Annotated in this window: 60 protein-coding genes and 4 tRNA genes (1 of these 64 running past the window's edge); 36 read left to right on the forward strand and 28 right to left on the reverse strand. The window is 59.4% G+C overall.

What is annotated here, in order from left to right; all coding sequences use genetic code 11:
* Positions 1–301: 301 nt before the first annotated feature.
* Positions 302–389, reverse strand: a tRNA-Leu gene (locus QP324_RS08065).
* A 209-nt stretch (positions 390–598) separates the two neighbouring features.
* Here QP324_RS08065 and QP324_RS08070 point away from each other — a divergent pair.
* The 9 genes from QP324_RS08070 to QP324_RS08110 all read left to right on the forward strand — a co-directional run bounded on the left by QP324_RS08070 (position 599) and on the right by QP324_RS08110 (position 10,433).
* Positions 599–1,432: a DUF3662 and FHA domain-containing protein gene (locus QP324_RS08070; protein WP_005326268.1), complete on the forward strand. Its 834-nt coding sequence runs from the start codon at positions 599–601 to the stop codon at positions 1,430–1,432.
* Between the two features lie 25 nt (positions 1,433–1,457).
* Entirely contained in the window at positions 1,458–1,910 is a 453-nt protein-coding gene (locus QP324_RS08075; protein ID WP_005329668.1) for an FHA domain-containing protein, read from the forward strand.
* A complete protein-coding gene (locus tag QP324_RS08080; RefSeq protein WP_284815515.1) occupies positions 1,907–3,271 on the forward strand; it encodes a PP2C family serine/threonine-protein phosphatase in 1,365 nt (454 codons plus the stop codon). The genes QP324_RS08075 and QP324_RS08080 overlap by 4 nt, the downstream gene beginning before the upstream one ends.
* A gap of 3 nt (positions 3,272–3,274) precedes the next feature.
* The gene (locus QP324_RS08085; protein ID WP_284815516.1) at positions 3,275–4,627 is read left to right on the forward strand and encodes an FtsW/RodA/SpoVE family cell cycle protein; all 1,353 of its coding nucleotides are present in this window, start codon (positions 3,275–3,277) and stop codon (positions 4,625–4,627) included.
* Positions 4,624–6,054 carry a penicillin-binding transpeptidase domain-containing protein gene (locus QP324_RS08090; protein WP_284815517.1) on the forward strand — a complete coding sequence of 477 codons (1,431 nt, stop codon included), beginning with the start codon at positions 4,624–4,626 and terminating at the stop codon, positions 6,052–6,054. The genes QP324_RS08085 and QP324_RS08090 overlap by 4 nt, the downstream gene beginning before the upstream one ends.
* Complete coding sequence (locus tag QP324_RS08095; protein ID WP_284815519.1) at positions 6,054–7,499, forward strand: serine/threonine-protein kinase; 1,446 nt, start codon at positions 6,054–6,056, stop codon at positions 7,497–7,499. Before QP324_RS08090 ends, QP324_RS08095 begins: the two co-directional genes overlap by 1 nt.
* Before the next feature lie 3 nt (positions 7,500–7,502).
* Complete coding sequence (pknB, locus tag QP324_RS08100) at positions 7,503–9,461, forward strand: Stk1 family PASTA domain-containing Ser/Thr kinase (RefSeq protein WP_284815521.1); 1,959 nt, start codon at positions 7,503–7,505, stop codon at positions 9,459–9,461.
* A 64-nt stretch (positions 9,462–9,525) separates the two neighbouring features.
* Positions 9,526–9,795: a cell division protein CrgA gene (gene crgA / locus QP324_RS08105; RefSeq protein WP_005326260.1), complete on the forward strand. Its 270-nt coding sequence runs from the start codon at positions 9,526–9,528 to the stop codon at positions 9,793–9,795.
* A 74-nt stretch (positions 9,796–9,869) separates the two neighbouring features.
* Positions 9,870–10,433, forward strand: coding sequence for a hypothetical protein (locus QP324_RS08110; protein ID WP_284815523.1), 564 nt, complete (start codon positions 9,870–9,872; stop codon positions 10,431–10,433).
* Here QP324_RS08110 and QP324_RS08115 read toward each other — a convergent pair.
* The 3 genes from QP324_RS08115 to QP324_RS08125 all read right to left on the reverse strand — a co-directional run bounded on the left by QP324_RS08115 (position 10,405) and on the right by QP324_RS08125 (position 13,439).
* Complete coding sequence (locus QP324_RS08115; protein ID WP_284815524.1) at positions 10,405–11,838, reverse strand: NAD(P)/FAD-dependent oxidoreductase; 1,434 nt, start codon at positions 11,836–11,838, stop codon at positions 10,405–10,407. The genes QP324_RS08110 and QP324_RS08115 overlap by 29 nt on opposite strands.
* Positions 11,839–12,144: 306 nt before the next feature.
* Positions 12,145–12,798 carry a rhomboid family intramembrane serine protease gene (locus QP324_RS08120; protein ID WP_284815527.1) on the reverse strand — a complete coding sequence of 218 codons (654 nt, stop codon included), beginning with the start codon at positions 12,796–12,798 and terminating at the stop codon, positions 12,145–12,147.
* Between the two features lie 110 nt (positions 12,799–12,908).
* Positions 12,909–13,439, reverse strand: coding sequence for a peptidylprolyl isomerase (locus QP324_RS08125; RefSeq protein ID WP_005326254.1), 531 nt, complete (start codon positions 13,437–13,439; stop codon positions 12,909–12,911).
* A 69-nt stretch (positions 13,440–13,508) separates the two neighbouring features.
* On the opposite strand from QP324_RS08125, the gene QP324_RS08130 reads away from it, so the two are divergent.
* On the forward strand, positions 13,509–14,168 hold the full coding sequence (locus QP324_RS08130) for an HAD family hydrolase (RefSeq protein ID WP_284815529.1): 660 nt from the start codon (positions 13,509–13,511) through the stop codon (positions 14,166–14,168).
* 180 nt (positions 14,169–14,348) lie between these two features.
* Positions 14,349–14,987: a DedA family protein gene (locus QP324_RS08135; RefSeq protein ID WP_284815531.1), complete on the forward strand. Its 639-nt coding sequence runs from the start codon at positions 14,349–14,351 to the stop codon at positions 14,985–14,987.
* Between the two features lie 49 nt (positions 14,988–15,036).
* Here the strand turns inward: QP324_RS08135 and metE are convergent, their stop codons facing one another.
* Both metE and QP324_RS08145 read right to left on the reverse strand, forming a co-directional pair.
* Complete coding sequence (metE, locus tag QP324_RS08140) at positions 15,037–17,307, reverse strand: 5-methyltetrahydropteroyltriglutamate--homocysteine S-methyltransferase (protein ID WP_284815533.1); 2,271 nt, start codon at positions 17,305–17,307, stop codon at positions 15,037–15,039.
* Positions 17,294–18,226, reverse strand: coding sequence for a methylenetetrahydrofolate reductase (locus QP324_RS08145; protein WP_239279060.1), 933 nt, complete (start codon positions 18,224–18,226; stop codon positions 17,294–17,296). The genes metE and QP324_RS08145 overlap by 14 nt, the downstream gene beginning before the upstream one ends.
* A 282-nt stretch (positions 18,227–18,508) precedes the next feature.
* Between QP324_RS08145 and QP324_RS08150 the strand changes: the two genes are divergently transcribed.
* From QP324_RS08150 to QP324_RS08160, 3 genes are all read left to right on the forward strand, one after another.
* Positions 18,509–19,249, forward strand: a complete 741-nt coding sequence (locus QP324_RS08150; protein WP_284815537.1) for a hypothetical protein — start codon at positions 18,509–18,511, stop codon at positions 19,247–19,249.
* Positions 19,250–19,382: 133 nt separating this feature from the next.
* Positions 19,383–19,586, forward strand: coding sequence for a hypothetical protein (locus QP324_RS08155; protein ID WP_005326240.1), 204 nt, complete (start codon positions 19,383–19,385; stop codon positions 19,584–19,586).
* Between the two features lie 99 nt (positions 19,587–19,685).
* The gene (locus QP324_RS08160) at positions 19,686–20,156 is read left to right on the forward strand and encodes a GNAT family N-acetyltransferase (protein WP_238801888.1); all 471 of its coding nucleotides are present in this window, start codon (positions 19,686–19,688) and stop codon (positions 20,154–20,156) included.
* On the opposite strand, the gene QP324_RS08165 is transcribed toward QP324_RS08160, so the two are convergent.
* A complete protein-coding gene (locus tag QP324_RS08165; RefSeq protein WP_284769327.1) occupies positions 20,153–20,401 on the reverse strand; it encodes a hypothetical protein in 249 nt (82 codons plus the stop codon). The two genes, QP324_RS08160 and QP324_RS08165, sit on opposite strands and share 4 nt — an antisense overlap.
* A 248-nt stretch (positions 20,402–20,649) precedes the next feature.
* A tRNA-Ala gene (locus QP324_RS08170) sits at positions 20,650–20,722 on the reverse strand.
* A 157-nt stretch (positions 20,723–20,879) separates the two neighbouring features.
* On the opposite strand from QP324_RS08170, the gene QP324_RS08175 reads away from it, so the two are divergent.
* Together QP324_RS08175 and QP324_RS08180 are read left to right on the forward strand one after the other, a co-directional pair.
* Positions 20,880–21,743, forward strand: a complete 864-nt coding sequence (locus tag QP324_RS08175) for a polysaccharide deacetylase family protein (protein ID WP_225746206.1) — start codon at positions 20,880–20,882, stop codon at positions 21,741–21,743.
* Entirely contained in the window at positions 21,743–22,291 is a 549-nt protein-coding gene (locus tag QP324_RS08180; protein ID WP_284815539.1) for a DNA-3-methyladenine glycosylase, read from the forward strand. The genes QP324_RS08175 and QP324_RS08180 overlap by 1 nt, the downstream gene beginning before the upstream one ends.
* Positions 22,292–22,309: 18 nt before the next feature.
* On the opposite strand, the gene QP324_RS08185 is transcribed toward QP324_RS08180, so the two are convergent.
* The 6 genes from QP324_RS08185 to gyrA form a co-directional block, all read right to left on the reverse strand.
* Positions 22,310–22,795 (reverse strand): MarR family winged helix-turn-helix transcriptional regulator, encoded by a 486-nt coding sequence (locus QP324_RS08185; protein WP_284815541.1) that lies wholly within the window; start codon positions 22,793–22,795, stop codon positions 22,310–22,312.
* Between the two features lie 52 nt (positions 22,796–22,847).
* A complete protein-coding gene (locus QP324_RS08190) occupies positions 22,848–23,222 on the reverse strand; it encodes an MmcQ/YjbR family DNA-binding protein (RefSeq protein ID WP_284815543.1) in 375 nt (124 codons plus the stop codon).
* Positions 23,223–23,438: 216 nt separating this feature from the next.
* A tRNA-Ala gene (locus QP324_RS08195) sits at positions 23,439–23,511 on the reverse strand.
* A 9-nt stretch (positions 23,512–23,520) separates the two neighbouring features.
* Positions 23,521–23,597, reverse strand: a tRNA-Ile gene (locus QP324_RS08200).
* 162 nt (positions 23,598–23,759) lie between these two features.
* A complete protein-coding gene (locus QP324_RS08205) occupies positions 23,760–24,098 on the reverse strand; it encodes a DUF3566 domain-containing protein (RefSeq protein WP_049378050.1) in 339 nt (112 codons plus the stop codon).
* 3 nt (positions 24,099–24,101) lie between these two features.
* Complete coding sequence (gyrA, locus tag QP324_RS08210; protein ID WP_225746210.1) at positions 24,102–26,654, reverse strand: DNA gyrase subunit A; 2,553 nt, start codon at positions 26,652–26,654, stop codon at positions 24,102–24,104.
* Between the two features lie 79 nt (positions 26,655–26,733).
* Here gyrA and QP324_RS08215 point away from each other — a divergent pair, with 79 nt between their 5' ends.
* From QP324_RS08215 to QP324_RS08235, 5 genes are read left to right on the forward strand one after another with little or no spacing between them, the layout of a single operon-like run.
* Complete coding sequence (locus QP324_RS08215) at positions 26,734–26,955, forward strand: CopG family transcriptional regulator (RefSeq protein ID WP_239279051.1); 222 nt, start codon at positions 26,734–26,736, stop codon at positions 26,953–26,955.
* A gap of 6 nt (positions 26,956–26,961) precedes the next feature.
* Positions 26,962–27,222 carry a cell filamentation protein Fic gene (locus tag QP324_RS08220; RefSeq protein ID WP_284815545.1) on the forward strand — a complete coding sequence of 87 codons (261 nt, stop codon included), beginning with the start codon at positions 26,962–26,964 and terminating at the stop codon, positions 27,220–27,222.
* A gap of 38 nt (positions 27,223–27,260) precedes the next feature.
* The gene (locus QP324_RS08225; protein WP_284815547.1) at positions 27,261–27,617 is read left to right on the forward strand and encodes a hypothetical protein; all 357 of its coding nucleotides are present in this window, start codon (positions 27,261–27,263) and stop codon (positions 27,615–27,617) included.
* A 20-nt stretch (positions 27,618–27,637) separates the two neighbouring features.
* A complete protein-coding gene (locus QP324_RS08230; RefSeq protein WP_284815549.1) occupies positions 27,638–28,075 on the forward strand; it encodes a hypothetical protein in 438 nt (145 codons plus the stop codon).
* Positions 28,076–28,117: 42 nt separating this feature from the next.
* Positions 28,118–29,593, forward strand: coding sequence for an MFS transporter (locus QP324_RS08235; protein ID WP_284815551.1), 1,476 nt, complete (start codon positions 28,118–28,120; stop codon positions 29,591–29,593).
* A 69-nt stretch (positions 29,594–29,662) separates the two neighbouring features.
* On the opposite strand, the gene gyrB is transcribed toward QP324_RS08235, so the two are convergent.
* The 5 genes from gyrB to dnaA form a co-directional block, all read right to left on the reverse strand.
* A complete protein-coding gene (gene gyrB, locus QP324_RS08240) occupies positions 29,663–31,732 on the reverse strand; it encodes a DNA topoisomerase (ATP-hydrolyzing) subunit B (RefSeq protein WP_284815553.1) in 2,070 nt (689 codons plus the stop codon).
* Positions 31,733–31,889: 157 nt separating this feature from the next.
* Complete coding sequence (locus tag QP324_RS08245; protein ID WP_284815555.1) at positions 31,890–32,459, reverse strand: DciA family protein; 570 nt, start codon at positions 32,457–32,459, stop codon at positions 31,890–31,892.
* Complete coding sequence (recF, locus tag QP324_RS08250) at positions 32,452–33,627, reverse strand: DNA replication/repair protein RecF (protein WP_284815557.1); 1,176 nt, start codon at positions 33,625–33,627, stop codon at positions 32,452–32,454. The genes QP324_RS08245 and recF overlap by 8 nt, the downstream gene beginning before the upstream one ends.
* Positions 33,627–34,808 carry a DNA polymerase III subunit beta gene (gene dnaN, locus QP324_RS08255; protein WP_005325994.1) on the reverse strand — a complete coding sequence of 394 codons (1,182 nt, stop codon included), beginning with the start codon at positions 34,806–34,808 and terminating at the stop codon, positions 33,627–33,629. Before dnaN ends, recF begins: the two co-directional genes overlap by 1 nt.
* Before the next feature lie 730 nt (positions 34,809–35,538).
* Entirely contained in the window at positions 35,539–37,161 is a 1,623-nt protein-coding gene (gene dnaA, locus QP324_RS08260) for a chromosomal replication initiator protein DnaA (RefSeq protein WP_150850218.1), read from the reverse strand.
* 670 nt (positions 37,162–37,831) lie between these two features.
* Between dnaA and rpmH the strand changes: the two genes are divergently transcribed.
* The 8 genes from rpmH to QP324_RS08300 are packed head-to-tail and all read left to right on the forward strand — an operon-like array spanning position 37,832 to position 42,718.
* Positions 37,832–37,975, forward strand: coding sequence for a 50S ribosomal protein L34 (gene rpmH / locus QP324_RS08265; protein ID WP_003847033.1), 144 nt, complete (start codon positions 37,832–37,834; stop codon positions 37,973–37,975).
* 3 nt (positions 37,976–37,978) lie between these two features.
* Complete coding sequence (rnpA, locus tag QP324_RS08270) at positions 37,979–38,341, forward strand: ribonuclease P protein component (protein WP_005326013.1); 363 nt, start codon at positions 37,979–37,981, stop codon at positions 38,339–38,341.
* Between the two features lie 47 nt (positions 38,342–38,388).
* Positions 38,389–38,604 carry a membrane protein insertion efficiency factor YidD gene (gene yidD / locus QP324_RS08275; protein ID WP_005326014.1) on the forward strand — a complete coding sequence of 72 codons (216 nt, stop codon included), beginning with the start codon at positions 38,389–38,391 and terminating at the stop codon, positions 38,602–38,604.
* A 13-nt stretch (positions 38,605–38,617) separates the two neighbouring features.
* Positions 38,618–39,595, forward strand: coding sequence for a membrane protein insertase YidC (gene yidC, locus QP324_RS08280; protein WP_284815560.1), 978 nt, complete (start codon positions 38,618–38,620; stop codon positions 39,593–39,595).
* A gap of 29 nt (positions 39,596–39,624) precedes the next feature.
* The gene (rsmG, locus tag QP324_RS08285; protein WP_040425466.1) at positions 39,625–40,224 is read left to right on the forward strand and encodes a 16S rRNA (guanine(527)-N(7))-methyltransferase RsmG; all 600 of its coding nucleotides are present in this window, start codon (positions 39,625–39,627) and stop codon (positions 40,222–40,224) included.
* A 10-nt stretch (positions 40,225–40,234) separates the two neighbouring features.
* Positions 40,235–41,083, forward strand: a complete 849-nt coding sequence (locus QP324_RS08290) for a ParA family protein (protein ID WP_005326889.1) — start codon at positions 40,235–40,237, stop codon at positions 41,081–41,083.
* 6 nt (positions 41,084–41,089) lie between these two features.
* Positions 41,090–42,130 carry a ParB/RepB/Spo0J family partition protein gene (locus QP324_RS08295; RefSeq protein ID WP_284815562.1) on the forward strand — a complete coding sequence of 347 codons (1,041 nt, stop codon included), beginning with the start codon at positions 41,090–41,092 and terminating at the stop codon, positions 42,128–42,130.
* A gap of 9 nt (positions 42,131–42,139) precedes the next feature.
* Positions 42,140–42,718, forward strand: coding sequence for a hypothetical protein (locus QP324_RS08300; protein ID WP_284815564.1), 579 nt, complete (start codon positions 42,140–42,142; stop codon positions 42,716–42,718).
* A 9-nt stretch (positions 42,719–42,727) separates the two neighbouring features.
* On the opposite strand, the gene QP324_RS08305 is transcribed toward QP324_RS08300, so the two are convergent.
* From QP324_RS08305 to pepN, 5 genes are all read right to left on the reverse strand, one after another.
* Positions 42,728–43,909: an N-acetylmuramoyl-L-alanine amidase gene (locus QP324_RS08305; protein ID WP_284791735.1), complete on the reverse strand. Its 1,182-nt coding sequence runs from the start codon at positions 43,907–43,909 to the stop codon at positions 42,728–42,730.
* An 87-nt stretch (positions 43,910–43,996) separates the two neighbouring features.
* A complete protein-coding gene (gene trxA, locus QP324_RS08310) occupies positions 43,997–44,320 on the reverse strand; it encodes a thioredoxin (RefSeq protein WP_005326021.1) in 324 nt (107 codons plus the stop codon).
* A 6-nt stretch (positions 44,321–44,326) separates the two neighbouring features.
* On the reverse strand, positions 44,327–45,253 hold the full coding sequence (trxB, locus tag QP324_RS08315; protein ID WP_284815567.1) for a thioredoxin-disulfide reductase: 927 nt from the start codon (positions 45,251–45,253) through the stop codon (positions 44,327–44,329).
* 84 nt (positions 45,254–45,337) lie between these two features.
* Positions 45,338–45,886 (reverse strand): RNA polymerase sigma factor, encoded by a 549-nt coding sequence (locus tag QP324_RS08320; protein WP_005326023.1) that lies wholly within the window; start codon positions 45,884–45,886, stop codon positions 45,338–45,340.
* 82 nt (positions 45,887–45,968) lie between these two features.
* Complete coding sequence (gene pepN, locus QP324_RS08325) at positions 45,969–48,494, reverse strand: aminopeptidase N (protein ID WP_284815569.1); 2,526 nt, start codon at positions 48,492–48,494, stop codon at positions 45,969–45,971.
* A gap of 415 nt (positions 48,495–48,909) precedes the next feature.
* Between pepN and QP324_RS08330 the strand changes: the two genes are divergently transcribed.
* The 5 genes from QP324_RS08330 (at position 48,910) to QP324_RS12295 (ending at position 51,399) form a co-directional block, all read left to right on the forward strand.
* Complete coding sequence (locus tag QP324_RS08330; protein WP_034666346.1) at positions 48,910–49,455, forward strand: TetR/AcrR family transcriptional regulator; 546 nt, start codon at positions 48,910–48,912, stop codon at positions 49,453–49,455.
* The gene (locus QP324_RS08335; RefSeq protein ID WP_048733039.1) at positions 49,452–49,811 is read left to right on the forward strand and encodes a multidrug efflux SMR transporter; all 360 of its coding nucleotides are present in this window, start codon (positions 49,452–49,454) and stop codon (positions 49,809–49,811) included. The genes QP324_RS08330 and QP324_RS08335 overlap by 4 nt, the downstream gene beginning before the upstream one ends.
* Positions 49,808–50,137, forward strand: coding sequence for a multidrug efflux SMR transporter (locus QP324_RS08340; RefSeq protein WP_003849969.1), 330 nt, complete (start codon positions 49,808–49,810; stop codon positions 50,135–50,137). The genes QP324_RS08335 and QP324_RS08340 overlap by 4 nt, the downstream gene beginning before the upstream one ends.
* Before the next feature lie 99 nt (positions 50,138–50,236).
* On the forward strand, positions 50,237–50,551 hold the full coding sequence (locus QP324_RS08345; RefSeq protein ID WP_174232238.1) for an NIPSNAP family protein: 315 nt from the start codon (positions 50,237–50,239) through the stop codon (positions 50,549–50,551).
* A 494-nt stretch (positions 50,552–51,045) separates the two neighbouring features.
* Positions 51,046–51,399 carry a type IIL restriction-modification enzyme MmeI gene (locus QP324_RS12295; protein ID WP_016423158.1) on the forward strand — a complete coding sequence of 118 codons (354 nt, stop codon included), beginning with the start codon at positions 51,046–51,048 and terminating at the stop codon, positions 51,397–51,399.
* 70 nt (positions 51,400–51,469) lie between these two features.
* Here QP324_RS12295 and erm read toward each other — a convergent pair whose 3' ends face one another.
* The 4 genes from erm to QP324_RS08365 all read right to left on the reverse strand — a co-directional run bounded on the left by erm (position 51,470) and on the right by QP324_RS08365 (position 54,718).
* Positions 51,470–52,324, reverse strand: coding sequence for a 23S ribosomal RNA methyltransferase Erm (gene erm, locus QP324_RS08350; RefSeq protein ID WP_049172293.1), 855 nt, complete (start codon positions 52,322–52,324; stop codon positions 51,470–51,472).
* A gap of 349 nt (positions 52,325–52,673) precedes the next feature.
* Positions 52,674–52,907 carry a recombinase family protein gene (locus QP324_RS08355; protein WP_224784272.1) on the reverse strand — a complete coding sequence of 78 codons (234 nt, stop codon included), beginning with the start codon at positions 52,905–52,907 and terminating at the stop codon, positions 52,674–52,676.
* A 593-nt stretch (positions 52,908–53,500) separates the two neighbouring features.
* The gene (locus QP324_RS08360) at positions 53,501–54,211 is read right to left on the reverse strand and encodes an IS6-like element IS1628 family transposase (RefSeq protein ID WP_011069225.1); all 711 of its coding nucleotides are present in this window, start codon (positions 54,209–54,211) and stop codon (positions 53,501–53,503) included.
* 117 nt (positions 54,212–54,328) lie between these two features.
* A complete protein-coding gene (locus QP324_RS08365; protein WP_014316116.1) occupies positions 54,329–54,718 on the reverse strand; it encodes a heavy metal-responsive transcriptional regulator in 390 nt (129 codons plus the stop codon).
* A 221-nt stretch (positions 54,719–54,939) separates the two neighbouring features.
* Here QP324_RS08365 and QP324_RS08370 point away from each other — a divergent pair, with 221 nt between their 5' ends.
* The gene (locus QP324_RS08370) at positions 54,940–55,317 is read left to right on the forward strand and encodes a hypothetical protein (RefSeq protein WP_044055145.1); all 378 of its coding nucleotides are present in this window, start codon (positions 54,940–54,942) and stop codon (positions 55,315–55,317) included.
* Positions 55,314–55,697 carry the start of a cytochrome c biogenesis CcdA family protein gene (locus tag QP324_RS08375; protein WP_005532162.1) on the forward strand. Its footprint extends 582 nt past the window's final position, so only the first 384 of its 966 coding nucleotides appear in the window; it begins with the start codon at positions 55,314–55,316; its stop codon lies beyond the right edge, outside the window. Before QP324_RS08370 ends, QP324_RS08375 begins: the two co-directional genes overlap by 4 nt.

Here is a 55,697-nt window from a genome sequence, read left to right on the forward strand (position 1 = left end):
ACAAGCCACCAGCGGCCACGAAGACGGCCGACCAGCAACCTACGACAGTGCCATCGACACTGCCTACAACCACTCTATGGGAATACGCAAAGGCCACATACGCTAAACCCCACCAACACAAAATGTCGTTTAGCCCGACACGCCGCAAAACAACACATTCTGTCGTTTAGGCCTTAAATACTGCTACCCAGTACATGATTGATGAGCATGGATATGCTGCGCACTAAGCAGAAGAACAGCGATTAGGAAAAATAAAAAGAACCGGAGTGGAAACTTCTGTGGTTTCCACTCCGGATTTCGATGGTGCCCGGGGCGGGACTTGAACCCGCACGTTCTTATCGAACACTGGCACCTGAAGCCAGCGCGTCTGCCAATTCCGCCACCCGGGCAGGGTGTGGTTGTCTTAGCGACTTGATAAAGATACCACGAAAAGCGTATTAAACTACAAATCTGCAGGAAAAGTGGATTATTTCGAGGAGGGGGTGGCGAAATTTCTGGGAACTTTCGCGTCGCCATCTACGTTTCGAGGGAGTGAACAAACTATACTGATCGCTACTGATCGCTACTGATCGCTGCATGGTGGAAAGGAGAATGGCTCGTGGCGTTTTTAGAAAAGCTGGCGAAGCTGGACTCCGCCATGCAACGCGGCCTTGATAATGGCATGGCCCTTGTCTTCGGCGGCAAGGTCGTTCCCGCGGAAATTGATGAGCTTTTGAAGCAAGAAGCTCAGGACAATCTCGCGCGCGGCGACGATGACAACCTTTATAGTCCGAACGTAATGACTGTGGGTGTCTCCTCCAAGGATTTGGAGAACTTGTCGCAGGATCGCAATTTGCCGGCCGATTGTGCAGACCAGTTGTCGCGCTTCATTCGCAATAGCGGATGGTCCCTCGCGGGCCCCGTGATCGTGCGAGTGGCAGAAGAATCTGGTTTGCGCACGGGTCAGCTTCGCGTGTCCTCGTTTATTGATCACGAGCCCACGGAAGAAACCGGATTTGAGGCTATTTTCCACGACTTTGATGGTCAGGAGGACCAGATGACCGAGCAGCACGAGAATACGGCTGATGACGCAGTAACTACCGCTTTCATTGCTCCAGATAGTCAACCCGCCCCGCAGCCGCAGGGCCCAGCAGTCAACCTGATGCTGCAGGATGGCTCTTCGCGCGTTTATCACGTGCAAGAAGGCTCCAATATTATCGGCCGCAGCAATGACGCGGACCTGCGCCTGCCGGATACTGGCGTATCCCGCCAGCACGCGGAAATCACCTGGAACGGCCAGGATGCGGTTCTGGTGGATTTGCAGTCCACCAACGGCACCACGGTGAATGAGACGCCGATTGATAATTGGCTGCTTGCCGATGGCGATGTGATCACCATGGGCCATTCCCACATCGAGGTTCGCATCACGGGCCTTGATTCGCACAGCTACTAAGTTCAGTTAAGGAAGGGAGGTCGCCATGGATGCAGTCATCATGCTGGCGCTTCGCATCGGCTTGTTGGCTCTGCTTTGGATTTTTATCCTGGTGGCCTTAAACGCCATGCGTCGCGATACCAATAAGTCCGCCGGCGCTATCCGCCAGCAGTCGAAGAAGGTGGGAGCACCGCGGCGTCGGGAAGCGATTAAGCAGCTGTCCATCGTGGAGGGTCCCCTGCAGGGCTCCCATATGGAGTTGGGCACGTTGGAGGATTGCACGCTGGGCCGCGCCTCGGACTGCGATTTTGTCACGGGCGACGATTATTCTTCTGGCCACCATGCCCGGCTATTCCGCCGCGGCAGCGAATGGGTTGTGGAGGATTTGGAATCTCGCAATGGCACCTTTGTCAATGGCGTGCGCATCGACCAACCCGAGGTAGTCGGCGCGGACTCCGAAATTAAGCTGGGCCGCACCACCGTGAGGTTGAACGCATGACACTGAAGCTGAACTTCTTTGCTAAGTCCGATCGCGGCCTCATTCGCGATAACAACGAGGACTCGGGCTACGCCGGTCCTCACCTTTTGATCTTGGCCGATGGCATGGGTGGCCATGCGGCGGGCGAGGTTGCCTCCGAGCTGATGGTCAACCACCTAGAAATCTTGGACCAAGATCCGGGTCAAGAAGACACCAAGGCCCTGCTGGAAGCGGCCGCCGAGCAGGCCAATGAGGCCATCAGTGACCACGTCAAGGCGCATCCAGAAACCGAAGGCATGGGCACCACGCTGTCCACCATGCTCTTTAACGGCACGGATTTCGGCGTCTGCCACGTGGGGGATTCCCGCGGCTACCTGCTGCGCGACGGCGAGCTCAAGCAGATCACCAAGGACGACACCTACGTGCAATCCTTGGTGGACAAGGGCGAGCTGGACCCGGGCGACGTCTCGTCACACCCGCAAAAGTCCCTCATCCTAAAGGCCTATACGGGCCGTCCGGTTGAAGCAACGCTGTTTACTCTCGACGCCAAGCCGGGCGACCGCATCTTGCTGTGTTCCGATGGCCTTTCGGACCCCGTGACCGCGTCCACCATTGAAACCGCGCTGGGTCAAGGCAGCATCGAGCAGGCCGGATCCGCCCTAGTGGACCTGGCTATCCGTTCGGGCGGCCCGGATAATGTCACCGTCGTAATCGGTGAAGTAACTGAAGAAAAGCCCAAGGAACATGAGCCGTTCCGCGTGGGCGCGCTCGCCGGCCCGACGGAAGAGCCCACCCACCCGGATTCTTCTGCTTCGCGGGCGGCACAGCTCTCCCGCAAGCCGCAAGTAATTCCACCGGCCGTCATGGCCGAGGGCGAGAACGAGCGCCCCGAGCATGCCGACGACGACACGGAGGACGAAACTTCCGGCCGAAAGATCGGCTGGAAGGTCCTCATTGCCTTGCTCATCGTGCTCGCACTGGTCATTGGTGCCGGCCTGTGGGTGAAGAACTTCTTGTCCAATAATTACTACGTGGCCACCAACGAGGCGCAGGAAATCACCATCCAACAGGGTGCTGACTACTCCGTCTTTGGCAAGGAACTACATTCCACGCACCAAAACGTGTGCATCAATGACAGCAACTCGCTGCTCTTTTCCGGCCAGCCCTGCGAGGGCGACTTCACACCGCTGAAGGTCACGGACTTGCCGGAATCTGAGCGCAGTGCCGTCGACCATCTCTCCACTGGTGATCTCGGTGAAGTGCAGCAACAGATCAATGATTTGGGCGATAAGGCGCTCAAGCCATGTATCACTGCACCGAGCCAAAAAGATAAAAAGGATGCCAAGAAAAACAAGCCTGGCGTTACCTGCCGGGAGGTGTAGGTTGTGAAAAAGTTTTTTAGCCGAGGAACCGAACTCGGCCTGCTCATCCTATCCGCCATCGTCTTCGCTATCACTTTGGTCAGCCTGGAGCTATCCCAAGACAATGCGCTGACGATGGACCTGGTTTATCTCATCGGCGGATTCATCGGCGTCTTTACCGTTGCTCACCTGGTCATGTGCTTCTTAGCGCCGTATGCCGATCAGATCATGCTGCCGATTGTGGCGATCCTCAACGGCATGGGGCTCATCATGCTGGCCCGCCTGGATCTGGTCAATGAACAAGGACTCGCCGTGCGCCAGGTCATGTGGACCATAGTCGGACTTGTGCTCTTCGTGCTTGTCTTGGCCATTTTGAAGGATCACAGGTCACTGACGCGCTATTCCTATATCTTGGGCGCCGCCGGCCTCGTCCTGCTGGCCCTGCCACTGGTGTGGCCGCAGCCTGCCGGCGTAGAGGCACGCATCTGGCTTAACCTGGGCCCCTTCTCCATCCAGCCGGGTGAGTTCTCCAAGATCCTGCTGATCTTGTTCTTTGCCATGCTGCTGACGCAGAAGCGCTCCTTGTTTACCGTCGCGGGCTACCGCGTATTCGGCATCTCCCTGCCGCGCCTTCGCGACCTCGCACCCATCCTGATCGTGTGGGCCATCGCGATCGTCATCATGGGCATTTCCAATGACTTTGGTCCGGCACTGCTGCTATTTAGCACCGTTCTTGGCATGCTATTCATGGCCACCGGCCGCGTGAGCTGGCTGCTCATCGGCGTTGTTCTTGTCGGCGTCGGCGGTTTTGGCATCTACCAGATTTCTTCCAAGATCCAGCAGCGCTTTTCCAACTTCCTGGATCCGTTGGGCAACTACGATGGCACAGGTTTCCAGCTCTCCCAGTCGCTGTTTGGCATGTCCTCTGGTGGCATCTCAGGCAGCGGCTTGGGCCAAGGACACCCAGAGCTGGTTCCGGTGGCTCACTCGGATTTCATCCTTGCCGCTATTGGTGAGGAGTTCGGCCTCATCGGCCTCGCCGCCGTGCTGGTGCTTTTCGGTATGCTGACCACCCGCGGTTTCGGCACCGCGCTGCGCACCCGCGATACCTACGGCAAACTGGTGGCATCCGGTCTTTCTCTTACCTTGGCCGTGCAGGTCTTCGTGGTCACCGGCGGCATCTCTGCCCTGCTGCCAATGACCGGACTGACCACGCCATTCATGTCTGCCGGTGGTTCCTCTCTCATGGCTAACTACGTGTTGTTGGCGATTCTGCTGCGGATCTCTAACGCGGCTCGTCGCCCCATGCAGGAGACCTCGGGCGATGCTCCGAGCGATACCTCCATGTTCCCGTCGGTCCAGGAGGCTCACCGATGAATCGATCCATCCGTCTAGTGTCCCTGTTCGCCATCATTTTGACCGCCATTTTGCTGGTCAATATGACGGTAATCCAGGCTTTTTCTGAGGATAAGTACGCCCATAATCCGCGGAACATGCGCGGGTTTATGGAGATGCAAACCACCCCGCGTGGCCAGATCTTTGCGGGCAATACCGTGCTGGCGCAGTCTACGCAAAACCCGGATGAGACCTACTCGCGCTCCTACCCCATTGATTCGCCGGCCTTTGGCAACCTGACCGGTTACCTGTCGAGCCAGTTTGGCGCCTCCGAGTTGGAGTCATCCCAAAATGACATCCTCAATGGCACCGATGACTCTTTGATGAAGCAGAATTGGCTCGATGCACTGGCCGATAAACCGAAGCAGGGCGCCAACGTAGAGGTCACCATCGATCCTGCGCTCCAGCAGGCGGCTTACGATCAGCTTGTGGGCCCAGGTTACGAGGGCTCGGCGGTTGCCATTCAGCCCTCCACCGGCAAGATTCTAGCTATGGCCTCCAACCCTGGCTATAACCCCAATGATCTGATGGGCGATTCCGCCGAGGAGAATTGGGCCAACCTGCAGGAGCAAGAGGGACAGCCGCTGGTCAACCACGCCGGTGCAGAGACCTTGCCTCCTGGCTCCATTTTCAAGATCATTACCACCGCCGCAGGCCTTAACAATGGCTTTGATCCTTCCTCCACCCTGACCGGTTCCAATGTCATTACCTTGCCGGATACGGTGACAGAGCTGACTAACTACGCCAACCAAAAGTGCAATGGTCAGGATGCGGTAACCCTGCAGACCGCCTTCGCGCTGTCGTGCAATACCGCGTTTGTGGAAATGTCGGAGCAGCTCGGCGCTGATGAGCTGCGCAAGTACGCCAAGGCCTTTGGCGTGGGCGAGAACTACGACCTCGGCGTGTCTACCTCCGCCGGCACCTTGGGCGATTTGCCGGATGGGGCGGCCACGGCGCAGTCCGCCATTGGCCAGCGCGACGTCACCATGACCGCGCTGCAGGCAGCCGTCATGGCGGGCACCGTAGCCAATAAGGGCACCCGCATGCAGCCCTACCTGGTCAATCGCATTACCGACGCCCAGATGAAGGACATCCGCACCACCAAACCAAAGAAGGCGGACCAAGCGGTTAACGAGGAAACTGCGGCTACGCTTACTGATTTGATGTATGCCTCGGAGCGTTCCTCCGCTGGATATGATGGCAATGGCTTTGCTTCCAAGACCGGTACCGCTGAGCATGGCGAGGGCCTAGCCCCGCACGTGTGGTACGTCGCCTTCGATCCGGAGCGGGATATTGCAGTGGGCGTCGTGGTGAAAAATGGTGGTAACTTGGGTGAGTCCGCGACGGGCGGCAAGGTTTCCGGCCCAATTGGCCGCGCCATCCTGCGCGCATACCAGGGGGAGCAGTAATGAATAGCGCCGAGAATAAGGAACATCTCCAGGCACTGATTGGCAGCGACTACGAGCTGCAGTGGATCATCGGTCACGGCGGAATGTCCACCGTGTGGTTGGCCGATGATACCCGCAATGATCGTGAGGTAGCACTCAAGGTTCTGCGTCCGGAATTTTCCGATAACCAGGAGTTCCTCTCGCGCTTCCGCAACGAGGCGAAATCGGCTGAATCCATTCAGTCTGAAAACGTGGTGGCCACTTATGACTACCGCGAGCTAGAGGATAACGGCCGCAAGTTCTGCTTCATGGCTTTGGAGTATGTGCGCGGCGAATCCCTCGCGGACCTTTTGGCGCGCGAAAATACGCTGCAAGAAGAGCTCGCTCTCGACGTTCTCGAGCAGGCGGCGCATGGCCTATCCATCATTCACCGCATGGAGCTGGTCCACCGCGATATTAAGCCCGGCAACCTCCTCATTACGCAAAATGGCCAGGTCAAGATCACGGACTTTGGCATTGCCAAGGCGGCCGCGGCTGTGCCGCTGACCCGCACCGGCATGGTGGTGGGTACCGCACAGTATGTATCGCCCGAGCAGGCACAGGGCAAGGACGTCACGCCGGCTTCCGATGTCTATTCGCTCGGCGTCGTCGGCTACGAAATGCTCGCCGGCAAGCGCCCTTTTACCGGAGATTCCTCCGTGTCCATCGCCTTGGCGCACATCAACCAGGAGCCAGAGCCGCTCTCGACGAATATCAGCGCTCCAGCCCGCGAGCTCATTCGCATCGCATTGCGCAAGGACCCCTCTACCCGCTACGCCGATGGCAATGAGTTCACCCTAGCCATCTCCGCAGTTCGCTTAGGCAAGCGCCCGCCGCAGCCTAAGTCCGCCCCGCTAACGCAACGCGCACCCGAGCCCTCTCCGTCCGCATCGACGGAGATGTTGGGCAATGTCGCCCAACCCACCACCATCCATCCGGCTGCGGGAACCGCTCCCACAAAAGAGTCCAAGGGTGGCTCCTCTTTCCTGAAGGGGTTAGGCATCACCCTGCTCCTCGCAGCCGTGGCCGGTGGTGGTTACGCTGCCTACCACAACTTGAGCGATAACGACGAAGAAAGCGAGCCCTCCCGCACCCCGGAGACCTCGGTAGTTACGGAATACCGCGATCCCACCACCACCCCGCAGGACACCCCGGACGAAGATACAGAAGAGGCCCCTGCACCGGTGACGGTGACAGAGACGGAACCGCAGGAATCCGATCAGGAAGAAGCCCCGCGTACGACTCACCGTGAGACACCCACGCGCCACTCGCCCACCCACCAACAGCAGCCCCCGGCCGTACCAACGCAACAGAATCCGCAGGATACGCACGTTGAAAACACACCTGAGCTGGATACTCCAGTAAACTCGCAGGCTAATGAGCTCCCCGGAGACTTGGCCGATCTACTTACACAGGAGGGTGACTAAGCGATGGTCAATGACCGCTATCGGAGAGGCGAGATCATCGGCGCCGGCGGCATGTCTGAGGTCTATGCTGCCGAAGACACCGTCCTAGGCCGCCAAGTAGCGGTAAAGATGCTCCGCCCAGAAATGGCGCGCGACGTCAACTTCCGCGAGCGGTTTTACCGCGAGGCCCAGAACTCGGGCAAGCTGAATCACCCCAATATCGTGGCGGTTTATGACACCGGCGAAACCGAGCTGGATGGCATGACCATCCCATATATCGTCATGGAGCGGGTCAATGGCCGCACCCTGCGCGATATCATTCGCGAGGACGGAGCCCTGTCCGCCCAAGAAGCGGCGGATATCCTCAAACCGGTAGCGGATGCACTGCAAGCCTCGCACGAGGCCGGGATTATCCACCGCGATATCAAGCCGGCAAATATTATGCTCACCAACACCGGCCAGGTGAAGGTGATGGACTTCGGCATCGCCCGTGCCTTGGATGATTCCACCTCGGCGATGACGCAAACTTCCGCCGTTATCGGCACCGCCCAGTACCTTTCCCCGGAGCAGGCCCGCGGTAAGAACGCGGATGCCCGCTCCGATGTCTATGCGCTGGGCTGCGTGCTCTATGAGGCGCTCACTGGCCATACGCCTTTTGAGGGCGAAACCCCCTTTGCGGTTGCGTATCAGCATGTGCAGGAAGAGCCGACGCCGCCGTCGGAGCTCATCGCGGATCCCTCGCTGACTCCTACCCAACGCGTCAATATCGATGCGGTAGTACTTACCGCTATGGCCAAGCACCCGGCGGATCGCTATCAGTCCGCTTGGGAGATGGCCGGCGATTTGGAGCGCCTGCGCAATGGGCAGGTCACCGCTGCAGCGCGCATGCACGTCAACGAGGAAGAAGACGATCAGCCTACCGAAATGGTCGGCGCCGCCGCACCAGCTGCGGCCGCGCACCGCGCGCCAATCCAGTCCACCCGCCCCACCGAGGACGATGACAATCAGGGTGGCGGCTGGATGAAGTGGCTGGCAGCCTTCCTGGCCGCCCTCTTGGTAGCCATCGTGGGCTACTTCGCCTGGGATTTCTTCTCCAACGATAAAGACTCTGAAGATAAGCCACGCCAGACCCAATCGGCTCACCAGGACAAAATCACCGTGCCAGAGGTGGAAAACCGCCCGCGCAACGAGGTGGTTAAGGAACTAGAAGACATGGGTTTGCAGGTCACCGTCAATGAGGAGGCCAACCCGGATATTCCACGCAATAATGCCATTCGCATTAATCCGGCCCCAGGCTCCGAGCTGCAGAAGAACGCCTCGGTTACGCTGACTGTTTCCTCTGGCAAGGAGATTACGGACGTTCCGGATATCACCGGCATGACCTTGGATGAGGCCGCTCGAGCCCTCGAAGGAGCAGGCTTGGTGCTCAATTCCGATGTCTCGGAAGAAAACGATGAGTCCCCGGCCGGCCAGATCATCAAGCAGGACCCGGCCGGCGGCACGCAGCTGTCCAAGGGATCGAAGGTACGGGTAACGGTTTCTAAGGGCGTCGAAAAGAAGCGCGTGCCCAATGTCGCCGGCATGGACGTCGAGGATGCCCAGAGCCGTCTCGAGTCGAATGACTTTGATGTAGACGTCCGCGAGGTGGATTCCTTGGAACCAAAGGGCACGGTGCTCAGCGTCTCCAATCAGGGCGCGGAGCTGGAAAAGGGCAAGCCGGTTACCGTTGAGGTATCCAATGGCATGCTCTTTAAGGCCCCTGACCTGGTACGCAAGAATCAAGGCCAGGCCGAGGCCGCGTTGCGGGAGGCTGGCTGGACCGGCCAGTTCGTCGTGGGCGAGCCGGCACCTACCGGTGCGCTGGTGGATGCCAATAAGATTGGCTGGGCGTCTGTGAACCCGGGCGATACCATGCGCAAGGATCAAAATATTGATATCCGCCTGTGGAGCTTCGACCCCGCTGCACTTCTGCCGCAGCCATAACTGCTGGTATCCTAAGGCCTCAGTACGAACTTAGATAAGACTTTAAATCTAGAAAAGGTATCTTATGCCGAAGTCAAAGATTTCCCAGAGCTCCTCCGTCCCTACCTCGAGCTCTGCTACCAACCGCACGCCCGTCAAGATCAATTCTGAGGGCACCCCGAAGTGGTACGTCGCCATCATGCTGGGCCTGATGGTCATCGGCCTGCTGTGGTTGGTGGTCAATTACCTCGCTGGCCAGGACATCCCGTTCATGGCAGACCTCGGCGCTTGGAATTACGGCATTGGCTTTGGACTGGCCATTATCGGCCTGCTGATGACCATGGGTTGGCGCTAAGCTCAATCTCCCAGCCTGTTCCCTCGCTCCCTACTTCCTGTAGGTGGCGAGGATTTTTCATATCTAGGAGCCAAATGTCTCGCCATATTCTTGCTGCTGGCCTCATCATTTCGGTGGCCTACGCGGTCGTGCACATCGCGTTTGCCGACGCCACCCTACTCACCGGCGCCGCTCCCCTCCGCCTTTCCGTGCGCAATTACCTAGGCAACGTCCTGGGCTCGGGCATGGTGTGGGGAATCTTTAGCTACCTCATGGGCAAGAATTTTCCGGGCCGGTGGCTCAAGGCACTCCTGGCCGGTACGGGAATCATCGTGATGATGCTGGCCGTGCACTACACCTTGCTCGTGGTCTTCGGTGTATATAGCTGGAGCGAGGCTTTCGAGTACAACGCCCAGTGGTTCTTCCTAGCGCTCCTCTCTGGACCGGTACTGGGGCTAGCCGGCGCGGCCTCGGCACGGTTCCGCTGGTTCGACTACCTCGCCGTCCTTGGTTTTCTCCTCGAGCCCGTGGTTGCCGGACTCATCCCAGGCAGTTCCTACCTGCCCCGCACCACGACCATCCCTGGGTACTGCGCCGCCGCGACTCTGTGGCTCATCGGCGCGGGCTTCCTTATTTGGAAGCGCCATTCCACGCGCTAAGCGCTTCTTCGGCGGCCCACCACCCCGGCATGCCGTGCACGCCAGCGCCGGGAGCGGCGGAGCTAGAAGCCATAAATACTCCCGGGGTGAGGCGGTGCGGATGGGCCGACAGGCGTGGTCGCAGGAGGGTTTGCAGCCCGGTCATGGCGCCGCCAGCAATATCGCCGCCCACCAAATTAGGATTCCATCGCTCCAGATCGGCCGGGCTCGTAGCACGGGTGGCCAGGATGGTATCGCGAAATCCGGGGGCAAAGCGCTCAATCTGGGCAGCAATCAGCTCGGTGACCTCACCCGGATAGCGTTCCACGTAGCCGCGGGGGACGTGCGCATACGTCCACAGTGTTTGCCCTCGGGAGGGGTCGGCCACGTATTGCTGGCATGCCAATACCAAGGGGCGCTTAGGCATGCGCCGCTTGCCGACGTCCCCCTCAGCCCCACAGATTTCCTCCATGGTGCCTCCCACATGCACGGTGCCGGCCCGACCCACGCGCGGATCGATCCATGGCACGGGTTCGCTGAGGTGGAAGTCAACTTTGAATACGGCGCTGCCATAGCGCCAGCGCGCGAGGCTCCGCCGAGTGCCGTCCCGCAGTTCCAGTCCGCTCAGGCTCAGAATCTGGCGCGGGGTGAGGTTCACAATGATCGCATCGGCCGGAGGCAGCTCCCGCAGGTCGGTGACTTCGCATCCGGTGTGGAGGCGGGCATGGTGGGAACGGAGGAGGTTAAGGAGGGCGTCGATAAGAGCACCGGTGCCACCCTCCACCACGGGCCAGCCGCGGGTCATCCCTAGCCCGCCAAAGAGCAGGCCGAACGCCGAGGTCAAAGGCGAGGTGGGCGAGGTAATCGCATGGACCGCGCTGCCTGCAAAGAGCGCGCGGGCCTGGGGTGTGCGAAAGGCCGCCCGCGCGAGACTACTGGCAGGCAGGGCTCCGGCCGCGCCAAATTGCGCCAAGCGCACGGGTCTTTCGGGCCAACGCACCAACGGGGTAAGCGCATTGTCCACATGCTCATCGATGTGGCGGACGATGTGCCCGTGCAATCGCCTCCACGCCTGGGCATCGGCTCCCAACTCCGCCGCCGTGTCCGCCAAAGAACCGTGCAAGATCCCGGCCGGCGCGCCTTCTAGCGGATGCGCCATGGGATAAGGGGCATTGAGCCACCGCACACCGTGGGCTTCCAAGTCGAGGGCGCGAAAGGCCGGGCTCGCTACGCCAAAGGGGTGCCCAGCCGCACCGAGATCCACAATCGTGCCCGGGAAAACCTCCGCGGAGGATGCCGCTGCACCACCGGCCCGGCCGGCGCGTTCGTAGACATCCACACTCCATCCGGCCATGGCCAAGCGCGCCGCGGCCGTGAGCCCATTCGGGCCTGCGCCGACGATCACAGCGCGAGGTTGATAATCCACAATGCTCCTTATGCAGGTCAGTGCCCAAATTTATCAGTCTTGTTAACACAATGGGTAGAAAGTTATCCACAGGCTGTGGAGAAAACCTGTGAAATGTGAATTTCACACAATTATTAACACCCTGTGGATAACTGTTTTCACGGGCTTCCACAGACTGATTTTCACACTTTCACACGGGCTAGACCAGCGTGATCAGGGAAAACTCCGGAAAGGCGTTCGGTAAATTACAAAAATGTAGTTATTCACAATGTGGATAACCATTGTGGAATTCTTTCGCACACGCTTTCCGGTGATCAAATTCCACAGTTATCCCCAAACCCCAGCTTGTTGGGCTAATAGTGCGAGGACTACCGCGGCCACCGCAGCAACGCCGCCCCAGCGGAGGCTGGAGCTATTTCGATAGAGGAAGAGGCTCAACACGATGCCTGTGCACAACCCGCCAAGGTGTCCCCACAGGGATACGCCATCGGCGAGAAAGGTATAGGCCACATTCGCCAGAACGAGCGCGATGGGCGCACGGAGATCGAGCCCGCGCTGGCGGTAAGAACCCACCAGCATGGCCATGAGCGCGAAGAGCGCGCCCGAAGCGCCGACGGTGGGGGTCTCAAAATCGAATGTCAGGATCATGGCGGACGCGCCGAGGCAAGAAATGAGGTAGGCGGCGAGGTACAACCCGGTGCCAAGAGCCCGCTCCACCTCCTTGCCTATGAGAAGGAGCATGATCATGTTCACCGCCAAGTGGCCCGCGTCCAGGTGCATAAACGCGGAGGACAGGGCGGTCTGCGGCGCAATCGGGTATTGCGGGCCCCACAGGCCCCAGTCCACCGCGAGGTCGGAATCATAGAAGGTAGCGCCCAGCGTCCGCGCCTGCACCGCGGTAATAAGCCAGGCAATGATGCAGACGGCCGCGATGAGCGCGGTCGCCGGGGTAGTGCGGACATAGTTTCTCACCATGGTCATGAAGTTGTCAGTCCTTGAGGCGGGGTCTAGTGGTGGGTGGCTCGAGGTAAAACTGCAACGAGCCCGCCGCCGCATGGATAATGCGGTGACGGGCCCGAGGGAAAAGGCGATTACGCGATATCGATGGACTCGATAACAACGTCCTCGTGCGGACGGTCCATGCGGTCGGTATCAACCTTGGCGATCTTGGACACAACCTCCTGGGAGGCAGCATCGGTAACCTCACCAAAGATGGTGTGGTGGTTGTTCAGGTGCGGGGTCGGCGCCACGGTGATGAAGAACTGGGAGCCGTTGGTGCCTGGGCCGGCATTGGCCATAGCCAGCAGGAATGGACGGTCAAACTGCAGCTCCGGGTGGAACTCGTCCTGGAACTGGTAGCCCGGGCCACCGCGGCCGGTGCCGGTAGGATCGCCGCCCTGGATCATGAAGTTATCGATGATGCGGTGGAAGATTGCGCCGTCATAGAACGGGCCGGACTGCTCGCCCTTTGCGTTCTGGGTGGAGTAGTCCTTCTCGCCCTTGGCCAGGCCGATGAAGTTTTCAACGGTTACCGGTGCGTGGTTACCGAAGAGATCGATAACAATGTCACCGTAGTTGGTATGCATCGTTGCAGTTGCGGTCTTCTGAGTCATGCCAGCCATTGTAAAGAATTTAACGCGCGCCTGCCGCGCATGACATAACGCTGTCAGCGATCGCGCTAGCCTGAAGGCATGATTCGCGCGCTACTTTTTGATCTGGATGACACCTTGCTCGACCACACCGGCGCGGCCCGGGACGCGGTGGATCAGTGGTGCCGCGAGCTAGGCCTGCCCGAGGGCCAGCATGCGCGCTTTGCGGCCATCGAGCGCACCTGGTTCAGCGCCTACGAGCGCGGCGAGGTCACCCACCAGGGTCAGCGGGCGGCGCGCTGCCGCGAATTCCTCGGCCGGGACATGAGCGATGCCGAGGCGCTGGCCGCTTATGACGGCTATCTTTCCGCCTACCGGGAGCAGTGGCGCGCTTTTGCCGACGCCCTGCCCACCCTCACCTGGGCCCTCGAATCCGGCTTCCAGGTGGGCGTGCTCACCAATGGCGAGCGCGAGATGCAGCAGGCCAAGCTGGAGGCGACAGGCCTTGCGCTTGCCGACGTCCACCTCATCCCCACCGTTGACCTCGGCTGCCCCAAACCGCAGCGCGCGGCCTACCTTGCCGCCTGCGATCAACTTGGCACCGCCCCCGCGGACACGCTCATGGTGGGCGATTCCCTAGCCAACGATGTGCAGGGCGCGCGCACGGCGGGCCTGCACGCGCTTCACCTCGACCGTGCGGGGTATGGGGATCTGAGCTCGCTTAGCGCGTTGATAGAGGTTCTCCCCCGAAAAGCCAGCTGACTACGCTGGTGCCGAGGCTTGCGCACCCAGTTTGCGGATCTTTCTCGCTAGTGATGTTTTTAACCCAAAGGTTAGAACTAGAAAAGAAACATACCGGTTCCATTCGGACACCCAGCGGATTCGCAGCTACTTTGCAGTTTGCGGAGGATACTAAAAGAACTGCTAAGAAAGGATCCACTCATGGATTTCTTGTCCTCCCTTCACAACCTCATGGACGCAGGCTCGCTGCTCCAGAGTTTCGGACCTTATATCCTGCTCGGCGTCGCCGTCGTCATCTTCATCGAGTCCGGCGTGCTTTTCCCATTCCTGCCGGGTGATTCACTGCTCGTAACCGCGGCCATCCTGCGCCACGAGCTCGACATCAACGCCTGGCTGCTCTTTGTCGTGGCCGCGGTGGCCGCCTTTGCCGGCGACCAGGTGGGCTTCTACTTGGGCCGCCGCTTTGGCCGCAAGCTCTTCAAGGACGATGCCCGCATCCTGCGCACCGAACACCTCGATAGCGCGGAGGAGTTCTTCCAGCGCCACGGCCCGGTGGCCCTGGTATTGGGCCGCTTCGTGCCGATTGTGCGCACCTTCGTCCCCTTCGCCGCGGGTACCGCAGAAATGGGCTACTCCTCGTTCCTGCGCTGGAATATCCTCGGCGGCGTGGGCTGGGTAGGTTCCATGCTGCTCGTCGGCGTACTGCTGGGCGGTATTCCGGGGATTGCTCACTCCATCGACATCATCATGCTGATCGTGGTGGCAATTTCCGTGCTGCCGATGATCATCGGCTGGATCAATAAGCGCCGCAAGGCACAGCGCGAAATCCCGGCCACGTAAGAACTTTTATTCTTTACCCGGCCGGGATTGCGGTGCGATTAGGGAGGATTTAGAGGGACTCACGCACCTCATCGCGAGCCAGCACCATATTGCGCAGGGAGGCCTCGGTCTCCTCGTAGCCGCGGGTCTTCAGGCCGCAGTCCGGGTTGACCCACAGGCGCTCGACCGGCACGTGCTTAAGCGCGGCGCGGATGAGCTCCGCCATCTCCGCTACGGAAGGCACGCGCGGGGAATGAATATCGTAGATGCCCGGGCCGATCTCGGAGTGGAAGGTCTCGTCGATATCCTCCAGCAGCTCCATGCGGGAGCGGGCCGCCTCGATGGAAGTGACATCGGCATCTAGGCCGGCAACGGCATCAATGATCTGGCCGAACTCGGAGTAGCACAGGTGGGTGTGGATCTGGGTGGTCGGCTTGGCCTCGAGCGCTACCAGGCGGAAGGAACGCACGGCCCAGTCCAGGTAGGCCTTGCGGTCTTCCTCGCGCAGCGGCAACAGCTCGCGCAGGGCGGGCTCGTCGATCTGAATGATGTCGATGCCGGCCTCTTCCAGGTCATGCACCTCATCTGCCAGCGCGACGCCGAGCTGATCCGCGGAGACGGACTGGTGTACGTCATCTCGCACGAAGGACCAGGCCAGGATGGTCACCGGGCCGGTGAGCATGCCCTTGACGTGGTGCTCCGAAAGCGACTGCGCGTACTTGGACCACTCGGTGGTCATCGCAGCAGGGCGGGAGATGTCACCAACAACGATTGGCGGACGGGTGCAGCGGGAGCCATAAGACTGGACCCAGCCGTTTTCGGTGGTGACAAAGCCATCGAGCAGCTCAGCAAAGTACTGAACCATGTCATTGCGCTCCGGCTCGCCGTGGACGAGGACGTCGAGGCCGAGGCGCTCCTGCAGCTCAATGACGGACTTGACTTCGTCCTTGAGGGCGGCGTTGTAGTCGGCGTCGGAAAGCTCGCCCTTGCGGTGCGCCGCACGCGCCTGGCGGATTTCCTTGGTCTGGGGGAAGGAGCCGATGGTGGTGGTTGGCAGCTGCGGCAGGCCGAGTTCCTTCTGCGCCTCGTTGCGCTCAGCAAAGGCAGGCTCGCGCTTAACCTCGCCGGCCGGCAACTTTTCGATACGCGCCTTCACCGCCGCGTTGTGGATGCGCTCGGATTCGGCACGGGTGCGCACCGCGCGGTCGCTGATGCTATACGCTTCCGGTGCCTCTAGCGGACCCTGGGAGAGGGCGACGACTTCCTTGACTTTCTCGTTGGCGAAGGAGAACCAGGTAGCGACGTCGGCCGGCAGCTTGGTTTCCGCCTCCACGGTGTGCGGCACGTGCTGCAGGGAAACGGAGGTCGATACGGAAAGGGAATCGAGGCTACCCTCCAGGTCCTCGTACTTGGAACGCAGGTCGCGCAGGTTGGCGGCCCAGACATTGCGGCCGTCGATAAGGCCGGCAACCACGTGGGACTTCAGATTCTTCACGCGCTCGAGGTAGCCCTCATCGAGTGCCAGGGTGCCCACGGAAAGGTCCACCTGGACGGCCTCTGGCTTGAGCTCCGCCAGAACGTCGAGGCCCTTGCGCGCAGAACCGTACGGGGTGGTGAGATATACCTGCGGGCGGTTGTCCGCACCCAGGATGGCCTCATAGGCGCGCTTGGTGTGGGCGGCCAGTTCCTCATCATTGGCAATGGTCAGGTCCGCTACTAGGGCAGGCTCGGCCAGCTGTACCCACTTCACGCCGGACTTATCCAGCTCGGCCAGTACCTCCTGGTATGCCTTGACGGCATCATCCAGGCGGTCGAGCGGAGACTTGGTAGCACCCTCTGCCTGCTTAGACAGGGCCAGCAGAGTAACCGGGCCGACGAGGTATGGGCGCACGGTGTGGCCTGCCGCGCGGGCCTCTTCCACCAGCTTGATAACGCGCTGCGGGTGCGCCTTGAAATCCTGGTCATCGGCGATTTCCGGGACGATGTAGTGGTAGTTGGTGTCGAACCACTTGGTCATCTCCAGCGGCGCGGTGTCCTTATTGCCGCGGGCCAAGGTGAACTCATCATCCAGGGTCTCGCCGGCCACGGCGCCAACGGTCAGTGCGGTCTCGAGCACCTGGTCGTAGTAGGCGACGTCAGCAGGAATGGCGTAGTCCTCAGTAAGGTCCAGGTCGCGCAGGCGGTTATAAGTATCCAGGCGCAGGGAATGTGCGGCGGACTCGAAGGTTTCCGCATCGATGCGGCCTGCCCAGTAGGATTCCAGCGCACGCTTGAGTTCACGGTTAGCGCCGACGCGAGGGTAGCCCTCAATCGTCGCCTTGGGGAAATTAGTGTTCGTCATTGTCTACTCCGATTCGAGATAACAGGTCTTGCGTAATGTCCGGGTTGTTGTGGGTATAGATATGGAGGCCGTCCGCGCCGCCGGCCACGATGGTGCGGGCCAATTGGGCGGTAAGCTCCATGCCGATTTCGTATTCCTCTTCTGGGGTTGTCGCTGCCGCGAGCTGAGTGCGCACCCTCTCGGGTACGGTCAGCCCGGACAGCTGCCCCATTCGCTCCAACCGGCGCAGGCTGGTCATGGGCATAATCCCCGGAATGAGGGGGATCTTCACCCCGGCCAATTTCGCCCTTTGGGCGAAGCGGAGGAAGTCCTCCGCGTCGAAGAAAAGCTGGGTGATGGCGAAGTCCGCGCCGAGACGCTGCTTATTGAGCAGGACGTCGAAGTCTTCGTCTTCGTTCTTGGATTCGGCATGGCCGCTGGGGTAGCACGCCACGCTCACCGCGAGGCGGCCGGCGGCGAAGCGGGCAGCCTGGTGGCTTTCCAGCTGGCGGATGAGGCGAACCAGCTCATCGGCATGCTGCAGGTAGTGCTCAGGCATGCCCCCTTCGGGGAGGTCACCGCGCAGGGCCAGCAGGCCGCGCACGCCGGCATCCACCAAGCGATTAATCCACCCGATGAGCTCGTCGCGCGTCCCGGCCGTGCAGGCCAGGTGCGCCAGGGGGCGCATAGAGGTGTTCTGCGAAATCTTCTCAATGAAGGCCGCGGTTCCCTCCAACCAACCGGAGCGCTGGGAACTGGTCACCGCGATGTAATCGGGGTGATAGCTTTCCAGCACCTCAAGTAAGCGGTCAATCTTGGCGGCATCGGCATCGTGGCGCGGCGGGATTACCTCAAAGGAAAGGGCCAGGCGTTCGGGCGCAGGTGCTTCCTCTTCACTTTCATAGTCCAAGGGCGCAGAAGCCGAAAGTCGCGGGCTCATGGTCACCTCCTTTGCTGGTCGTCGTTGGCGTGTTGAGAAAAACGTACCAAGCTGTTCAGTTTGCACGGTAGCGATTTTTCAATGGTGATACCTTTGCAAGCCCACAAACTGCGAGGTTGACGAAAAATCGGGTGAATAATAATCGTTAATTCTGAACCAAGCGGTCTACTTCTAGCGCGTTCCCCCTGCACGCCACGACGCCAACGGTGGTACACCACCCACCACGTCACTATGCTGGGTGAAAGCGAATTGATAAATCTGAGTTAAGGAGTGTTCCACCCTATGAACCCCACCACGCTGAACGTGGCCTTTAAGACCGCATCGAACCTGTGGAGCCAGTTCAATAACTACCGCGAGGAAAAGTCCCGCGAGGCCTACACCGCCCTGGAAGAGGCCGCACAGAAGATGGACGAGCGCGATAACAGCACCTTCGCCGAGCCGCGCCGCCAAGCAGGCGCCGTCACCCGCGCCGCACACTCCCGCCTCGAGCGCGCACTGGAGGAGTTCAACGACTACCGCGAAGACGCCACCGAGCGCCTGAACGACGCCAAGGAAGAGGCCACCAAGAAGGCTAAGAAGGCCCGCAAGCAGGCAAAGAAGGATTCTCAGAAGGCCCAGAAGAACCTCAAGAAGAAGTCCGCCAAGGTAGCCAAGAAGCAGAAGAAGAAGAAGAAGTCTTCTAAGGGTTGGATCTTCGCCGGCATCATCGCCCTGCTGTCCGCTGCGGCCGGTGCCGCCTATTACTGGCTGCGCTCCAACGACAAGCCGTCCCAGACCCCGCCGCGCGTGGATGATTTCCAGGCCGATTCCCACACCGCTCCGGAGTCCACCTTGGTCTACACCTCCACCAGCGAGAATGACACCCAGTCTGACCTCGTTGAAGAAGGTGCCGTACGCGATGAGGAGCTCCTCGGTTCCATCGATGAGCAGCTGGCCAAGCACCGAGAGGAAGAAGCAGCTCAGCCGGCCGATACCACCCGCGTTACCGATGACCACCAAAACGAGGGCAAGCACCGCCTGTAAACCTAGGAATAAATACGCTTACCACCCCGCCGTGGGGGTATGCGTAGCGTTGTCTAGATCTCATTGCTTTGCCTAAACAAAAATCTCTTGATTGAATTCCCACATTAGGGATCTTTCTACAAGGAGATGAACAATGAGCTTTGAGTCCCTCACCGTCAAGCTCAAAGACGGCTCAACGTACTACTTCCCGGCAGGTGCGGTGTCCAAAGACCCTTCCTCTCGCGTGGATAACCTGCGCTTCGCCATCGATAACGGAACCACCTTCCACTCCGTGGATGAGGCCGGCATCGAGCGCGAATTCAACGGTCACGACGTCCGCAATTACCACCTAGCCTAAGCGTTAGCACAATCCCTTCCCCGCAGATCACCAACCTGTGCGGAGGGGATTTTCGCATGCCCACCCCACGCTGCTGCCCCGCCGTCTATCGTGGATCTTATGGAACTTCGCGCAACGCAGGAATCTGACCGCACCTACCTCGCCCGCCTCAACTTTCTTACCGATACTTTCGGTGACGAGCACGGCGAGCTCTCCCCCGACTTCGCCGATGATTTCGCCTTCTACGTGGAAAATTGGGATCCCAACCAGGGCGGTTTCATCGCCTGGCAGGAGCTCGTCCCGGCTGGCGGCGTGTGGCTCAACTGGGGGACGGAGGACAATCACGGCTTTGGCTTTGTCGAACCCGCCATTCCGGAGCTCGCCATCGCGGTCGAGGCCCGCTATAAGGGCCAGGGCATTGCCACCGCGCTTATCGACGCCGCCATTTCCCTCGCCCAGACCCTGCGCGCCCCCGGCATCTCGCTAGCCGTCCACCCCGATAATCCCCGCGCCAAGGGCCTCTACGAGCACCTCGGCTTCGAGCACGTAGGCAGCCACAAGGATCATTTTGTGATGGTCAAGCGCTTCTAAATCGAACGCAGGCGGGCGTGGGTGACGTAGATCGGCTCGTTATCCACGGCCGTCTTAAATTCTTCGGTCAGGCCAGCCATAACTGCCTCACGCGCCTCTTCGCGGGTGCTGTGAAAGCTCACAACCTCACCATCCACCGCGGCTTCGCCGCGCTTGCGCACTACAACGAATTCCGCGCCCTCCGGCGCCGCAACTTCCTTGTCTGCGGAGGTAAAGGGATCACTGTAGCGAACATTGGCGGTCATGTTTGGTCTCCTAGTGGTATCGCGGGACAGTTATGATTCCCCGTTCACTGTACTGAAAGTTTCTCCCCCGCGACCTTGCACACTTCCGCCCTCTTCTTTCACTGTTCGCGATTTTCGTCCATATAAACCGGCACAACCGTCGACGAAAACCACAGTTTGTATGGACGAAAATCGCTAAATCAACCCCCTGAACCCCTCCACATAGAAAAAGTCCGGCCCCTCCGAAGAGGAAGCCGGACTTCATGCTGTGGAGCATAGGAGAATCGAACTCCTGACCTTCTGCTTGCAAAGCAGATGCTCTACCAATTGAGCTAATGCCCCAGTGCCTAAATACTTTACTACCGCAGGCGAAGTAACTCCAAACCTGAACCACTCAGATCACTTTGGCCACTTTAGGCATGTCCTATCACTTCCGTAACACGCAGGCGCTAGGGTCATGGGCACATCGTGTCCACTTTCCCTCATCCTTAGGAAGACTATGCGCCGCATTCTCACCTCCGCCCTCACCGTGCTCGTCGCCGCTGCCGTTCCGGCGGCCGCTAACGCACAGTTGCCGCAGATTCCACAGCTGCCTGCATCCTCCAGCTCGAATATCCAAGACGAAATCAACCACCGCATCGAGGACGCCCGCGCGCAGGTCGAGGACATCTCCTCCAATGCCTTCCCGCACAAGGCTCCTAAGCAGAAGGCGCCCACCCCGGCCCAGGAGAAGAAAACAGCGCAGCGCAATAGTGGTGGCGTCGACTGTGCCAACTGCGTAGCTATCACCTACGACGATGGCCCAGGCGCCGAGACCAACCGCCTGCTGGACAAACTCAAGGCCAAGAACGCGCATGCAAGCTTCATGGTTCTCGCCCCCAGTGCTGAGCAGCACCCTGAGCTCCTCAAACGCATGAAGGCCGAAGGCCACACCATCGGCAACCACACCAAGAGCCACCGCCAACTCAACACGCTGTCCCCTGAGCAGGTATCCCAGGAAATCGACGCCGGCAACGCCGCTATTAAGAAGGCCACCGGCCAGGGCACGCGCTGGGTACGCCCGCCCTACGGAGCTACCAACGCCACCGTGGATCAGGTAACCCGCGATAAGGGCGTCTCCCAGGCGCTATGGGACGTCGACACCGTGGATTGGAAAGACCGCAACTCTGAGCACGTCTGCTCCTCGGCCGTGCAGGGCGCCCGCGCCGGCTCCATCGTCTTGATGCACGATATCCACCCCACCACCGTGGACGCTGCCGATTGCGTCATCGATGGCCTGCGCGCCAAGGGCCTCGAGCCCGTGAGCCTGGATCGCCTCCTGCGCACCCCCGTGGCAGGTAAGCGCTACTACGCTCGTGGTTAATGATTGATTTTGCCCTGACTGCCGACGCCGTCGCTCCCCAACTCCTCGGCTGCACCCTCACCCATTCGGGAGTGAGCATCCGCCTCACTGAGGTCGAGGCTTACCTAGGCGCCGAGGACTCCGCGGCACACACTTTCAATGGCAAGACCCCGCGTAATGCGGCCATGTTCGGTCCGCCGGGCAGGTTCTACGTCTATATTTCTTACGGCATCCACCGCAACGTCAATATCGTCTGCGCCCCTGAAGGCACTGGCCAAGGCTGCCTGCTGCGTGGCGGTGAAATCATCGAGGGCGCCGACATCGCCTTCGCCCGCCGTGGCACCTCTGATTTTCATAACCTCGCCCGCGGACCGGGAAACCTCGGCAAAGCCCTCGGCTTCACACTCGAAGACAACCACCAACCAATACAGCTTGTCGAGCGAACCACCGAGCCAGAATGGGTGCGCGGACCGCGTATCGGTATCTCCAAAAACAAGGAAGCGGCCCTACGGTTTTGGATCCCCTTCGATAAAACCGTCTCGGGCCGCCGCGGCTATCCCAAGAAATAGCCCTGCTCGTTTCGCTACTTAATAGCGCCCGCCGTAGCGCTCATCATTCTCGATGGCCTTAATGATCCGCTGATTAATCTGCAGCATCTGGCGAATCTGCGTACGGGTGAGGTTATCCATGACGGACTTCCGCGCCTGCTTAGCGTGCCCTGGCGCAGTCTCAACTACCTTGTCCCAGCCGCTATCCGTCAGCTGTGCCATGGTGGTGCGTCCATCAGTCGGGCACGGCTGGCGCACAACCCACCCCTGCTTTTCTAAGCGCGTAACGACCTGGCTCAAACGAGACAGAGATCCGTTCGCAGTCAATGCAAGGTCACGCATGCGCATTTCGCGATTCTCCGCTTCAGATAGCCGCGAGAGCACCGTGTACTCAAAAAAGCTCAGACCTGCGTCATCACGCAGCTGAGCATCCAAAATATTGGTCAAGCGAATATTTACACTCATTAGGGACATAAATGATGCCAGTTCTTCATCATTTAGCCAGAAGTCATCGCGCTCGGTCATGAGATTTATCTTAACAACAAGGCTTTAATTCTAAAGTGACTCGCCACTGCTCTTAACGCAAAACCTCCGGATAAATCGGCCGCTGCGCTCTCGGCAGCTTTTCTACCACCAAACGGTAGGAATCCGTCACCAACTCTTCTATCAGCTGTTGCTGCAACTCCGCGTGTGGATAGACAGAAACCCAATGCTTCTTATTCATGTGATACCCCGGCACAATGAACGGGTATTGCTGCCGTAGAGCCTGTCCGTCTTCCGGGTCGGCCTTAACAATCATTTGCTCTTGGCCGGTCACCGCGGTCAACAACAAGAAAACCTTGCCGCGCACTTTGAATACTTCCCAGTCGGGCCCGAAAGGACGCTGCGCCTGCGAGCCGAGCATCTCTCCGGCGCGTTGGCGGGCAACCGCGTAGATACCACTGCCGTCCATCGTCGGCTCCCTTCTCTGATTCTAGGCTGGCGCGGTTTTCACTATTTTCGTCCATATAAACCGGCAAAACCGTCGACGAAAACTGCGGTTTGTATGGACGAAAGTAGTAATCCCAGCCGATTCCCCCACCATTGTGGCACTTCTCAGGACGCTTAGGCACGAGCGCGGAAATGAAAAAGTCCGGCTCCTCCGAAGAGGAAGCCGGACTTCATGCTGTGGAGCATAGGAGAATCGAACTCCTGACCTTCTGCTTGCAAAGCAGATGCTCTACCAATTGAGCTAATGCCCCATTGTTCCGTGGTGGGCCTAGCTGGAATCGAACCAGCGACCTCATCGTTATCAGCGATGCGCTCTAACCGACTGAGCTATAGGCCCTTGTGCGGAACGAGAATTAACTCTACATACTATCCCCGGATTTACACAAATCGCCTGCTCAACAGATATTTCTAGCCGGTGACAAGAAGGGGAAGATTCGCACGAAAGAAAGAAAAATGCCGGTACCCGAAGGTACCGGCATCTTCAAACGCAAGAGAGGCGCTAGCGGTTATCTAGGTCGACCCGCAGGCCGCCAAAGACGTCCACGATGGCGTTGTAGATAACCGCCATCAGTGGTGCCAGCAACGTGAGGAGAACGGCGAAAATAACGCCGATGAGCGCGGAGGCGGAGATGATGACACCGAAGGTGACCTCGAATCCGCCGCCCACGCCGCCGACGAGGCTATTGAGCGATTCCCAGATACCCACCTGGTTCAGGCCGATGTAGAGCAGGCATACGGCCAGCATCCAGGCGATGAGTCCGACGAGTGACAAGGCCAGACCAACGCGGAACGCGGAGGTGGGCGAGATTCGCGTAATCGTTACGTCTCGTCGTGCCATTAATTACTCCTCATCCTTGGAAGCATCGCCAGCCTTGTGCTCCTGCTGGACCTCATCCACGGTCTTTTCGCCCTTGGCTACAGCCTGAGCGTCTTCCTCACCATCTTCTTCGACGTTGCGGTCGATGGCAAGCAGTTCGACGTCGTCAGCCAGGTTCACCAAGCGCACGCCCATGGTCGCACGGGAGGACGGACGAATCTGGTCTACCTCGGTGCGGATGACGCCGCCGGCGGAGGTGATAGCGAAGATCTCGTCATCCTCATCGACGGAGATGGCGCCGATGAGCTTGCCGCGCTTCGGGGTGTACTTGAAGGTCATAACGCCCAAGCCACCGCGCCCCTGCGGGGTGTATTCCTCGATGGCAGTGCGCTTGCCATAGCCGCCAGAGGTGGCAACCAGAAGGAACTCACCATCGTGGACCACGGACATGGACAGCAGCTGGTCATCGCCGCGGAAGCGCATGCCCTTCACACCGGCGGTAGCGCGGCCCATGGGGCGCAGCTGGTCGTCGTCAGCAGTAAAGCGGATAGCTTGGCCCTGCTCGGAGGTAAGCAAGATATCATCGCCCTCGGAGACGAGCTGTGCGCCGATGAGCGCGTCGCCCTCGTTGAGGTTGATGGCGATAAGGCCAGCGGAACGCGCGGACTCGTAATCGGTCAGGCGGGACTTCTTCACGCGGCCCTGCTGGGTGGCGAGGACCAGGTAAGGAGCGTCCTCGTAGGACTGAATCTGGATGACCTGCGCGATCTTTTCTTCCGGCTGGAATTCCAGCAGGTTAGCCACATGCTGACCGCGTGCGGCGCGACCGCCCTCTGGCAACTCGTAAGCCTTGAGGCGGTAAACACGGCCGAAGTTGGTAAAGAACAAGATCCAGTCGTGCGTGGAGCAGACGAAGAAGTTTTTCACAATATCGTCCTGCTTAAGCTCAGCGCCGCGCACGCCCTTGCCGCCGCGCTTTTGTGCCTTATAGGAATCCACCTTGGTGCGCTTAGCGTAGCCGGTAGAGGTAATGGTGACCACGACGTTCTCGCGGGCGATGAGGTCCTCATCGGTGACGTCGCCGGTCGCCGGGATGATCTCGGTGCGGCGTTCATCGCCATACTTATCGACGATCTCTGCCAGCTCGTCGTGGACAATCTGGCGCTGGCGCTCCTCGCGGGCGAGGATGTCCTTCAGGTCGGCAATCTCGCGCTCGATCTCGGCCAACTCGTCGATGATCTTCTGGCGCTCCAGTGCAGCCAGCTTACGCAACTGCATGGCCAGGATGGCATCGGCCTGGATATCGTCGACGTCGAGAAGCTCCTTCAAGCCCTCGCGCGCCTCGTCCACGGTGGGCGAACGGCGGATAAGGGCGATGACCTCATCCAGCATGTCCAGGGCCTTAACCAAACCGCGCAAGATGTGAGCGCGCTTCTCGGCCTCGTTCAAGCGGTACTGGGTACGGCGAACGATGACCTCGATCTGATGCTCCACGTAGTAGCGCAGCATCTGATCCAGGCGGAGGGTGCGCGGCACGCCGTCAACAATGGAGAGCATGTTGGCACCGAAGGAGGTCTGCAGCTGGGAGTGCTTGTAGAGGTTATTGAGCACCACGCGAGCCACAGCGTCGCGCTTCAAAGTAACCACGATGCGCATGCCCACGCGGTCGGAGGACTCATCCTCAATCTTGGAAATGCCCGCAATCTTGCCGCTGGCCACGGACTCCGCGATATTGGAGATGAGGTTATCCGGGTTGACCTGGAACGGCAGCTCGGTAATCACGATGGTCTGACGGGAGCCAGACTCCTCGATGGAGGTCACACCGCGCATGCGGATGGAGCCGCGGCCGGTGGTGTAGGCATCCTTGATGCCCTGATCGCCCACAATGAGGCCGGCGGTGGGGAAGTCTGGGCCCTTGACGCGTTCCATGCAGGCTTCCAGCGCAGCCTCTTCATCGGCGTCTGGGTTATCCAGCATCCAGTAGATGGCCTCGGCCAGCTCGTTGAGGTTATGCGGCGGAATATTGGTGGCCATACCCACGGCAATACCGCCAGAACCGTTCATGAGCAGGTTCGGAACGCGGGACGGCAGGACGTCTGGCTCGCTGGTCTTGCCATCGTAGTTGGGCGAGAAGTCCACGGTGTTCTCGCGGATATCGCGCACCATCTCCATGGCCAATGGGGTGAGCTTACACTCCGTATAACGCATTGCTGCTGGGCCGTCGTTACCGCGGGAACCGAAGTTACCCTGGCCATCCACCAGTGGGTAGCGCATGTTCCAGGACTGGGCCAGACGCACCAAGGTGTCATAAATGGCGACGTCACCGTGCGGGTGGAACTGACCCATGGTGTCCGAGACCGGGCGGGCGGACTTCACATAGCCGCGCTCCGGGCGGTAACCGGAATCGAACATCGCGTAGAGGATGCGGCGGTGCACCGGCTTCAGACCATCGCGCACCTCCGGCAGGGCGCGGCCAACGATGACGGACATGGCGTAGTCGATGTAGCTCGACTCCATCTCCTCATTAATATCAATGGGAAATATGCGATCAAAAAGATCGTCGTTATTGTCACTCATAACGCCAAATTCTACCCTCTAACGCCTTTCAGGACTCGAATTGCCGCACGAGTGGTATCACCGTGGTATCACTTGAGGTATGGCGATGACATTGCGGCTTACGGACGAACAGGATCACGCGCTGACGCTGCTGGCCTCCGCGCAGGGCACCTCCAAGCACGAGGCGGTGGTGCGCGCCATCGTTGCGGCCGCAGCCCGCACGCTTGCCGACGCCCACGTGCAGTCCACCGCCCGCACCCTCCTCCCCGGCCGCACTGAGCTGGAGGCGGAAATCCGCCGTGCCCGGCCCGCACAGTCCTAGGCAAGCATGACTACTGAACAGCTCTACCTCTTGGCCCGCGAGTTTTGCGCTCGCTTTAACCTCCGCATCACCAACTTCGCCGCTCTTGCGGCCGCGGCGGCGGCCAGCACCGCCAAGGTGGAGGGAATAGCCATTCATGACAACCACCGCGATGCCGCCCGCGCCATAACCGAGGTATTAGCCCGCGTGCCGGCGCTGAGCGGGTATAACGCAGAGTTCGCAAAGTTCAGCGCGCGCGTCTACCTTAGTGTTAAAGAAGTTACCTAAGTTACCAGGGATAGTGACCCAAGAAAGGAACTACCACCATGTCCCGCTTCAAGAAGATTGCCGCCTCGAGCCTGACCGCCGTGGCGCTAGCTGCCACCGCCGTCACTGCTCCTACCGCCACCGCAGCCGATGCCGCTTCCTGGGAAGAAACGGTAAATCCGGACTTTCAGCCGGGCGAGGCCGGTGGTTCCTCTACCGGTTCTTCCCAGCTGGACCTCACCCTGATTATCACCGCAGCGGCCGCCGGTGTCACCGCGCTGGCCAGCGCCGTTGCCCTGTACTCCCCTAACGTGGATCTGGAGAAAGCTGCCCGCGATGCTGGCTTGGGCCAGATCGCCGATCAAATTGCCGCCATTCAGGCCAACCTCCCTGGCCTGCCGGGCCAGCCCGCCTAACTCGCGTAAGGTGGTGCAGCATGGCACATCTTTCTGAACTTATGTCAGGTCCGCAGCGCACTGCGGTGATTAGCGATTGCGGCGAGCTGGTTGAGGGGGTCGTCGCCAAGCAGTCGGGCATTACCGGCATGGCGCTCAAGGGCGCCGTCGCCGCCGCGAAGAAGGTCGACTCCGCAATCATCACCAAGGCGCTAGGCCGCGTGCTACCGGATATCCTCGACGCTTTAGATCCGCACTGGCAAGAGTTTGCACGCAGCTCCGAGCAGGATTTCGGTTCCTTCCTGGAACCGCGCAGCACCCAGGTGAGCGATTCCATTATGTCGGTGGCCGATAAGCATGCCGAGCAAATTAACTCCCCCGCGCTGTCTAAGCCTTATAACTCCTTGCGCGGTAAGGCCTCGAAATTCCTCACCCCTGCGGTCCCGGATTTCGGCCGCGTGCTGCAAAAGCACATGTAGCCTCCGCACGCTTGAACCTAAATCAGACCGCAGAGTATAAGTGTGGAAGTGACTACTTCCGCAGCTAACCAGACCGAGTACCCCGCCGGCCAAGATCCCGCCCGCTGGCGGGTGCTTATCGTTTTGCTCACGGCGCTCTTCATGTCCCTGCTGAGCGTGTCCATCGTGAACGTAGCCCTGCCCTCTATTCAATCGGGCCTGGGAGCCTCTGAGTCCGATGTGCAATGGGTACTCTCCGGCTATGCGCTCACCTTTGGCGTCATCCTTGTGGCGGCCGGCCGCGCGGGAGATCTCGTCGGCCGCGGCGGCATTTTTCTAGCGGGCATCGCTATCTATTCCCTCAGCGCCGCCGTCGCCGGCTTTGCCCCCAACGCGGAAGCACTCAACGCCGCCCGCTTTATCCAAGGCATAGGCGCTGGCCTGCTCAATCCGCAGGGCGTGGGAATGATCCAGCAGTACTTCCGCGGTCCGGAGCGCGCCCGCGCCTTCGGCTACTTTGGCTCCACGGTGGGCATCGCCGTGGCCATCGGACCGGTACTGGGCGGCCTGCTTATTCGCCTCGGCGGCGCCGACCTAGGCTGGCGGCTGACCATGCTGGTCAATTTCCCCGTCGGCCTTATTGCCATCATCTTAGGATTGCTGTGGTTTCCGCGGCCGCTGTTTTCCCGCGTGCGCGATGAAAATGGCAATAAACTGGGCATCTTCAAGGCCCTTGCCACCCTGGATCCCATCGGTGCGGTGATTCTCGGTGCTGCAGTGTGGGCGATCCTCTTCCCCTTCATGGAATCCTCCGCTTCCCCGGCCGTGTGGTGGCTCCTACTGTTGGGCGCCGTCCTCCTTGTGGGATGGGTGCTATGGGAGCGCCGCCACAAGGCCACCGGCCATCCGCCGATGGTGGATCTCACTATCTTCGCCACCCCGAGTTTTCGCAATGGCACCATCATCGCCACCTTGTGGTTTATGGGTATTACCAGCATTTGGGTGCTCGTGGCACTCTACTTCCAAAGCGGACTCGGACACTCTGCCCTGGCGGCCGGCTCCGTAGGCATTCCGGCTGCCTTGTTGAGCTCCATATCTGCCACGCTGGCCGGCCGATCCGTATCCGTCCACGGCCGCAAGGTCGTGGTGCTGGGCATGCTCGTGACCATCGCCGGCCTCATTGCCACCATTGCGCTTATCTGGGCCACCGAGCAATGGGGCGCTAGTGAATGGTGGATGATCCTTTCGCTGGCCTTTGTTGGCGGCGGGCAAGGCTCGGTCATCTCCCCCAACCAAACGCTCACCTTGGCGCATGTTCCACAGGCTTACGCCGGATCGTCCGGCGCCGTCCTCCAAACCGGCCAGCGCATCGGTACGGCCATTGGACTTGCCGTAATTACGGCCATCGTTTTTGCCACCTTGCACGGCACGAGCGCGGACTGGCCGCTGTCCATCATTGCCGGCTTCGGCGTCATCCTCGCCATGTGCCTCGCTTCCCTAGGATTCGCCATAGCTGATCAGCGCAGCTCCCAGACCTAGGCTCAGTGCTTTCCGACGCCACAATTAAAGCCCACCGCGGTAATTCCACGGTGGGCTTTGTGCTGCGCTTTAGATATCCAGGAAGCGGACGTCCTTCGCGCGGCGGGTAATGAAGGAGCGGCGGGCCGAGACGTCATCACCCATGAGGATGGAGAAGAGCTCATCGGCGCGCTGCGCGTCTTCCAGATCCACGCGGCGCAGGATGCGGGTGCTCGGGTCAAGCGTGGTCTCCCACAGCTCGGCGGCGTTCATCTCGCCCAGACCCTTGTAACGCTGGATGCCGTCATCCTTATTGATCTTGCGGTTTTGCTCCAAGCCCTCGGCCAGCAGCTTATCGCGCTCGGCGTCGGAAAAAGCATAGCCCGGAGTACCCTTAGACCACTTGAGCTTGTACAGCGGCGGGTTAGCCAGGAATACATGGCCGTCCTCAACCAGCTGCGGCATAAAGCGGAAGAGCAAGGTCAGAAGCAGCGTGGCAATGTGCTGGCCGTCCACGTCGGCATCGGCCATAAGCACGATCTTGTCGTAGCGCAGCTTCTTGATATCAAATTCCTCGTGGATGCCGGTACCCAGCGCGGTAATAATCGCCTGGACCTCGGCATTCTTGAGGACCTTATCCATGCGGGCCTTCTCCACGTTCAGGATCTTGCCGCGCAGCGGCAAGATGGCCTGGAACATGGAATCGCGGCCACCCTTAGCGGAGCCACCTGCGGAGTCACCCTCCACGATGTAGAGCTCAGAAATCTTCGGATCCTTCGAGCGACAATCTGCAAGCTTGCCTGGCAGGCCGCCGAGGTCGGTGGCGGACTTGCGGCGCACCATCTCGCGAGCCTTGCGGGCAGCCATGCGAGCATGCGCGGAGGAAACAGCCTTATTGATGATGGCCTTAGCCTCTGCCGGGTTGGCATCGAACCAGTCATTGACGTGCTCGTTGACCGCGCGCTGGACAAAGCCCTTGATCTCGGAATTGCCCAGCTTGGTCTTGGTCTGGCCCTCGAACTGCGGATCGCCCACCTTGACGGAAATGACGGCCGCCAAGCCCTCGCGGCAGTCATCGCCGGAGAGGTTACCGTCCTTTTCCTTGAGGAGCTTATGCTCCTTGGCGTAGCGGTTCATCAGGGAGGTTAGGGCCGCACGGAAACCCTCTTCGTGCGTGCCGCCCTCGTGGGTGTTGATGGTATTGGCAAAGGTGTGAACGGACTGCTTATAGCCCTGGTTCCACTGCAGCGCTACCTCTACCTCGTGATCCTCGCCCTTCGCATCGAAGGAAACGATCGTCGGGTGGATCGCGGTCTTGGACTTATTGAGGTACTTGACGTAGTCGGTCAAGCCATCCGGGTAGTGGAAGGTTACCTTCTTGCGGCGCTTCTTCTCTGCCGCAGCGTCCTCCGCCTCGCCGGATTCTTCGTTGAAGGTATCGCCGGCGTCCGGGGCATCATCGAAGGAGGTTTCATCCGCGCTGGTCTCGCCGGATTCTGCATCGGCGATTTCCTCCAGCTCGATCTGCTCTTCGGTGACGCGCTCGTCAACGAGCTCAATGCTCAGGCCCTTATTCAGGAAGGCCATTTCCTGCAGGCGGCGGGCAATGGTGTCGTAATCGTACTCGGTAGTTTCAAAAACTTCCGGGTCCGCCCAAAAGCGGATCTTGGTGCCCGTGCCGCGGGCATTGCCGCCCTCAACCAGATCATCCGGGATGGCGTTTTGGAAGTTTTGGTACCAGTGCTTGCCGTCGCGCTTAATCTCCGCCTCCACGCGGGTAGAAAGCGCGTTCACCACGGAAATGCCGACACCGTGCAGGCCGCCGGAAACGGCGTAGGAGTCGGAGTCGAACTTACCGCCGGCGTGCAGCTGGGTCATGACTACCTGGACGGTAGGTGCGCCAGAGGCGTGCATTTCTACCGGGATGCCACGGCCATTATCGATGACCTCTACGCCGCCATCTTCCAGCAGCTTGACGGTAACCTTGTCGGCGTAGCCGGCCATGGCCTCATCGACGGAGTTATCAACGATCTCCCAAATGAGGTGGTGCAGGCCGCGCGAACCGGTCGAACCAATGTACATGCCGGGGCGCTTACGGACGGCCTCGAGGCCCTCCAGGATCGTAATTGACCCGGCATCATATGCGTGTTCTTCAGCCACGGATTCGTGCTCTCCTTTTGGCTATAGCTAATTCTAAGACCTTGACTATTCTACACGGATACCCCCTACTGAAAGACACCCCACACCCGTGAGAGATAGGAATCTGGGGCGCTCTGAGGTTATTTACATTGTGCAGGTCAGAGTAAACCTCAGCCTATTAGCCGTATGTATCTTGTGATCCTTGCGGCTTGACCCACTGCCGCCCCTCATAATTGCGCCTTTGTTTCGGCCCGTGAATCCGCAGTTCCACAATGACATCGGGGCCTAAGCGGTCAGAGATTTTCCGCAGGATCTGGCGCTGCAGGTAGCGCAGCTCCGTTGCCCACGTGGAGTTATCGCAGGATACATAGACAGTCTTGTCTTTAATCCGCTGCGGCTGCGTATGCGCGGCAATGCGCTCGCCCACCAGATGCTCCCAATTGCCCATCACCCAGCCATTAGCCAGATCATGCTCCCACCCACGATTGACCACCTCGCGGTTAATTTGGGATCCTAGGCTCGGCACGGCCAGCGTGCGCCGTTTCTTTCTGCCATCCGGACCCGTGGGCCGGCCGCGTTGATAGCCCATATACCCCTGCTTTTGCGCCTTCTCCAGCGAAGGCACCGGCATCTTCGGTACCGGGCGGGTCAGCTTCGGCGGGTTTTTGGAGGTGGACCGAACCAGCTTGAAGTACTGGGTGACGGGATCGATGCGCTGCTTGCCGACGCCCCCTTGATCCTCACTCATTCCCTTCACCTTCCTCGGCGCTGAGCTTGGAAATGCGGCCGGTCTCGGTATCTTCTACGCTCACGCGGTAGCGCACGATGGGTTCCAAGTTTCCGGGCAAATCCTCATCCACGGCCGCGGTGATGAGCACCTGCTCCGCCTCGGCGGCCAAGTGGACCAGCTGCTTGCGGCGCTTGGCATCGAGCTCGGCAAAGACATCATCCAGGATGAGCACCGGATCCGATCCTCCCTCCTGACGCAGAAGATTGAATTCCGCCAGGCGCAGCGCGATGGCATAAGACCACGTCTCGCCGTGGCTGGCAAAGCCCTTGGCCGGCTGATCGCCCAGGTTAAGCACCAGATCGTCGCGGTGCGGCCCCACCAGGGAAATGCCGCGTTCGATCTCGCGCTGCCGGGCGGCGGCCAACTCGGTGAGCAGCACGGCCTCAAGTACCTCGCGATCGGAGGTATCGATCGTGGACTTATAGTTCACATGCGCCGGTCGCGATTCTGGCGCTAGGCCGGAATAGGCGGCGGGGATGTGGTCCAAGAGGGCGTCGACAAGCGCAAGGCGCGCGTCGATTACTTGTGCGCCGAGCCGGGCAAGCTGCGCATCCCAGGTATCCAAGGTGGCCAACGCAGCGGCACCATCGCTATCGGAATAGCCGCGGCGCAGGCTGCCGGAGGCCGATTTCAGCAGGGCGTTGCGCTGCTTGAGCACCTTGTCGTAGTCGGCCTTCACGCCCGCTAGACGCGGAGTCCGCGAAGCAATGATGCTATCGAGGTAGGCGCGGCGCCCGGCCGGCTCCCCGCGCACTAGGGCCAAGTCCTCCGGGGAAAAAAGCACAGTTTTTACCACGCCCAGCAACTCACGAGGGCTGCGCAGGCGGGTGCGATTAATCTGCGCTTGGTTGGCCGCGTGGGGCTTAATCAGCAAATGGGTAGTAAGCTCGCGGCCTTGGTTCACCGCGGTAATGGATACCCGCGCGCTGTCCGCGCCCTGGCGCACCAGCGGTGCATCGTGGGAAACGCGGTGGGAGGAAAGGTGGGCGGTATAGCCAATGGCCTCGACGATATTGGTCTTGCCAAAGCCATTGCGCCCGACAAAAAGGGTGATCCCCGGCCCTAGCTGCACATTAAGTTCGGGCCACGAGCGAAAATCCCGAACATCGAGATCCCTGACGTACATTAGCCCGGCAGGCGAACCGGCATGAGCAGGTAGGTGAAGTTGGTCTCCGGTGTGGGGAAGTTGCCATCTTCATCGGCCTCAGGCAGCTCTTCCGGTTCTGGGATCATGATGGCTGGGCGCGAAGGCTCGGTAAAGCCGAAGACCACGCGGTCGGTATTGATGACCCCCAAGCCATCCTTGAGGTAGCCCGGATTGAAGGCGATGAGGAATTCATCGCGGCCATGGAATGCACACGGCAGGGTCTCGGTGGCGTTACCGGCATCCGCACCGGCGGAAAGGGTCACCTGGCCATCGGCGAATTCCATCCGAATTTGCGCGTTGCGATCCGTCAGCAAAGACACGCGGCGAATTGCTTCTTGCAGCGGAGCGACCTCAATGGAGGCAATATTGGTGTGGTTCTTCGGCAGCAGCGGCTGCACATTAGGGAAGTCCGCATCCAGCATGCGCGTGGTGGTCTCGCGATTATCCGCGTGCAGGCCAAAGAGGCCATCTGCACCAATATTGTCATCGGTGCCCACAGCGATTTCCACTGGGATATTCAGGTGCGGATCCAAGGAACGACCGGTTTCCTGCAGGGTCTTCGCCGGCACCAAGAGTTTCGCTTCTACATCCGGCGACTTCGGTTCCCATTCCAAGGTGCGCATGGCCAGGCGGAAGCGGTCCGTTGCCGTCATCTCAATGTCCTTGCCACGGATATCCATGTGCACACCGGTGAGCATGGGCAGGGTGTCATCCTTGCCGGCCGCGGCGGCGACCTGGTGGATGGCCTCGACGAATAGCTGCGGCTGGATGGTGCCGGTAACCTCCGGCAGGACCGGAAGCTGCGGGTAATCATCCAGGGGGATCAGTGGCAGCTCAAAGCGGGAAGAACCACAAGTAACCAGTGCCTTGGAATCTACCTGGGAGATCTCCACTTCCTTGTTCGGTAGGGAAGCGACGATGTCAGATAGGAGCTTGCCGGCTACCGCGATCTGTCCGGGTTCATCCACCATGCCGGCAATGCGGACGCGGGTAGAAACCTCATAATCGAAACCAGTGAACTCAAGACCATTGTCATCCGCGGTGATCAGCATCGCGCGGAGCACGGGCTGGGTGACCTTGGACGGCAGGCTGCGAGCAACCCACGCTACGGCGTTGGCAAGGTCATCTTTGGCAACGCGAAATGACACGGCTTCATCCATGGTGCGAAGAGCTCCTCTGAGGCAAGTAGGAAATTTGTTACTTACAAAAGACTGGCTTCCAACTTACCGCATCGGGCGCGGTGCGCCACAACGTGTAATTCCATCTTTGCCTGCTCGATCCGCACCTGGCCGAAGGCAGGCCGGGCCGAATTCCACACACCCTCTTTCCTCTATACAGATCAGAGAAATAATTTAGTAGTAGTAATAAGCGCTGTGGGATCTGTGGGTAACTAGGTAAATGACAAGTTCAAGCCGCAGATCCGGGGTGTGCTAATTCTTGTGATCTTGCTGTGATCAATCGGGGCGAAATGTGGACAACTAACGGGATCGCCGTTTTATCCACAGGTTTTGTCATTTGATCACCGATCTACACACAGCGCTGATCACAGGGTGGTTCTCCCAGCATAGAGCCTGTGGAATTTAAAACTGTGAGTAAGATCTATGAATTACAAAGATGGAATTACACAAGTGTGAATAACGCTGTGGATAACTCTTTTCCCAGTTAAGAGATTATTTCTCGCGGATCTGGCGGGTTCTTTGTGGAATTACAAGAGTGTGCAGGCTGCTGTGGGGACGGTTTGAACCAGGTTTCGACGTCTCACCAAGAATTTCGGATCTGTAGTTCTGGTTTCACCTTTAAGTAGTGCGAGCAGAATCCGCGAAGTGACAAAGGGCAAACAAAAGCGCCCTCCTTTATATAAGGAAGGCGCTGTAGAAAAGGTGGCGAGATCTAGGCGCGACCGCGATTCTTGATGCGCTGGGTAAGCGCCTGGATCTCGTCGTAGGTATTGCGCTTTTCAGTCATCTCTTTGCGGATCTTGCGATCCGCGTAAATGACGGTGGTGTGGTCCTTGCCGCCGAACTGTTCACCGATCTTGGGAAGGGATAGCTCGGTAAGTTCGCGGCACAGATACATAGCCAACTGGCGTGCATGCGCCACCGCACGCTTTTTGCCAGCGCCGCGCAGAGTTTCTACATCAATATCGAAGAATTCTGCCGTGACCTCCATGATCGAGGTAGCGGTGATTTGCCTATCGGCGGAATCTGGGGCCAAATCGCGCAACGCGATTTCTGCCATCTCCACGTTGATTGGCTCATTCACCAAGGAAGAATAGGCCGAAACGCGGATCAGTGCGCCTTCGAGCTCACGAATAGATGACTCAAAACGAGAGGCAATGAGCTCAAGCACGGAGCGATCCACTTCGGTGCCGTCATTGGCCGCCTTCTTCATCAAAATCGCGATACGCGTTTCTAGATCTGGCGGCTGAATATCGGTGATAAGACCGCCTTCAAAGCGGGTGCGGAGGCGATCTTCCAGCGTGGTTAGTTGCTTCGGTGGGCGGTCCGAAGACAAAATGATCTGCTTATTGGCTTGGTGCAGCGCATTGAAAGTATGGAAGAACTCTTCCTGGGTGGATTCTTTGCCTTCCAAGAATTGGATGTCATCGACCATCAAAATGTCGAGATTGCGGTAGCGCCGCTTGAATGATTCCTGACGGTCATCGCGCAGGGAATTAATATAGTCATTCGTGAATTCTTCCGAAGACACATACTTCACGCGCAGACCCGGATGCAGTACCTGGGCGTAATTGCCGGCGGCATGCAAAAGGTGCGTTTTACCCAGGCCAGAGCCACCCCAGATAAATAGTGGGTTGTACGCACGGGCGGGATTCTCGGCCACAGCCACGGCGGCACCATTGGCAAAACGATTCGAAGAACCGATGACGAAGCTATCGAAAGTGTGCTTCGGATTGAGGGAAGTTTCACGGTTGGGATCGTGCGCAGGGGCCTCGCGCGGGATGCGGGCAGAATTGGTGGCAGCACCGGAGAAATTTCCCGCGGATTCTGCCTGCTGTTGGTTATAGTGCTGGGCCAGCTCATCCAGGCTTGCAGGGGCGTGACTCGACTGCCAATTGTTCTGGGAAGGGGCCTGCTGTGCAGCGGCATCCGTTTGCTGTGGGCGCGGAATGTAGTTCTGGGTAGATTCCGTGTTCTGCGGCGGTTGCTGTTGTTGAGGGGGTGTTGGCTGTGGTGCAGGGTCCGCGGCCGGCGGCTGTGGCTCTTGCGGGGTGGCAAGGGTAACCGCAAAGGAACACGGTCGGCCTAGGTGGCGGGTTAATGCCTTGGCAATGTGCTCGCCCAACTCATTTTCGACCACATTTTTGGCATCCAGGTTTTCGGCGGCAACGAGGGTGTAGCCCTCAACCATCATGATGGGGCGAACCAGTTGGAGGTAAAGGCGCTGTGAGTGCGAAAAACTGGGGACCTCGGAATTGGGTTGCTCGGATTGTGCGAGCAGGTCATCAACGACCGCGCGCCAAACGGCATGCAGGTTCGCTTGTGGGTCAGTCACAACAGGCTACCTTTGTGGAATTTAGTCGGGGACGGGTGGACATTGAATAACAATTTTCACTGCGGATTCCACCGTGGTTTTCACATCGGTTTTTATCGAGTCACCTCGATCTCCACAGAGTTATCCACAGGTGTGGATGAAATAGTTATTCACAGCTTAGTTCATGACTGTGGATAACTCTTCATTGGCCAGTTTATGGCCGTACGCTGCGGAAACTGCAAAAGTCTCAAGCGTTGATTTAGAGTTATCCACATGACCGGTTGGGCTGTGGAATTTGATTCTTCTGTTCTACCGCCGAAACGGCGGGTGTGTCTAGCGAGAAAAATTCACCACCCGGGTGTGGGTTGGGGTGGGTCTTACTGCGTGATGGATTAGGTGCAGTAAGAGCGCAGAATCTGGCCCTCTAGCTGCAGGAAAAAACATTTATGTAATTTCGGGTGTACCCGGGTGTCGATTTGTTCCCAGCGGCAGAAATCACGTAATCTGGCATGGTCTATTGCAACAAAGAGTTGCGCGTGAAAGTGACAGCGTCACCTCGCACCGGCTGGGCCCGTCGGCTAGCCGTGCACCGGAGAGACTGTGATGCGTCAGGTTCATGGAATCTATTCATCAGTGGGCGTGCCGCTGCACTGCGGTGGTGTGCCTACGCACAACTTCAAGGAGAATTAACGTGGCAAAGGGTAAGCGCACGTTCCAGCCGAACAACCGTCGTCGTGCTCGTAAGCACGGCTTCCGCACCCGCATGAGCACCCGTGCAGGTCGCGCCATTGTTGCAGCTCGTCGCAAGAAGGGCCGCGCAAAGCTGACTGCATAAGTTATGCTTCCAGCCCAGCACAAGCTCACGTCGCCGACGCAATTTCGGCGCACGATGAAGGGCAGTCGCCGGGCGGGCACTCGTACGGTCGTCGTGCATGCGCGCGACAACGCAGGTACGGACAAGGCAGCCGATATCGCCGCCACCGGGCCGCGATTTGGGCTGATTGTTTCTAAAGCCGTCGGGAATGCAGTGGTTCGCCACCGCACCTCCCGGCGGCTTCGCCATGTGTGTATGACATTCATTCCCAAGCTGCCCGCCAGCGTGGACGTTGTTATCCGTGCCTTGCCCGCCAGCGCCACTGCTAGCAGTGAGCAATTAGAAAAAGATCTTGCCAAAGCACTGCGCAAGCAATGGGATATCTAAATTCCCGCGGGGAGGAAATTCCCCCAGCCAGAGGATTGGCCAAACCAATGGTCAAAGTGGTTCGTTTCTACCAAAAACATGTCTCTGGCCTTAAGATGGTATCGACCTGTCGGTTCGAGCCGACATGCAGTGCTTACGCCCTAGAGGCGCTTTCTCAACACGGCGCAATCAAGGGTACGGCGATGGCAATAGCCAGGGTCTGCAAATGCGGCCCCTGGCATCCGGGCGGATTCGATCCGGTCCCGGGTACCAACAACAATTGAGGATTAAACACTCGTGCTTAATATCATTTACTGGCCAATTTCGGCCGTTTTGTGGTTCTGGCACTGGCTGCTGTCCCTCGTAATGGACCCTACCTGGGGCATTACCTGGATTCTGGCCATTGTGCTGCTGACCTGGACGCTTAAGGCACTAATGGTCAAGCCGACCATTAGCCAGATTCGTTCCTCGCGCAAGATGCAGGAAATCCAGCCTAAGGTGCAGGAAATCCGCGCGAAGTACGGCAATGACCAAACCAAGGCCGCGCAGGAAATGCAGAAGGTCTACAAGGAGTCCGGCGTTCGTCCGATGGCTGGCTGCCTGCCGGTCTTCGTGCAGATTCCAATGTTCGTTGGTTTGTTTCACGTGCTGCGCTCCTTCGACCGCACCGTTGCGGTAGCCGGTGGCTTTGGCCACCCCAGTGGCGACCCAATGTCCATTGAGGATAACGCCAATACCGCGAACTACATCTTTAAGCCGGAACTGGTCCAGCAGTTCCTAGACGCCAAGATCTTTGATGTTCCGCTGGTGACCAACCTGCGCTTGAACTCGCCGATTGTAGAGGGCGTAACCACCACTCAGGCAGCTGTCATCATCGTTCCGATGATCGCCATCATTGTGGTCATGACGCACTTCAACGCCCGCATGAGCTTGAACCGCCAGGAAAAGCGCCGCGCTGCTGGAAAGACCCAAGCACCGCAGGGGCAGAATGCGGAAATGATGCAGCAGCAAATGGCCATGATGTCCAAGATGATGCTGTGGGTCATGCCGGCCATGCTGGTCTTCTCCGGCTTCATCTGGCCGATTGGTTTGCTGTTCTACATGATGGCCAATACGGTCTGGACCTTCTTCCAAACCCGCATCGTCTATGCCAAGATGGACCGCGAGGAAGAAGAAGAGGAAGCCGCTAAGGTTGAGGCCAAGCGCACTTCCGCGCCTAAGCCGGGTGCCCGCAAGAAGGACAACCGCACCAAGAAACAGCGCAAAAACAAATAAACACGGAGGAGAACCCCATCGTGTCCGAGATGGACCCGTCAGTAGTATTCGGCTCCCGCTTGCCCCTCGCGCAGGCTTACCATGATTCGCTCGCTACAGACGGGTCCACTCGTGGTTTTATAGGCCCCCGTGAGGTGCCACGCCTGTGGGACAGGCACATTATTAACTGCGCCGTCGTCAAGCAGGCAATCCCAGAGGGTGCCACGGTTATCGACGTCGGCTCGGGTGCCGGGCTGCCCGGCATTCCGCTGGCCATTGCACGCCCAGACCTGCAGATCACTCTGATCGAGCCGCTGCTCAAGCGCTATAACTACCTCAACGAGGTCGTAGAAGAGCTGGGCCTAGACAACGTGACGGTCCTGCGTGGCCGTGCCGAGGAAGGCCCGATTAAAAAGGCCGTGGCGGGAGCAGACGTGGTCACCTCCCGCGCCGTCGCGCCCCTGGGCAAGCTGGCGAAATGGTCGCTGCCGCTCGTACGCAAGGGCGGTGAGATGATCGCGCTGAAGGGTTCTTCGGTACACGAGGAACTGGAACGCGATGCCGCCGACATTAAGAAGGCCGGCGGTGGAAAGGCCGAGGTCAGCACCATCGAGGGAACCACAATCATTCGTGTCCCGCGCGTGAACTAAAGTAGACGGCATGACTAATCCGCGCCTTATCACCATTGCTAACCAGAAAGGCGGCGTAGGCAAAACCACCTCCGCCGCCAACTTGGCCGCAGCGCTAGCCACAGAGGGCAAAAAAGTGCTGGTGATCGATCTAGACCCGCAGGGAAACGCCTCCACGGCCATGGGCGCGGAACATAATTCCGGCACCGATTCCAGCTATGAGGTGCTCCTTGGAGACTGCACCGCCGAGAAGGCTATGCAGGCCTCCTCGCACAACGAGAACCTCTTTTGCATCCCCGCCACCATTGATCTAGCTGGCGCGGAGATTGAAATGGTCTCCTTGGTACGCCGTGAATTTCGGCTCTATGACGCCCTGCATAATGGCTTCCTTGAAGAGCATGGCTTTGAATATGTCTTCATTGATTGCCCGCCATCACTGGGTTTGCTCACCATCAACGCCATGACGTGCGCTGAAGAGGTCATCATCCCGATTCAATGCGAGTACTACGCTCTGGAGGGCGTGGGCCAGCTGCTGGGTAATATCTCCATGATTCGTGAGCACCTCAACGAGGATCTGCATATTTCCGCCGTGCTGCTGACCATGTATGACGCCCGCACGCGCTTGGCCGAGGACGTGGCAGATAACGTCCGCGAACAGTTCGGAGCTGTGGTGCTGGCCAATGTTATCCCGCGCTCCGTGCGCGTTTCCGAGGCACCGGGGTACGGTACTACGGTTATTGATTACGCTCCCTCGTCCACCGGGGCCCGCGCGTACCTTGCGGCGGCGCGTGAGCTTAACCGGCGTGGCGATTACCGCCCGCACCCGACCACCGGGGCGATTGGTGTGAGCCCAGAGATTTACGCGGAATTGGAAGGATAGGAACTCATGGCAGAACAGAAGCAAGGCGGCCTTGGCAAAGGCCTAGCCGCACTCATCCCGTCCGGTCCTGATGCCCCTACCCGCAAGCCGCGCTTGGGCGATTCCGCCGCGGATATTATTTTGGGTAATTCCACCCCGCAGCCGGGCCGGAAGGGTGGTGAAGGCAAGCGCGTAAAGGGCGCTCCCACCATTCAGCAGGGTTCTGGCTCTAAGTCCTCCAAGAAGCGCCAAGCCACCCCGGCTCCTATCGGTGCGACCTACCGCGAGATTTCCATTGGGGATATCATCCCCAACCCGAAGCAGCCGCGCACGGTCTTCGACGAGGATGAACTCGGCGAGCTCGTCCACTCGATCCGCGAGTTTGGCCTGTTGCAGCCTGTTGTCGTTCGTCCTTCCGAGGAAGGTGGCTTTGAGCTCATCATGGGTGAGCGGCGTTGGCGCGCTTCCTCCAAGGCGGGCCTAGCCACGATTCCGGCCATCGTGCGCGATACCAAGGATGACAACCTGCTGCGCGATGCTTTGCTGGAGAACATCCACCGCGTACAGCTCAACCCCTTGGAAGAGGCGCACGCCTACCAGCAGCTGCTGGAAGAGTTCGGCGTTACCCAGAATGAGCTGGCGGATCGCATTGGCCGTTCGCGCCCACAGGTGACCAATATGCTGCGCCTGCTCAAGCTGCCGGTAGAGGTACAAAAGCGCGTAGCTGCTGGTACCTTATCTGCCGGCCACGCGCGTGCGCTATTGTCCTTGGATGACCCTGAGGCCATGGAATACATTGCCAACCGCATCATCGCGGAGGGCCTGTCCGTGCGCGCCACCGAGGAGGCAGTCACCCTCTACAAGCGCGATGGTAAGCCGGCCGAATCCAAGAAGAAGCAGCCGGCACCGCAGCCGCAGTACTTTACCGATTCCGCTGAGCGCCTGTCCGATCGCTTCGATACCAAGGTCACCGTGACCATGGGCAAGCGCAAGGGCAAGATGGTCGTGGAATTCGGCGACCAAGAAGATTTCGAGCGCATCATGACGCTCATTGAGGGCCAGCACTAAACCGGGGCGATGATCCTCGAGCCGGTACGCGAAGGCGCGCGCATTCACCGCCAGGCTGCGCGCAGCACCTTTTGGGAGCTGGAGGCCTCCGTGGTCGATCCGGCTTTTGAAAAGGAAGCGTGGCTGGCCACTACCCTGCTCTCCTTTGGTCAGTGCGGCTTTACTGTGGGCGAGGACGCCACCATTCTCTTTTGCTCCCGCGAGGATGCTGCCGGCGCCGCCAAGCTTCCCACCGCCCCCATTTCAGACGATGCGGAGATCATTACCTCGCTCTTCGTTAAGGCACATTTAATGGGGCGTGGCATTGAAGCAGTGCTTGTCGACGCCGCCATTATGCACCTCACTAACCGCGGCAGCACCGCCGTGGAGGCCTTTGGCTATTACGGTGATCCGGCCGCTGCGGCGGATTTCTTGGGCCATAAACCGGCCAATATCGGGCTGATGTCTTATGAGACTTTGCGCTCCGCCGGCTTTGAGGTAGCCGCGGATCACCCAGTACTCCCCCGCTTGCGGCTCGAGCTGCCGCCCCAGCACGATATGCTCAGCGCGGCAGCGGCCGAAGACCTCCTAGCCCGCGCCTTGGCCTAGATTCTAGGCCTAGGACTGTTCGGCCTGGAGCAGCTCGGAGAACTTATAGGTGCCGGTTACGGCGGTGTCCTGCTCCATGAGGTACATGCGCTTTACGGCAATCACGATCGCCTCCGCAATGTCATCGCGGCAGGACGGGTTGGTGAGGATCTTTATGTCCTCTGGGTTGGTCAGGTAGCCCAGTACGATCTGGATGACCGGCATCTGGGTCAAGCGCAGCAGGTCCCAGGTGCGGCCGTGGTTGCCGCAGTCCAGCAGCTCAGTGCGCGCGACAATCTCGCGCTGGATGAAACCGGAAAGGGTCTCACCAATGAGTGAGGAGTTGCCGGATTCGGACCCGAAGTAGAAGGTGGCAACACCATTGGCCTTCTCATTGGGGTAGGAATCGCAGGCTAGGGAAATGACCATGTCCGCATCGAAGGCGTTAGCCAGTTCGGCGCGGGACTTGACGTCCGCATCGGAGGTCCGAGGACGGGAGATGATGGTCTCCATGCCTGCGGCAATCATGCGTCCCTCGATGCGCTGGGTGAGGTCCCACAGGATTTCCTGCTCGGAAATATCACCGAAGCGACCCTTGACCAGCTGGCCGGCGTCGCCGCCGCTCAAGGCGGGATCGATGACAACGCGCTTGCCCGCCAGCTTAGGGCCGGCATTGCGGACGCGCTCACGCTCTTGGATATTGTGCGCGGAGCCGCCGGTAATACGGCGGCCGAGCAGTCCAAGGGCGCGGATGGTGGCCGGGCCGCACACACCATCTTCTTGCAGGCCGCAGTTGTGCTGATATTCCTTCAGGGCCGCGTGGGTATTGGTACCGAAGTGGCCGTCCACGCGCTGCTGGTAGAAGCCGAGCTCCTGCAGTTGTTGCTGGAGCTGCGAGATATCGTCACCCACCAGCTCATTCGCAGGCTCGTAGCTAAGGACGCGGCTGCCGAGCGTGTACGAGGCTTGGCGCAGTTCGCGCAGGGTGAGATCGTCGATCTCGCCCGTGGGCACGATACCGCGGGATTGCTGGAAGGCCTTGAGGACCTCAGACAAATTGGCATCAAAGCTCTTGTCGCTCTCGGAGTACTTCTGCTTCTTCCACGCAGAAAGTTCCCCCTTGAAATCTGACAAGAGGCCGAGACGGGCCAAGGTAGCGCGAGCCTCAGCTACACGCACGCTTGTATCGCCGACTCGAAGAACGCGATTCACGCCTTATACCCCTTTCACAGCCCGCTTTAGTTAGGGCCGCATTCCAGAATTTCTACACGCTTAATCTAATAGGAATTAGATTAACAGTTAAAGCTGCTTTTTCACTTGCGCCACGATGTCATCTTTAGAACGCAGACCCACAAATTCGTCTACCTTCTCGCCGTGGTTGAAAATCAGCACATTGGGGATGGACATGATCTGGAACATGGCGCCTAGGTTGCGCTCTTCATCGACGTTAACCTTGGCGACGGTGACTTGGCCGTCCAACTCCTCCGCTACCTCTTCCAGGATGGGGGAAAGCTTCTTGCACGGGCCACACCACTCGGCCCAGAAGTCGACGATGACGGGCTTATCGGACTCGATGACGTCCTTACGGAACGTATCGGTGGTTACTTTCTTGACGTTGCTCATACTGAATTAACGGTTTTCTGCGAGGAAATGTTCCGCATCAATTGCCGCACGGCAACCGGAGCCGGCCGCGGTAATTGCCTGCTGGTAGTGGTCATCCACCAAGTCACCGCAGGCGAAAACGCCTGGCAGGGAGGTCTTGGTGGTGGGTTGTTCAACTACAACATAGCCGTTGTCATTGAGCTTGACCTGATCATTGAGGAAGGAAGAGCGCGGATCATGGCCAACTGCTACGAACATGGCAGTGACGTCCAAAGTGGAAGTCTCGCCGTTGGTGACGTCCTTGAGCTTGAGTCCGCCGACCTTGCCATCGGCTTCAATAACTTCTTCGACGACCTTATTGGTCTCCCACTTGATCTTTTCGTTGGCTTGGGCGCGCTCCAGCATGATCTTGGAGGCGCGGAAGTTCTCGGAGCGGTTCACAATGGTGACAGAATCCGCGAACTTGGTGAGGAAGGTGGCCTCCTCCATGGCAGAGTCGCCGCCGCCGATAACAGCGATATTGTGGTCCTTGAAGAAGAAGCCATCGCACGTAGCGCAGGTAGAAACGCCGCGGCCGGTAAGTTCTTCCTCACCTGGTACGCCGAGGTGGCGCGGGGCGGCACCGGTGGCGAGGATGACGGCGCGGGCCTCAAAGAGCTCGTCACCCACGTGCAGCTTTTTAATATCGCCTTCCAGCTCAACGGAGTCAACGACCTCCATGCGGAGATCCGCACCGAAGCGGATGGCCTGGGCGCGCATTTCTTCCATGAGCTCTGGGCCCATGATGCCCTTTTGGAAGCCGGGGTAGTTTTCTACCTCGGTGGTATTCATAAGCTCGCCGCCGTACTCGAAGCCCTCGAAGACGATCGGGTTGAGCTCGGCGCGTGCCGCGTACAGCGCGGCGGTGTAACCGGCAGGGCCGGAACCTACGATGGCAACATCGTGGACGGTCATTGCTAACTCCCTTAAATCAGAGTGTGGTTTCGCGTAACGCCCTGAGTCTACCCGCCACGCTGACAAACGTCGGTATTAGCAAACTCACCCCATGGCGGCGCGTAGGACTTCCCTCGCTCGGGCGCGGCGGGATTTGATGGTGCCGGGCTTTACCCCTTGGGCGGTGGCAACTTCGCCGACGCGGAACCCGGCGACGTCGGTAAGCACCAGCGCTTCGCGCTGATCCTCCCGCAGCAGCTGCATTGCTTCTCGCACCACTAACTGCTCCGCTAGGTTTTCGGAAGGGTTATGCGCGAGCAGCGGGTTGCGATCGTCGTCAAAGTCCTCCGCATCTAATGAAGCATTTTCCCTGTTAGAACGGTGGTTCAAGTAGTCATAGCCAGAGTTTTTCACCAGCCGGTGCAGCCAGGTCGATAGCGCAGACTCGCGGCGATAGGAGTGCAGGTTGCAGCTGGCGCGCAGGAAGGCTTCCTGGACCACATCTTGGGCATCATGATCGTTTCTGGTGTAGCGCCGCGCTACCGTGGTCAGCCGCGTGCGGTGGCGTTCCACGATGGTGGAAAAGGCCTTATTGTCCCCCTCAATAAAAGCATCAACTAGTTCTTCGTCACTGCGGTCATGACTGAGCGTCATATGTAGATTCCCCCCGGATCAACAACTGTTATACACAGTGTGACCCGAGGGGAACTAGGGCGCGAGCGCTAGGCTGTACAGTTTATTGACCAGCCCGCACGCGGAGGGTGCGCCGCAGGTTATCGCGGCATTCCAGCAGGATGCGGCGCAGCGCTCCTGGCAGCTCCCGGTGCAGCAGGCGCGTGGTGGCGGCATCGGCCATCGGCAACTCTGGGTAGAAGCCGCGGATGAGGCGGTTAGCAATCTCAATCGGGTGCGCAGCCCAGATGTCTTCCACGCGGGAGAAGAACTCCTCCGCGAAGGCCTCCTGCAGGCTAGCTGAGCGTGGGGCATTGAAACCGGCGATCAGTGCGTCGACCTCGGCATTGGAATATGCGCCGGTCGTGAGCGCCTTATCGAACGCGGAGCGCTTGGTCTCCGGCGTGGGGAAGGCGTGGCTGGCGCCGAGGAATTCGGTAGCGCCGGTCAGCGTATTATCGCGCTGCTTTTCCTCTTCGAGCTCGGCCGGGGTTACGGCATTGCGGGCCGCGAGGGCGCGCAAGATCGACCAGCGGATTTCGGGGTCCAAGCAAAGGCCGGCAATGTCACCGGAGAGCAGGGCCTTAAGGCGCGCGGTACCTGATTCCTCCGGGGTTGCGGCGAGTGCGCGGATGGCGGCGCGAGCGAGCACAAGCTGGGCGTCCGAGGCTGGTTCGGCCTCGGCCAGGCGGCCCCAGATTGCCTCGGCATAGTCGGTGCGGACCTGCTCGCGGTCGGCGTCTGCCACATAGTGTGCAATGGCGAAATTGGCATTGGCGCAGGCAGTAGCCAGCAGCGTCGTGTTGGTCTCGTAGGCTTCGTGCTTGACGACGACCCCCACATAGTCAATCGCCGACATTTCCCCATCGCGGGTGAGGTTCCACAGGGCGGTCCAGATTACCGCGCGGGTCAATTCATCCTCGATGTCGGTCAGGCGCTCACTCGCTGTGTCTAGGGAGGTCTCGTCGAAGCGGATCTTGGCGTAGGTATGGTCGGCGTCGTTAAGCAGCAGCAATGCCGGGGCCGGAAGGCCGGCCGCTTCATCGATGATGGTGCGGGTGGTGCCATCGCCGGCGGGGAGATCGATGTCGATCTCGCGGTACTTGTGCAGGGATGCATCAAAGAGCGAAGCGGTCAGGCGGTGCGGTCGGGTGACGTCCTCGGCGTCTGCACTGATGGCCAGCTCCGCAATCTTCTCGCCTTCGGTGTGCAACTCCGGGGTGAGGGTATCCGGGCCCCAGGTGCGCAACCAGGCTTGGGACCAGGCATCAAGATCGCGGTCCGTGTGCTTCTTGAGCGCCTGCAGGAGGTCATCAAAGGTGGCGGCGGCAAAGGCGTGCTCCTGGAAGTAGTCGCGCGCACCGGCGTAGAAATTATCGCGGCCGACGTAATGCACCAGCTGCTTGAGAACCGCCGCTCCTTTGGCATAGGTGATGCCATCGAAGTTTTGGCGCGCGGCATCCACGTCCGGGATCTCCGCCTTGATGGGGTGCGTGGTGGGCAGCTGATCCTGCAGGTAGGCCCAGTTCTTGCGGGCGCCGGCAAAGTTTGCCCAGGCCTCGGTGTAGTCGGTGCCGTGGACGGAAGAATCCGCGCCCATAAATTCCGCGAAGGACTCCTTGAGCCACAGGTCATCCCACCACTGCGGAGTGACGAGATCACCGAACCACATATGAGACATCTCGTGCAGGATGGTATTTGCACGGCCGGCGTGCTGCGCGCGGGTAGCGCGGGAGCGGAAGATGTAGTTCTCCGTAAACGTCACCAGGCCGGGATTTTCCATCGCGCCGAGGTTGTATTCGGGTACAAAGATGGAATCGTACTTGCCCCACGGATAGGGATAGCCAAAGTTCTGGTGGAAAAAGTCCATGCCTTGGGCGGTAAGTTCTAGGATTTCCTCGTCCAGGTGCTCAAACATGGACGCGCGCGCAAAGGCGCGCAGCTGTGCCGAGTGGCTGCCATCCGGGGCAGTCCAGGTGCGCTCTTGGTACTGGTAGGGGCCGGCGGCGAAAGAAGTCAGGTACGTCGACAGCGGCGGGGTCGGCGCGAAGGTAACGGTGGCGAGCTCCCCCTCTTCGCTGCGTTCGACTTCCGGTTGGTTGGAAAGGATCTGCCACTTTTTCGGTGCGGTCATGCGCACGTGGAAGACGGCCTTGAGATCCGGTTGCTCCAGGCAGGGGAAGATGCGCCGGGCATCAGAAGGCTCGAGGTGTGAATACAGGTAGGTCGCGTCATCGGCCTGATCGTGCATCCGATGCAGACCCTGGCCGGTGCGCGAATAGCGCGAGTGGCCGGTGACTTCGATGGCGAGCTCCTCCCCTACCGGCAGGCCGTGCAGCCGGATGATGCTGCCATCAAAGTCCACCTTCTGCGGGGTGCCATTGACCTTGACCTCCGCGACGGATTCGCCTAGGTAATCCAGGAAAAGCTCGGGCTCACTGCTGCTGAGTTCGAGGCGGGTAGTCACGCGGTAGGTGGGGCTATCGAGTACCTCCGAGAGATCGAGGTGGAGGTGATAGGCGCGCAGGTCCACCGCCGCTGCGCGTTCTTGGAGCAACTCGTGCTGCGTCTTAGTTTGTGGTGCGGTCATATCTACGAACTATAGTTACCGCCGTCACGTAGGGTGCGGGGTTGGGGTCTAAGTTCCGCTGCCTTTTAGAGGCAAACTACCCAGCGGGTATTGGGACCTCGCTGTGGACCAGTTGGATTAGTTTTTGCCGTCTCACACTCTTCAAGTGGCGCAAGATGTCAGTGACCATCAGCAAGCGTCACACCACACTGAGGGATGCAACCTATGGAAACCGTCAGACGATAACACCACACTCACCACTTTCTGTAAACATAAGGCCTAGACCCCACTAGACGCGTGTAAAACAATGCTAGGAACGGCCCTATTTACAGGAAACATTCTGCTCCAAACCGGCGTAACAATAGGGTGTACCCCAGGTGCCCCTACCAGCGGCCGCAGTTGAAGGCTTCACCTACCAAATGGTAAAGTTAGCTATATGCGAACCAGTCAGCGCTCCGAGATCCTGGAAGCTGCCCTCCGCGTCATGAACGCAGCGGAGGGTGGCGACATTACCCTTGACGCAGTGGCCCACGAGGCCGGGCTCACCAAACCGGGATTGCTATATCACTTCCGCAACCGCGACGTACTGCTCGCCGCGATCGTCGACCACGCTGCGGCCAACGTCGAGAACGACATGACTGCCACCCTTGGCAAGCCCCTCGAGAACGCCAACGCCACCGAGCGGCTCCTGAGCTACGTTCACGTCGCCGCCCACGGGGCCGCCAAGCGCGCCGAGTTCATCATCTGGGGCCAAGCGACGTATCGGCCCGAACTCACCGAACCGTGGACTACGCGGATGGGCCGCTGGCTCGAACTCCCGGACGATCTCGACGCCGCCACCCGAGCCAGGCTGACCACCGCCCGACTCGCCGCCGACGGACTCTGGGGCGCCCAGGCCACAGGTGTGTCCACCCTCCACGGCGCGGATCTCGAAGCCGTCGTCTCCAGCATTCGCTCCCTGATCGAAGGAACAACCCCATGAAGCAGTGGTTCCTGCTCGCTGGCGCCATCACTACCGAAGTGGCGGCGACGCTGTCTCTCAAGGCGGCGCTCAATCACCCATCCTGGTACATCGTGGTTGCTGCCGGATACATCGGCACTTTCGTCTTCCTCACCTTCTGCCTGCGCGAAGGAATGCAGATCGGCGTCGCCTATGGCATCTGGGGAGCCAGCGGGGTCGTGCTCGCCGCCGTGCTATCCGCCGCGATTTTCGGTGAACCTCTGACCGCTGTGATGGGTCTTGGAATGGTTGCGATCATCAGCGGTGTCCTCACCGTCGAACTCGGCTCCCAGAAAGCTCAGCAAACCGCAGCCCAGGAAGCAGGAGTCAACTCATGAGATGGATCTTCCTCGCAGGCGCCATCTTGTCCGAAGTCGTCGCGACCATGTCGTTACGAGCCTCCGACGGTGGCCGGGTGAAGAAATGGTTCATCGGCGTCATCGCGGGGTATCTCGTGGCGTTCGTCGCCTTAAGTCTCGCCTTGGCCGACGGCATGGCCCTTGGCGTCGCCTACGGCATCTGGGCAGCATCCGGCGTAGCTCTCACCGCGATCCTCGCCCGGGTCATCTTCCACGAACCCCTCACCCGAACCATGGCCCTCGGCATCCTCCTCATCGCCGTCGGAGTTCTCACCGTTGAACTCGGCGCCAACTTGGCGAACTGACGCATTTCCGCAGGTAAACCAGGCAGATTGGTGTGCTGCACCACGAGGCGCACAGACAAAGGCTCCCCAATGAGCGCCTGTGGGCCTAGCGTTGTGGATGTGATCACCTGTGTCGTCCACTACACCATCGACCCCGACCAGATCGCAGCCTTTGAACAGTTCGCCCGCGCTTGGATGCGGCATGTCGACGAACACGGCGGCACCCACCACGGGTACTACCTACCCGCGGAAGGTGTGAGTGACCGTGCGGAATCCCTGTTCAGCTTCCCCAGCCTGGCTGCCTACGAGCAGTACCGCACCTTGTTCGGCACCCACTCGGACTTCATCGCCGCTGACCGGATTCGAGACGAGTCCGAGTGCGTCCTGCGGTACGAGCGCACCTTCATGCGGCCGCTCCTACCCCAGGGACACTGAAAGGGACTCCGGCAGCACGCTCGGCACAACCCACAACGCCGCAGGTCAGCGCGTACAGATGGGTGTACCCGATTGCGAAGTGGATCTAGCGGGCTCTAACCCGGAGGGGTAGGCGATTCCACATCCTTAAATATAGGGGTGCGGCACGGAGTGTCGTCGATAAATAACCATTTGATGCGCGCGTGCGGAATTAACAACGAAATACCGCTAAAACAGACAACATATGGGGTGCACAGAAACACATATAAGTTCTGCGGAAAACCTATAGGGTGCGTCGCTAAAAACCGCTGTGCGCGAAAAACATAAAGGGTTTACGGACCCGGTCCCAGACCCCTCAATACTCTGAGCCGGAAGAATGGAAAGTGGAAGGTTGATGTATCCCCACTATTTATTTTTTCCGTTTTTCGGAGTACATCGGGAGCTACAACTGCGGACCAGCTCTGTGTGAACTAGATGAGAAGGCGCAGCAGCGAATCATCGACGCTGGACAGTTGGTGCTGCGGGCACGCGAGCGGCACCCCCAGCGGTCACTCGCGGAGCACTACAACCCGTTATCGATGGACCCAATTCTGCTCAAGGCTCACAACAACTTGGACCGGGAAGTCGATAAGGCTTTCGATGTGGCACGCAAACTCACCAACGAGCGCCAGCGCCAGGAGCTACTGTTCGCCAGCTACGGGGAGTTGGCGAGGGGCTATGTCTCCTCGCTTTCATCAAAATCTAAACCACCAGCAGGGTCGTTCCCCGTGCGGGTGATTTTGATCGGTCCCGCTGCTGGGTGTAGAACCCTGTCGCTGGCAACGCCGGGAACTATGACTGTGCCCGACGAGAACACGTCACTGCCATAACGCGGCTCACGGTAGACGAACATGGGTCGTTCACTACTACTGGTGGATTTCGGTTTTGGTGGTGGGGGGATTACCGCCGCCGGCCTCGATTTTTCCGTTGAGGAGGGCGTTGACTACTTCCCGATTGTGAAATGGGCCGATGGCGCGGTGAAGAGGAACCAGTCACCTGGAAGAGATCGATCCAGTCGCTGGTGTGCAATCTGGGAGGTAGGGTTGCGGGGTCGATTCCTCGCGAGCGCAACCATGATTGTGTCTCTGAACGTGATGAAAACAACCCTGCCCTTCGGAGAATTTCCCCTATCCCGCGTCCCCGGGCGGTGAAAACGGTGTGCACCATCGCCTGAAAGGCTTTGCGTTGCTCTATCGGGATCTTCGGGTCACCCACCCGGCGGATCACTAAGATCCCCCCGTCAACGTTTGGCTGTGGCCGGAAAGCAAACCTTGGTACTCGGGAACCAAGGTGAAACGTGAACCATGGGGACCACTGAGCTGTCATCATCGTGCTTGCACCTACCCCGGCCCGGCGGCGAGCGACTTCCCACTGCATGAGGAGTACAGCGTCAGTCCATGCCGGCGCATGCAACAGCTTTCGAAGAATGGCAGTGGTGAGGTGAAAGGGAATGTTTCCCACAATGACGCAGGGAGTGGCGGGTAACGGGAAGTTGAGGAAATCATCATGGACCACTTCGACCGACGCCGAGGCGGTCTTTTTTGTGAGTTTGGCAGCTAGTTTTGCGTCTACCTCAACTGCCGTTATTGCCCTCCCCAAGTGGGATATCGGGTGAGTGAGGGCACCGCTTCCTGGCCCGATCTCAATGATGGGGCCGGAGGTTTGTTTTACAAGATCGACGATGGAGTTGATGATCTTGTGGTCTGTGAGAAAATTTTGGCCATGTTCGTGACGGCCGTATCCGTATGTAGACATCAGGTGTGCTCCGTGGAGTTGAAACGGAGCCGGGCATGGCAAATGGCCGCCCGGCTAAAGGACCGGAGCGGTTTCTAACCTGCGGGAGGGAGAAAACCGCCTTAGCGGCTGGTGAGCGGCCGCATGAAAACGGAACCTGAAATCAACATGGGCCTATCGTATCCAATTAATTTCGCAGGGTCCAATACGGTGAGAAAGAAGACAACCGCACCGCAACAGTGCAAGACCTCTCTGGATTGGAATTTGTCCTACCTTCGGCTCGTCGTACAGACGCCACTGGCGTATTTTGTCTCTGGGCAACGAGGGGGAGTTACCCCCACCTCCGGATGTTTTTAAGGTGCACCCCTTATTACGCTGTGGTGCGGGAGTAGTTTTGTCCGACTGATCGGACTACCCACCGACGTGGGGCGGGTAGTTCGAGGTCCCAGCAGATGATCGCGTCGATTTCGCCGCGTTCAAAGGATGCCACCATGGCGTCGTAGTCGGGGCGAGCCACATTCTTCTTTGACGCGGAAATGGACTGATCGACGTAGTTATGTCCTATGTCCAACGTCCAAGCCACGCTGCTTTGCAATGGCTTCACAGTCCTGACGCTGCCGGTCGATGGTGAGGCCATCCACGTCAGCGTCTCGCGAGATACGAAGGTAAATAGGAGCGCGTGTTGCCAAACGCTTTTAATAAGGCCCTTAGCTAACATTGAACTTAAAACTCGACGCTCTATCCACTCAACGTCCTCGTATGGTCCTGTCTTGCTTTGTAAGCGATTGGTACATCTCAGAAACCCCGGTGTTCACGATCTCTGTCTTCACATAGATAAAGCGCGTTGGCAATTATTACCCTTAAAGAGTGATTACCAACGAACTTCGAAATTTACTGGCCAAAGCAACCACCCATGCACAGCGTTTTCAGGACGGAGAAGACCACACTGTAGCCGCAGCGCTCCTTACCAAATCAGGAAAACACGTACTCGGTTTGAACGCGCACCATTTCCTCGGTGGTCCTTGCGGGGAGATCTCGGCTTTAGCCAACCATGCTGCTAGTTATCCAGAGGACCCAATCCAAGCAGTAGTCGCCGTATACGGACCTACTGGTCAAATTATGGTGCTGTTGCAACTTGGGGCGGGAGCCAAGAAAGCTCCGTTTTTATTGTGTGATCAACGCTATGTGCCTGTGTTGTCAGGCCGTCTCGAATACCCGGCTAACAATCACTGCATCCGGATTCGGGTGACCATAGGCAAACATCGTGCCCTGCCCCTTCCGCAATGAGTGCATCGCTTCCATCCCTTTCAACGTCCGGTAGGCAGACGTTTGGTTTTTGAATGCTCCTTTCGGCCCCAGGATCCGCTTTAACCGGCCATGATCGCCTTCAATGACGTTGTTGAGGTATTTCACCCGACGATGCTCGACCGTCGATGGACAGACGCCTTCCGCCTTCAGCTCAGAGATTGCCCTGGCGAGTGAGGGGGCCTTGTCGGTGCTGATCACCCGCGGATAGCCTGCCGATTTATTCGACCGCAGCGTCTTCGCCAGGAAACGCTTCGCTGCCGCGACGTTGCGTTTTGGTGAGAGGTAGAAGTCCAGGGTCTGGCCACCTGCGGTGATTGCCCGATAGAGGTAGCACCACTTTCCCCCGACCCGGATATAGGTCTCATCCACCCGCCAGGACCTGGCCTGCCAGTCAGGAACTTGCCGATACCACCGGGTCTTCTTATCCAGCTCAGGAGCATATTTCTGGACCCAGCGGTAGATCGTGGTGTGATCGACCGGCACTCCCCGCTCGGTCATCATCTCTTCGAGGTCGCGATAGCTCACGCCGTAGCGGCAGTACCACCGCACCGCCCACAGGATGATTTCACGAGGGAACTGCCGACCGGAGAAGATGCCCATGGACCTGATTATTCCACGCCGGTCTTCCTACTGCCCCAACTTTGCAACAGCACCACTGCGGACGGCACTGGCCGCGGCGGGAGCCGGCTCAGTGAAGCCCCTTAGCCTGCGGCGGGCTCAGATGTAACTGCAGATTTGTTCAGCATCGCAGCGCTGAGGGTCGGCCACCTCGGCGGTTGCATATTGTTCGGCCACGGTCACCCGGAGCGCGGTGAGCTCCGCGATTTTCCGGTCCAGGTCCTGCAACTGTTTCCCCAGGACATCCCGTACGTGGGTGCAAGGCGTCAAACCGCTATCGCGGATCCGCAGAATGCCCTGGATCTGCGCCAGGGTCAGCCCGGCGATTTGGCTGCGGCGAATGAATTCGAGGCGGCTGAGGGTGTCGTGGGTGTAGTCACGATAGCCGTTGGCCGAGCGCTCAGCCGGTGGGAGCAGGCCCCGGTCCTCATAGAACCTGATCGTCTTGGTTGTTATACCGGCAGCATCAGCAACTTCACCGATTCGCATTTCGGGTCCTCATCTCGTTCCAAAAAATCGCATATGACCCTTCCATCGTACTGGAACGTTCCGCATCGGCACCCGCAAACCAACAGGTCCCGTCGCCAGCTTGACCTTCCCCCTTAGTGGAAGGTTGATAATGGGGTGTGACGTACTACTGGCCGTCCGGTTTCGTGTTGGGGTCCCCTGTCGGGGTTCCGGACACGAGCCGGACATATGAAGGGATGATCATGTCAATAAAAGTGAAGGGCCGGAAGCGCTCTGGCCTGGTGCTTGCGGCAGGCACTCTGCTGTCCTTCCTTGGTGTTGTGATGGTGGCGCTGGTGTGCTGCGGGGTACCCGTTCTGACGGCTGCAGCCGGTGTTTTCGCCGCGGCCGGCGCAATGGCCGGCAACCTCTGGTTCATTGCCGCCGCAGCCCTTGCCGCGGGGGCCCTGCTCCTGCGGGCGCAGCGTCGGGGCAGCCCGGGGACGGATTGTTGCGCCCGTTCCCGCCCGGGGGCCAGCCTGTCCGCGGGTTCTACTCCAACACCTCATTCATCGTCGGAGCAGGAGCGGTCCGGGCAGTCCCGGGCCGGTGCTTCTGAGGATGCGGGGTCACAGGGATGACGGGTGTTTTGGGTCTGGCCTTTCTGACCGGAATGCTTGCCACGGTGAATCCATGCGGGTTTGCGATGCTGCCAACCTATCTGGCGTATTTCATTGGTTCAGGCCCGGGTGCGGGACGGAAGCGGCCGTTGCTTGCAGGTCTTCAGGCCGGGGTTGCCCTCAGCGCCGGTTTCGCCACTGTCTTTGTTACGGCCGGCCTGCTCGCCGCTGTAGGCCTGCGGTCGGTGGCGTCGGCGCTTCCCTGGGCGGCGGCGCTGATCGGAGCGGTTATTGTGGTTGCCGGCCTTGGCATGGTGTTCGGATGGCAGCTGCCCGGGGCGAGGTTGAACCTGCCCCGGATTCTGAAGACGGACGGGACCAGTTCGGGCCTCAGGGCGGTC

The sequence above is a fragment of the Corynebacterium sp. UMB0012 genome (genome assembly GCF_030216265.1).
Classification (GTDB): domain Bacteria; phylum Actinomycetota; class Actinomycetes; order Mycobacteriales; family Mycobacteriaceae; genus Corynebacterium.

Bases quoted from the DNA above. Each gene is read 5' to 3' on its own strand.
- QP324_RS08135 (WP_284815531.1), top strand. From the start codon at position 14,349: ATGGATTTCTTGTCCTCCCTTCACAACCTCATGGACGCAGGCTCGCTG.
- QP324_RS08330 (WP_034666346.1), top strand. From the start codon at position 48,910: ATGCGAACCAGTCAGCGCTCCGAGATCCTGGAAGCTGCCCTCCGCGTC.
- QP324_RS08090 (WP_284815517.1), top strand. From the start codon at position 4,624: ATGAATCGATCCATCCGTCTAGTGTCCCTGTTCGCCATCATTTTGACC.
- QP324_RS08365 (WP_014316116.1), bottom strand. From the start codon at position 54,718: ATGCGAATCGGTGAAGTTGCTGATGCTGCCGGTATAACAACCAAGACG.
- QP324_RS08145 (WP_239279060.1), bottom strand. From the start codon at position 18,226: ATGAGCCCGCGACTTTCGGCTTCTGCGCCCTTGGACTATGAAAGTGAA.
- QP324_RS08190 (WP_284815543.1), bottom strand. From the start codon at position 23,222: ATGGACGGCAGTGGTATCTACGCGGTTGCCCGCCAACGCGCCGGAGAG.
- QP324_RS08080 (WP_284815515.1), top strand. From the start codon at position 1,907: ATGACACTGAAGCTGAACTTCTTTGCTAAGTCCGATCGCGGCCTCATT.
- QP324_RS08230 (WP_284815549.1), top strand. From the start codon at position 27,638: ATGGCACATCTTTCTGAACTTATGTCAGGTCCGCAGCGCACTGCGGTG.
- yidD (WP_005326014.1), top strand. From the start codon at position 38,389: ATGGTCAAAGTGGTTCGTTTCTACCAAAAACATGTCTCTGGCCTTAAG.
- QP324_RS08225 (WP_284815547.1), top strand. From the start codon at position 27,261: ATGTCCCGCTTCAAGAAGATTGCCGCCTCGAGCCTGACCGCCGTGGCG.
- QP324_RS08300 (WP_284815564.1), top strand. From the start codon at position 42,140: ATGATCCTCGAGCCGGTACGCGAAGGCGCGCGCATTCACCGCCAGGCT.
- QP324_RS08360 (WP_011069225.1), bottom strand. From the start codon at position 54,211: ATGGGCATCTTCTCCGGTCGGCAGTTCCCTCGTGAAATCATCCTGTGG.
- QP324_RS08290 (WP_005326889.1), top strand. From the start codon at position 40,235: ATGACTAATCCGCGCCTTATCACCATTGCTAACCAGAAAGGCGGCGTA.
- QP324_RS08370 (WP_044055145.1), top strand. From the start codon at position 54,940: ATGTCAATAAAAGTGAAGGGCCGGAAGCGCTCTGGCCTGGTGCTTGCG.
- recF (WP_284815557.1), bottom strand. From the start codon at position 33,627: ATGTACGTCAGGGATCTCGATGTTCGGGATTTTCGCTCGTGGCCCGAA.
- QP324_RS08205 (WP_049378050.1), bottom strand. From the start codon at position 24,098: ATGGCACGACGAGACGTAACGATTACGCGAATCTCGCCCACCTCCGCG.
- QP324_RS08125 (WP_005326254.1), bottom strand. From the start codon at position 13,439: ATGGCTGGCATGACTCAGAAGACCGCAACTGCAACGATGCATACCAAC.
- QP324_RS08120 (WP_284815527.1), bottom strand. From the start codon at position 12,798: ATGACCATGGTGAGAAACTATGTCCGCACTACCCCGGCGACCGCGCTC.
- rnpA (WP_005326013.1), top strand. From the start codon at position 37,979: ATGCTTCCAGCCCAGCACAAGCTCACGTCGCCGACGCAATTTCGGCGC.
- QP324_RS08320 (WP_005326023.1), bottom strand. From the start codon at position 45,886: ATGACGCTCAGTCATGACCGCAGTGACGAAGAACTAGTTGATGCTTTT.
- metE (WP_284815533.1), bottom strand. From the start codon at position 17,307: ATGACGAACACTAATTTCCCCAAGGCGACGATTGAGGGCTACCCTCGC.
- rsmG (WP_040425466.1), top strand. From the start codon at position 39,625: ATGGACCCGTCAGTAGTATTCGGCTCCCGCTTGCCCCTCGCGCAGGCT.
- pknB (WP_284815521.1), top strand. From the start codon at position 7,503: ATGGTCAATGACCGCTATCGGAGAGGCGAGATCATCGGCGCCGGCGGC.
- QP324_RS08295 (WP_284815562.1), top strand. From the start codon at position 41,090: ATGGCAGAACAGAAGCAAGGCGGCCTTGGCAAAGGCCTAGCCGCACTC.
- erm (WP_049172293.1), bottom strand. From the start codon at position 52,324: ATGTCTACATACGGATACGGCCGTCACGAACATGGCCAAAATTTTCTC.
- QP324_RS08335 (WP_048733039.1), top strand. From the start codon at position 49,452: ATGAAGCAGTGGTTCCTGCTCGCTGGCGCCATCACTACCGAAGTGGCG.
- QP324_RS08155 (WP_005326240.1), top strand. From the start codon at position 19,383: ATGAGCTTTGAGTCCCTCACCGTCAAGCTCAAAGACGGCTCAACGTAC.
- QP324_RS08175 (WP_225746206.1), top strand. From the start codon at position 20,880: ATGCGCCGCATTCTCACCTCCGCCCTCACCGTGCTCGTCGCCGCTGCC.
- dnaN (WP_005325994.1), bottom strand. From the start codon at position 34,808: ATGGATGAAGCCGTGTCATTTCGCGTTGCCAAAGATGACCTTGCCAAC.
- QP324_RS08245 (WP_284815555.1), bottom strand. From the start codon at position 32,459: ATGAGTGAGGATCAAGGGGGCGTCGGCAAGCAGCGCATCGATCCCGTC.
- QP324_RS08180 (WP_284815539.1), top strand. From the start codon at position 21,743: ATGATTGATTTTGCCCTGACTGCCGACGCCGTCGCTCCCCAACTCCTC.
- QP324_RS08340 (WP_003849969.1), top strand. From the start codon at position 49,808: ATGAGATGGATCTTCCTCGCAGGCGCCATCTTGTCCGAAGTCGTCGCG.
- pepN (WP_284815569.1), bottom strand. From the start codon at position 48,494: ATGACCGCACCACAAACTAAGACGCAGCACGAGTTGCTCCAAGAACGC.
- QP324_RS08150 (WP_284815537.1), top strand. From the start codon at position 18,509: ATGAACCCCACCACGCTGAACGTGGCCTTTAAGACCGCATCGAACCTG.
- QP324_RS08095 (WP_284815519.1), top strand. From the start codon at position 6,054: ATGAATAGCGCCGAGAATAAGGAACATCTCCAGGCACTGATTGGCAGC.
- QP324_RS08215 (WP_239279051.1), top strand. From the start codon at position 26,734: ATGGCGATGACATTGCGGCTTACGGACGAACAGGATCACGCGCTGACG.
- QP324_RS08165 (WP_284769327.1), bottom strand. From the start codon at position 20,401: ATGACCGCCAATGTTCGCTACAGTGATCCCTTTACCTCCGCAGACAAG.
- QP324_RS08110 (WP_284815523.1), top strand. From the start codon at position 9,870: ATGTCTCGCCATATTCTTGCTGCTGGCCTCATCATTTCGGTGGCCTAC.
- trxA (WP_005326021.1), bottom strand. From the start codon at position 44,320: ATGAGCAACGTCAAGAAAGTAACCACCGATACGTTCCGTAAGGACGTC.
- QP324_RS08075 (WP_005329668.1), top strand. From the start codon at position 1,458: ATGGATGCAGTCATCATGCTGGCGCTTCGCATCGGCTTGTTGGCTCTG.
- QP324_RS08160 (WP_238801888.1), top strand. From the start codon at position 19,686: ATGGAACTTCGCGCAACGCAGGAATCTGACCGCACCTACCTCGCCCGC.
- QP324_RS08185 (WP_284815541.1), bottom strand. From the start codon at position 22,795: ATGACCGAGCGCGATGACTTCTGGCTAAATGATGAAGAACTGGCATCA.
- trxB (WP_284815567.1), bottom strand. From the start codon at position 45,253: ATGACCGTCCACGATGTTGCCATCGTAGGTTCCGGCCCTGCCGGTTAC.
- gyrA (WP_225746210.1), bottom strand. From the start codon at position 26,654: ATGAGTGACAATAACGACGATCTTTTTGATCGCATATTTCCCATTGAT.
- QP324_RS08220 (WP_284815545.1), top strand. From the start codon at position 26,962: ATGACTACTGAACAGCTCTACCTCTTGGCCCGCGAGTTTTGCGCTCGC.
- QP324_RS08130 (WP_284815529.1), top strand. From the start codon at position 13,509: ATGATTCGCGCGCTACTTTTTGATCTGGATGACACCTTGCTCGACCAC.
- crgA (WP_005326260.1), top strand. From the start codon at position 9,526: ATGCCGAAGTCAAAGATTTCCCAGAGCTCCTCCGTCCCTACCTCGAGC.